Here is a 57,671-nt window from a genome sequence, read left to right as displayed (position 1 = left end):
AGCGGAACAGCAGCAAACGCTCCGACGATGATCAACGTGCGGAGATTATTGATCTTCTCCTGATTTCGCTGCAGAAACCAGGAGAAGAAAATGATCAGACCGATCTTAACAAATTCCGACGGCTGGAAACGTCCGATAACAGGAAGCGTGATCCAGCGTCTCGCACCGGTTCCGGCTCCTCCGAACTGTCCCGCAACGATGATCGCGAGAAGGATCACCACACATCCAAGGTAGATCACGCCGGTGCAGCGCATCAGTTTGTGGTAATCTGTCAGAGCCAGGAAGAGCATGATCACCAGTCCGCCGAAAAGGCCGATCAACTGGCGGTTGATATAGCTTCTGTCTCCGTTTACCGCGCTGTTGATCACGAGAAGCCCGATGGCGTTTAATGCCAGGGCATAGAACAGCAGGCGGAAATTGAAGTTTTTAAAATTGTATTCTGAAAACATGTATTAAAATGTCCCCTTAACTAGCAGTTCACGAACCGGGATGCTGGCGTACAGGACAGGGAGCTTCTCTCCCACCCTTTTGTGGTCCATATGGATCACCTTGACCTCCAGCTGCTCCGGATCGATCATCATATATCTTGATATGACTTTTATCATGTCGTTTTTTAACATCTCGAGGATCTCCGGCGTACATCCGGCCCGGTCTGCGATCAGCAGAAATTCAAGCCGTTTTTTTGCTATGTTTCCGGAATTTCTTCCTGTCAGGATATGGAATAGCCTCTTCTTCATTTATGCCCGTTTTAAGAGACCGCTAAACATATGGAAGAATCCTTTATTTTTCTCAAGCCCCATAAGCGGCACCTCCTGACCAAGTATCCGCTTACAGATATTAAGATAAGCCTGTCCGGCAAAGGAATTCATTCCCACCAGAGGTTCCCCCTGGTTCGTGGAGATCACGATCTCCTCATCGTCCGGGATCGCGCCGAGGATTGGGATTCCGAGAATATCCGTCACGTCCTCCATTGACATCATATCCCCGCGCCGGACCATATCCATCCGGATCCGGTTTACGATGAGATCCATCTTTGAGATCTCCTCTGCTTCCAGAAGACCGATGATCCGGTCAGCGTCACGAATTGCTGACACCTCGGGAGTCGTCACCACAAAGGCACGGTCCGCTCCGGCGATGGCATTCTTAAATCCCTGCTCGATTCCGGCAGGACAGTCTAACAGTACATAATCAAACTCTTCTCTCAGGTCATCCACCAGCTTTCGCATCTGGCCGGGAGTCACGGAAGACTTGTCCCTGGTCTGGGCGGACGGAAGTAAAAACAGGTTTGGATATCTTTTGTCTTTTATCAGTGCCTGCTTCAGACGGCAGTTTCCCTCCACGACGTCCACAAGGTTGTAGACGATGCGGTTCTCCAGTCCCATCACCACGTCGAGGTTTCTCAGACCGATATCTGTATCGATCAGAATTACTTTTTCCCCAAGCATGGCAAGTCCTGTACCGACATTCGCTGAGGTCGTCGTCTTGCCAACACCCCCTTTTCCGGATGTAACAACAATGACTTCACTCATAAGAATATCCTCCTGTATTCAGTTGTAATGTACCGCAGCGGTTCTATTATCTGAGAATGGCGCTGCCTGGACATAAATCCACAAAATATATTTTACATGAAAAAAGCAAAAAATTCCAGTAAAAAATAGAGTTTATAAAAAATTTACAGTTAAAGGTTGTCAAGCAACTAAACGGACTGCGTACCTGCACGCAAGGACGGTTAGGCATTTGGCTTAAATAAAATTCAGTGCGCTCAGAAAGCTCTTCTTGATCGGCTCCTCTACAACTTTCCCGTTTTCAGACAGGATCATCATCGGCCCCCGTCCCAGGTGACGTCCGTTCCCGGCTTTTTTCAGGGAAAGCCCGGCGATCCGCACAGACATCGGTGCCATCTCGAAGGCGACGATCACCGCGTCCTCATTCCCGCAGACACCTGCGTAAGCCGCTCCGCGGAGCGCCCCTAAGACGACGATATTTCCTTTCGCGCTGACCTTCGCTCCCTTTTCCACGTCACCGATCACGACGATACTGGCTTCCGATTCCAGTTCATCCCCGTCCCGGAGATTTCCCTTGTAAAACTGTCCCGTGAGGGACGACAGCTCCATCAACCTCTCGTTCAGCGCTTTCTCACACTTCTTTGTCCTGTTTCCGTCCGTGTCGAGAAGACACAGCACCTCGATATCAGAATTATCCGTGATAGTCTGAACGACGCGGTACTCCTCCTCCGGTGTCAGATCCCGTCCTTCCAGTGTCAGTGTCATCTGGGCAGCTCCCCAGAATTTCGCCGTCGCCTTGAATTTCTTTGCGATTGCCTGAAGAACCTCATCAAAATCCAGGTCTTTCTCCAGATAGACCGTCATTCCCGCTTTATTTCCCTTGATTACGACAGCATCTTTCATCTTGAAATCCCCCTTTATGTAACTTCGGCAGGTAAACCAGACCGCCGGTCCGTCAACGCCTTACAGCCCGGCAGATTCGCCGGGCTGCAGCTTTTTGTTTGTGCAGTGCGTGGATTAGTCTCCGATCTCTACGTTCGAAGAGTTCAACGCACTGTTATTCAGAATGTAATTCAGGTCTGTATATCCGTAGTAGAAACGATATATATTTTTCGCGGCCGTCGCCGCGTTGGATGACGAATACCCATAGGGAATATTTACCGTCACCGCGATTTCGGGATTCTGGTACGGTGCAAAGGAAACGAAGAACGCATGGTTGATGCGGTGTCCGTTTTTGATCTCCTCGGCGGTACCTGTCTTGCCGGCGATATCCACCTCAAGATCGCTGAAGATCTTTCTCGCGGAACCGTCGGAGATAACCCGGCGCATACCGGTGTGGACCGCGTTCCATGTGGAATCCTTCACATCGATGACAGAGCGGACCTCCGGAGTGAAATCTTCTAAGAGATTTCCCTGAGAATCTGTCATCTTATCGAGAAGACTCAGTTTGAAGACTGTTCCCTTGTTGGCCACAGCCGTGATATATCTGGAAAGCTGGACGTTAGAGTAAGAGTTCTTACCCTGTCCGATGGAGGACGCCTCCGGCTTCTCCGTTGTCATCTGCGGCTCTCTCTCAGCGATCTCGATTCCAGATGTCTCATCCAGACCGAACAGCGATGCGTATTTCCGGATCTTCTCGATACCGAGCTCCGGTGAATAGTTGCCGTTCTCGTCCATGGAGAGACGGTGTCCCATCTCGGAGAAGAACACGTTGCAGGAGTTCTGGATACCGTGGACCACATCGAGAGGTCCATGCTGTCCCGGATAGATCCAACATCTCAACGCCGGTGAGATCTCCTTATAGATGCCGGTACAGTTCACCGTGTCGTTTAATCCGATGACTCCCTCCTCCAAAGCCGCTACCGCGATGATCGGTTTGAAGGTGGAACCCGGCGCTTTCTGTGCCTGAGTGGCATTGTTGAAGAGTGGCAGGGACTGGTCATTATTTAACTTATTGTAATACTCCGCATCCACAGTTCCGGAGAACTTGTTATTGTCGTAGCTCGGGTATGTCACCAGCGCCCGCACCTCACCGGTGTGGACGTCCGTGATGACCGCGCTGGCAGAACACGGATCCAGAGCCAGCTGGGCCGGTGTGATCTCGATATCGGAGATCTTCTTTCTGATAAACTGGAACGCGTACTCGTCTCCTCCCGCCTCCAGCATCCGGACTTCATTCTCGTCGTATGCCAGGATATTCTGGTCATAGAGGGCGAGGCAGAGTTCCTTTCCGGATACGGTGCCGTTGTTTACGAGATACCGGAAGATCTTCTTTGTGAAGGCCGCATCGTTCTGCAGGTCATCCAGCACATAATCCACGATGGTCCGGTAAATGCTGTCCGCGTCGGAATATCTGGACTCGATCTTTAACTTTGTCGTGTCGATCCAGCTCTCAGCGATTCCATCGTACAGGTAATCCCTGAGGCTGATGGAATCGTCTTTCCATGCCTTGTAGGTGTCGGACTCCTGGTCGATCTTATCCGTCTTGATGATCTGACGTTCGGAAAGCAGCGTGTAGATATACTGCATATAGGCAAACATATCTTCCGGCAGGTCCACCATCTTTCTTGCGGATCCGTCCGTGAGCTCGCTCCTGATCTGAGCCAGGATCTGCTCTCTCGACTGACTGTATTTCGCGTAAATATTTTTCTCTGTCTGGGATGCCTCCGGCGCGGAGAACGCAGAAAGATCCAGAACATTGTTGTTGATCAGCTGATAGTAAACATCCTTCACCGGAATCGGGATATTCGCCGCTTTCTTGTAATCGTTGTCATCCAGGTCACGGTTTACAAGCTTGTCCGTGATGATACCGGCGAGCTGCTGTTCCAGAATATGGTACACACCGATCTGAAGATCACGGTCCAACGTCAGGTAGATGTCATGTCCGGCCTCCGGCTCCGTCCTCTTAACAACCTCCAGGATCCGTCCCATACTGTCCACATACATGGTCTGGGAACCTTTCTTGCCCTGAAGTTCCGTCTCCATGGACGCTTCAATTCCGGTCTTACCCACAAGGTCTGTCAGCTCGTAATCCGGGTTCGTCTCCCGCAGTTTTTCGAGCTCATCATCCCAGACTTTTCCGATATAGCCGATGATCGGCGCAAAATATACACTATCATTGTATACACGGATCGTGGATTCCTCGATTTCTGCACCCTTTAAGTTTCCGGAGTTTTCCAGGATATCCGTCATGGTCTCCTTGCTGACATCGGAGGCGATCGTCGTGGACTCATATTTCCGGTATGCAGTGAGTCCCATCGTGTAGCGGATGTTGATGATCCCGAGAGCTTCCTCGTCGGTGAACTCGATAGGAGCTCCGTTGTCATCCTTCAGCTGGTCAAGACCGTAGTACTCCACCCTGTCGTCAAAGACTTCCCTCGCCGTCACATCGGAAGGATATTTTCCTTCCGCGTCATCCAGCTCGTCCGTCTTTTTTAATCCGTAGTAATCGCTCAGGAAACGTCTTCTTGCCGTCTCACTGGTTGTCGTGAAGATCATCTCGCCGGAGGAATCATATCCAATGGAAAAATCACCTTCCACGCTCTCGCCATGGCGGTTCAAAATCCGGACAAGCTCTAAAAGCATCCGGTTTCTGTCATTGGATCTCTTGTAATCTCCGTTATCCTGAAGCGTCACATTGTACGACAGTTTATTATATGCAAGAACATTCCCGTTTCTGTCATAAATATTTCCACGGGTACCGGTAAGACTGATCTTTTTCTCCGTCTTTGCCATATAGTTTTCCTGGAACTGCTCTCCCTCAATGATCTGCAGCTTGAACAGGCGCATGCCCAGGATCGCATAAAGGCCCACAAATACCACCGACAGGATCACAAGTCTTGACGACAGCAGCTTTTTCAAAAACTCTTTCAGGATCTCAGAAAAATCGTTAAACAATCGTTGTGTCTCTCCTTTTTTCCATCTCTTCCAGTTTGCGGCTGATATACAGGAACAGCCGGTACAGGATCAGTGTTGTCACAACGGTGAAGATCGTCTCCGGCAGGATAATATTGATAAAATAATAACCGAAATGTAATCTTCCCCGCACCAGGAAGCCGAATACATAAAGATAGAAATTATAAAATACTTCGTTCAGCGCCGAAAGCACCAGCGGCAGCGTAATATAGTCCTCATAATAGTATTTTGTACAGATTCCGTTTACATAGCCCATCCAGATAAAGACAAGCGTATGGAACCCCAAAGGACCTCCGGATGACAGATCCATCAAAAGTCCTACGATCAGACCGTAGCCCATCCCCCATGCGCTTCCCCTGATAAATCCAAAGGAGAACACCAGGATCACCATGAGGTTTGGGTATACCGCCAGGAACGGCAGCAGCGGGAAAATACATGTCTGCACGATAAATGCCAGGATCACCAGCAGAAAACTCGCGATGATCCGCTTCATATTGCTATTCATTGATCTCCGGCCCCGCATCCTTTAAGTCTGTGATCACCAGGACCTCCTGAAGTCTGTCGAATCTCGCGGCAGGGATCAGGTATCCCGATTTCGTCAGGTTGTCGTTGTAATCCACCGTGATGTCCGTCGCATACCCCACGAGGATCCCCGGCAGGAACTTTCCGCTGATATTAGAGGTGACGATCATGTCGCCGTCCTTGATATCATCGTCCTTTTCCATGTAAGAAAGCTTTAAGCGGCCCTCTTTAAAGAGCTGCAGATCACCTGCCACGATGCAGGAGTCCCCGGACTGCTGTGCCATGGCACTCACACGGCTGGAATCATCAATGATGGAGCGGACCGTGGCGTAGTTCGCGCCCACGTCTGTGACGATGCCAACAAGACCGCCGCCTGCGATGACATTCATGTCCTCCTTGATTCCGTCATCAGACCCTTTGTCGATGCGAAATACGGAAAACCAGGAGCTGGAGTCCTTTGCGATGATCCGGGCACCGATCTTATGGTACTGCATGTACTCCTGATCCAGTTCGTAGAGGCTTCTTAAACGCTCTAACTCAAACTGTTCGGAGCGGAGTCTCGTGTTCTCCTCCGTCAGTTCATCCACTCTCGTCTTTAAGGTCTCATTCTCCGCCAGTGCCGTCTTAAGCTTTCCGACACTGCTCAGTTCATTGTAGAGGCCGCCGCCAACCCGGTTCACGCCGGACTGGATCGGCACCAGCACATAGCCCACCGCGGTTCTCAGCGGGTTTAAGATGCTTCCCTTGATGGTCGTGATTCCGATCATGCAGACGCAGAGAAGCGACAGTCCAAATAGAAAATATTTCGTATTGTTTTTCATGTTTCAAAAATTCCCCGTTCTCTAAGGCTCACATAGGAATTATCTCCGATAATGATATGGTCTAAAAGCGGGATTCCCATGAGTTTCCCTGCTTCCCGGACCCGTTCTGTGAAGAGGCAGTCTTCCCGGCTGGGTGCCGGGTCCCCGCTGGGATGGTTGTGGAGCAGGATGATCCCGCAGGCCCTGAAGCGCAGCGCCTCGATATAGATCTCCCGCGGTGTCGCGCAGGATGCGTTCACCGTTCCCCTGGAGACTGTAATGTCCCTCAACAGAATATTTTTCGTGTTCAGGAGCAGAAGCTTTAAGTTCTCCTGCTCTAAATGGCGCATTTCCTCCATATAAAAAGCCGCCACTTTCGACGGTGCGTCAAAGACGATGGTCTTCTCCGATGCCGCCGCCTTCCAGATTCTGGCGGAGAGTTCTCCGATACAGGCAAGCTGGATCGCCTTCACCTCACCGACACCGCGGATCTCCTTATAGTCTTCCACTGTTCCATGGAGAAGTCCTGCGAGTCCCGGCGGATTTCCGGCATTTAAGATTTCCTCCGCCATGTCCCGCACCGGGATATTTTTCGTCCCGGAGCGCAGGATCACGGAGAGAAGCTCCGCGTCCGAGAGGGATACCGGACCTTTCTCCAGCACCTTCTCATAGGGGCGTTCTGAGATCGGAAGCCCCTTCATTGTCTTTCCATTTTTCTTTTCCATACTGACATTCCGCCTTTCCTGTCTCTCCAAGTACACGATACGGCAGATGTCCCCTTTTCCTACAGAAAATGGTAAATTAAAATTGCAATGATCACGCCGATGATGCTCGCCATCGTGATCCGGATGCTGAGTCCGAACGTGATCACGAGGATCCCGAGGTTAAGGATCAGTGGATCGTTAAGACCAAAGGATTCTCCAAAATTCAACCAGGAAAGTCCCGGCACCTTCGCTGTCATCTCCCCGATAAAGCCTCCCAAAACGATTCCGGAAAGCAGAAGGAGAAGCAGCGCCCAGGAACTTTTACTCTTCATACTGTTTCATTCCTCTCGATCGCTGGAACTGCGCATGATCATCAGTCCCGGCGGCTGTTTGTTTCGCCTATGCAGGAAATTTTAGCATATTTCACGCCCAAAAACAATGAGTTAAGAAAAAGTTCACACTCTTACAGTGTCACGATCCCTGCATCCACTAACTTCTGAAGGGACATTAAGATACCGAGCTTCGCATGATACCATGTGAGTCCGCCCTGGAAGTATACCGCGTACGGCGGCTTGATCGGACCGTCTGCGGAAAGTTCGATTGAGGACCCCTGAACGAACGCTCCTGCTGCCATGATGACATCAGAATCGTATCCCGGCATCGCCCACGGCTCCGGAGTCACGAAGCTGTCCACCGGCGCTGCCGCCTGGATGCCCTCGCAGAACTTGATGACGCCTTCCGGTGTTCCGAAGGTGATGGCCTGGATGATATCGTGACGACTCTCAGTGCCGTTCGGAACGACGCCGAAGCCCAGCTTCTCGTACACGTTTGCTGCGAAAATCGCGCCCTTTAATGCACCCGCAACAACGGTCGGAGACAGGAAAAGTCCCTGGTAGAGAGACTGGCTGACACCGAGGCTGGCACCAACCTCTTTTCCGAGACCCGGAGCTGTCAGGCGGTATGCCGCCCGCTCCACGCAGTCCCTGCGTCCGACGATATAGCCGCCGATCGGGGCAAGTCCGCCGCCCGGGTTCTTAATTAAGGAACCGACGATCATGTCCGCTCCCACATCTGTCGGCTCCATCTCCTCCACGAACTCGCCGTAGCAGTTATCTACCATGCAGATCACATCCGGCTTGATAGACTTGATAAAGGAGATCAGCTCGCCGATACGCTTTACGGATAAGGTTGGTCTTGTGGCATATCCCTTGGAGCGCTGGATCTCGATGAGTTTTGTTCGCTCATTGATAGCTTTTTTGATGTTCTCAAAGTCGAAATCACCGTTCGGAAGAAGATCCACCTGGCTGTAGGTAATGCCGAACTCCTTTAAGGAACCGACAGAATCACGGATTCCGATGACTTCCTCTAAAGTATCGTACGGTTTTCCTACCGGGGAAAGGATCTCATCACCCGGGCGGAGATTTCCGGAAAGAGCAATGGTAAGCGCATGGGTTCCGGAGATCAGCTGTGGGCGGACAAGGGCGTCCTCGCCGTGGAATGCCTTCGCATAGACTTCCTCCAACGTGTCACGTCCAAGGTCATTGTAGCCGTATCCCGTAGTTCCGGCGAAATGGATATCGCTGACTCTCGCCTCCTGCATGGCTTTAATGACCTTTAACTGATTGTATTCTGCTGTCTTATCGATGGCCTCGAAACGGTCGTGCAGGCTTTTCTCGATCTCTCTTCCATAATTTAAAACCTTCTCAGAGATTCCAAGCTCTCCGTACATCTTTATAAGTTCCATGATTTCTCCTTTTTTCTAACTGCCATAATGTTTCTTTCGCGCAGATCCTCAAGCATCCACACGAGGATCTTTTCTCTATCAAAATCAAAGTTTCCCTGATCCACCCAGGTAACTTCTTTTTCTCTCTTAAACCAGGTGAGCTGGCGCTTCGCGAAGTGTCTGGTGTCGCGCTTAATGATGTAGACCGCCTCATCTAAGGAGATCGTTCCATCCAGGGCATCCAGGATCTCTTTGTATCCAAGCCCCTGCATGGACACCATATCTCTCGTGCAGCCCATCTCCTTCAACTTTTCCACTTCCGCTAACAGGCCGTTCTTCATCATGAGATCCACCCGCAGGTCGATCCTCTGATACAGGCGTTCGCGATCCATGTTCAGTACATAGTAAGCGAAGTTGTATGGCGATTCTTTCTGCCGCTCCGCCTCGTTATGTTCGGATATCTTTGTCCCGGTTTTCTTGTAAAACTCCAGGGCGCGGATTACACGCTTCACGTTGTTCTCGTGGATCGCCTCTGCGGACTCCGGGTCCACTTCCTTTAACATATCGTGAAGGCAGGACGCGCCTTTTTCTGCCGCCAGACACTCCAATTCTTCCCTGTATCCCGTATCACTGTCATTTTCCGTAAAATCGATATCGTTCACCAGTGCCTGGATATAAAAGCCGGTGCCTCCAGCGATGATCGGGATATGTCCGGCGGCGTAGATCTCCTCCATGGCCTGCTTTGCGAGTCTCTGGAAAACGACCACGTTAAATTCATCCCACGGATCCAGAACATCGATCAGGTGATGTCTGACACCGTCCATCTCCTCCTTCGTCACCTTTGCGGAACCGATATCCATGTGGCGGTACACCTGCATGGAATCGGCGCTGATGATCTCGCCGCCGACCTTTTTCGCGAGTTCCACCGACAGGGCGGTCTTTCCGGATGCCGTCGGCCCGGTGATTATGATCAAAGGCTTTTTCATTATATGATCCTCTTGAATTTCTTTTCCATCTCATATTTGCTGATCGCGACGATCGTCGGTCTTCCGTGCGGGCAGTTATATGGATTCTCCAGTTTTAACAGTTCATCGATGAGCTTATCCGCTTCGGCGAAGGACAGCTCGTTGTTTCCCTTTACCGCCGCCTTGCAGGACATGGTGGCGATCCGGTCGTAGATGGACTCCACATTCTTTCCCATACTCTCATCGGAGAGTCCGTCGATGAGTTCCATCAGAAGGTCCTTTTTCGCCAGGGAGAACAGATTGTCCGGCACCGCCCGCACCGCGTACTCGTTTCCGCCGAAAGGCTCGATCTCGAAGCCGATGTCCGTAAACACCTTCATGTGGCGTTTTAAGAGATCCGCCTCCTGTAAGGAAAGTGTCAGGATGATCGGCGGGCTCACGAGCTGGGAGGTGTATTCCCTCGTCTTTAGGGACGCGAAGTTCTTCTCGAAGAGGACCTTCTCGTGGGCGGCATGCTGGTCAATAATGTAGAGACTGCCGTCGTACTCCACAAGCCAGTAAGTTTCGAAGACCTGGCCGATCAGACGGTGGCGCTTTCTCGCGGTTTCCGAGAGAAGGCGGTTGTCGAACATTTCCATCTGCTTAGGAAGCGCTTCCTTCTCTGCCAGAGGTGCTTCTTTCTCAGCCGGGACCGCTTTCTTCGCAGCCAAAGCCGCACCTGTCGTCTCCGGAGCTTTCTCTTCCAAAGCCGCAGGCATCGCTGCCGCTCCTGTCTCGTTTGGCTGCTGTGCCTGTGCGCGTTCCGGCGGCAGTTCCCTTGTCAGCGGTTTCGGCGGCAGGATCCATTCGCTCTTCTGCTTCTTCTCCCCGTAGGCCGGTCGTTCCTCGCGGATGCCCATGGCTTCCATGCGCCGGTGCTCAAAAGGTTCCGGACCGCGGGCGTTCTTTACGGGCTCACTCATCCCGCTTCCCGGGATCGGATTTCCCGCCGCGGCAGTCTCTTTTTTCTCAAGCTCGCGCTCTTCCCGCTCCGACATGAGGCTCACGTTCGGAATCAATTCTTTCCCGGAAAGGGCGTCCACCACCGCCTGGCAGATCACCCGGTACATGTTCTCGCCGTCCTTGAAGCGAAGCTCCATCTTTGACGGATGTACGTTCACATCGATAAACTCCGGCTCCACGGTGAGGTGCAGCAGCGTGAAGGGATATTTGTGCTGCATCATATAGCTCTTGTACCCGTCCTCGATGGCCTTGGACACGAGTCCGCTCTTAATGTACCGCCCGTTGATGAAATAATTCTCAAAATTTCTGTTTCCCCGGGCGATCACCGGCTTTCCGATAAATCCGGAGATCTTCACGATTCCGTTTGACACCTCCACCGGGAGAAGGTTTGCCGCGATCTCCCGCCCGTAGACGGTGTAGATAATGTCTTTCAGGTTGTGATTCCCCGAGGTGTGGAGACGGCTCTGGTTATTCACGATAAGCCGGATGGAGATCTCTGGGTGGGACAGGGCGATCTTTTCCACGAGATCTGTCACGTGTGCCCCTTCCGTGGTCTCCGTCTTCAAAAATTTCCGTCTGGCAGGTGTGTTGAAAAAGAGGTTCCTGGAGATAAATGTGGTTCCGTCCGGCGCGCCGATCTCCTCAAGGCCTTTCTCCTCGCCGCCTTCGATCCTGTATCTGGATCCCGTGAGGCTGCCAGAGGTCTTTGTGATCAGTTCCACCTGAGAGACGGCCGCGATACTGGAAAGTGCCTCGCCGCGGAATCCAAGGGAAGAGACCGTGAGCAGATCTTCCGCTGTCCGGATCTTACTGGTGGAGTGGCGAAGAAACGCTAACGGAAGCTCTTCCTTTTTGATCCCGCATCCATTGTCCGTGATCCGGATAAACCCGATGCCGCCCTGACGGATCTCCACGGTGATCGCCGTGGAACCGGCATCAATGGCGTTTTCCATTAACTCTTTCACCACGGAAGCAGGCCGCTCCACAACCTCTCCCGCAGCGATCTGGTTGATCGTACTCTGATCCAGCACCTGAATCGGCATAGTCTCTCTCCCTCTCTTTCATATTTTACCCTCGCCGGTATTTGTCTTTCACGCCGTTTCATGCGAAAACCCGCACCCACAAGGTTTTTTCGTATCATTACTGCCAGCGGTTCTTAAGCTTCGTCTGCAGTCTGTACAGCGTATTCAACGCATCGATCGGGGTCATGCTGGAAAGCTCCAGATCCCCGAGTTCTTTTATGATATCGTCGTCCTTCACCGTGTCAAAGATGGACATCTGGTTGAGATCCACCTCGTCCGGCTTCGCCACCGCCTTGTGCTGCGGGGACGCACTCATCTGGGCGATCTCCTTTGCCTGGGCCGTGATGTCGGCGCTGGCAAGCTCCTCCACGAGTTCCTTCGCACGGGCGATGACCGGCTCCGGTACTCCCGCAAGCTTCGCTACCTGGATTCCGTAACTCTTGTCTGCTCCGCCCTTTACAATCTTTCTGAGGAACACGATATCGTCCCCCTGTTCCTTAACGGCGATACAGTAGTTGTTAACTCCGCTTATGGTTCCCTCAAGTTCCGTGAGCTCATGGTAATGAGTCGCAAACAATGTCTTCGCGCCGAGGATCTTCGGGTTGCTGATGTGCTCGATGACCGCCCAGGCAATGGACAGGCCATCGAAGGTACTCGTACCTCGGCCGATCTCATCGAGGACAAGAAGACTGTTCTTTGTGGCGTTTCTCAGGATATTCGCCACCTCTGTCATCTCAACCATAAACGTACTCTGGCCGGAAGCCAGGTCATCGGAGGCGCCGACTCTCGTAAAGATCCTGTCGCAGATTCCAATGTTAGCCTCGTCTGCCGGGACAAAGCTTCCGATCTGTGCCATGAGGACGATGAGGGCTGTCTGTCTCATATAGGTGGACTTACCGGCCATGTTCGGTCCCGTGATGACGGAGATCCTGTTCTTTCCATTGTCCAGATATGTATCATTTGCGACAAACAGACTGTCCTTGATCATCTTCTCAACCACCGGATGGCGTCCGTTCTTGATGTTGATAACGCCTTTTTCGTTGATCTTCGGCTTCACATAGTTATTTCTCATGGACACCGTGGACAGGGATGTGAACACGTCAATGCCCGCAATAGCCTTCGCGGTACTCTGGATCCGCAGGACTTCCGCCGCGATCTGATCACGCACGTCGCAGAACAGGTCATACTCTAAGGTGTAGAGGCGGTCCTCCGCGCCCATGATGATGTCTTCCAGCTCTTTCAGGCGGTCTGTGGTGTACCGCTCTGCGTTTGTCAGCGTCTGTTTACGGATAAAGTACTCCGGAACTAAGTCCTTGAAGGAGTTCGTCACCTCAAAATAGTAGCCGAACACCTTGTTGTACTTGATCTTCAGATTTTTAATCCCTGTCTTTTCCTTCTCCTCCGTCTCAAGATCCGCCAGCCATGCCTTCCCCTCAGTCTTCGCCTTCCGGTACTTGTCGGCTTCCTCGCTGTATCCGTCCTTGATGATGTTTCCCTCGCGGACCGTGATCGGCGGCTCGTCGACAATGGAGCGGTCGATCAGCTCATAGAGGTCCCGGAGCGGGTCCAGGTCCTCATTCATCTTTTTTAAGAGCTCGCAGGAGAATTCTCCGAGAATATCTTTGATATACGGCAGCATCTCCAGGGAATTCTTAAAGGAGAGAAGGTCTCTCGGGTTCGCTGTCTTGTAACTAATGCGGCCCATGAGGCGTTCCAGGTCGTAGACGGAATTTAAGTATTCCCGGATCTCCTCCCTGGAAATATAGTTCATGTTCAGTTCCTCGATGGCCTGCTGACGGCGCTCGATCTCCTCTTTATCGATCAGCGGCTGTTCAATAAAAGAACGGAGAAGTCTCGCTCCCATGGCCGTCTTTGTCTTATCGAGAACCCAGAGCAGGGATCCGCGCTTCTGTTTTTCCCTTAAGGTATCAACTAACTCCAGATTTCGTCTCGTGGAGGTGTCGATCATCATGAACTGACCTGTCGTATACGGTGTGATCTTCGTCAGATGGGACAGGTCATTCTTCTGCGTCTCATAGAGGTACTGAAGAACAGCACCGGAGGCGATCATTCCGTTCTCGTAGTCGCCCAGGCCCAGTCCTTCCAGACTCATCACATGGAAGTGCTCTTTTAAGATCTTTCTGCAGTCATCGTCCGAGAAAAACCTGTTTTCCAGGGCGGTCACGGCAAAATGATACCGTTCTTTTAACTCATCCATGTCCAGCCCGGACATAAAGAGTGCCTCGTTGCACACGAGCTCCGACGGTGTGAACTTATTGATCTCATCAAGCAGTGCCCGCTCGCTCGTCACTTCTGTAACAAAAAAATCGCCGGTCGTAATGTCGACCGTCGCAATTCCGTAATTGTTTCCAGTATACACAACCGCCATCAGGTAGTTGTTCTTTGTCTCATCCAGGGCCTGGGAGCTCGTGATGGTTCCCGGTGTCACAACGCGGATGACTTCGCGCTTTACGAGGCCCTTTGCGAGCTTCGGGTCCTCCATCTGCTCCGCGATAGCGACCTTATAGCCTTTCTGGACAAGTCTCGTGAGATAACCTTCCACCGCGTGGAATGGCACACCGCACATCGGTGCCCGCTCTTCCAGGCCGCAGTCCTTTCCCGTCAGTGTCAGTTCCAGTTCTCTTGAAACCGTCTTGGCATCCTCAAAAAACATCTCGTAGAAATCACCCAACCGGTAAAAAAGGATACAGTCCGGATACTGTTTTTTTGTTTCGAGATAATGTGTCATCATTGGTGAAATCTGTCCCACGTCTTTTCTCCTATTCCTTAACATGCCCACAGCGCCCGAAGCACTCGGCTCCGGGCGTCACATGTGTTTCATCTTATTTTACAAGAGATCCCATATAGTAGAATCCCTTTGTCTCGTCCAAGGAGACATTAACGATCTTTCCGATCAGAGATGCGTCTCCAGCGAAATGTACGACTGTGTTGTTGGAAAGTCTTCCTGTCACAAAGCCTGCCTCGTGAGTATCGATCTCCTCCACAAGGACTTTTTGTACTGTTCCCTCGTGGCGCTTTACGACCTCAGCCGCGATGTCCTGGACCTCCTTAAGCAGGCGGTCGAAACGGTTCTTTACCACGTCCTCCGGAACCTGGTTTGGCATAGTAGCCGCCGGTGTTCCGGTACGTTTGGAGTAGATGAAGGTGAAAGCACTGTCGTAACGCACTTTTCTCACCACATCCATGGTCTCCTCGAAGTCCTCCTCTGTCTCTCCCGGGAATCCCACGATGATATCGGTGGTCAGGGAAATATCCGGCATCGCCGCACGGAGCTTCTCCACCAGGGCGAGGTACTGTTCCTTCGAGTATTTGCGGTTCATTCTCTTCAAGATCTCGCTGCTGCCGGACTGAAGCGGCAGATGTAAATGGCTGCAGATCTTTTTGGAGTTCTTCATGGTCCCGATGAGCTCATCGGAGAGATCCTTCGGGTGGGAGGTCATGAAACGGATCCGCTCAAGACCTTCGATCTTTTCCACTCTTCTCAGGAGTTCCGCAAATGTGATCGGATTTTCCAGATTCTTTCCGTAGGAGTTGACGTTCTGTCCCAGAAGCATGACTTCCACGACACCGTCAGCCACCAGTCCCTCGATCTCCTTAATAATATCTTCCGGCTCCCTGCTTCTCTCGCGTCCGCGCACATACGGCACGATGCAGTAGCTGCAGAAGTTATTGCAGCCGAACATGATGTTGACACCGGATTTGAACGGATACTTTCTCTCGATCGGGAGTTCCTCCACGATCTCGTTTGTTCCTTCCCATACATCGACCACCATCTTCTTCTCCATGAAGCGCTCGTAGAGCAGCTCCGCAAGCTTGAAGATATTGTGGGTTCCGAAGATCAGGTCCACATGGCGGTAGCTCTTCTTGATCTTTGCGACTACCTCCGGCTCCTGCATCATGCAGCCGCAGAGGGCGATCATCATATCCGGGTTCTTTCTCTTTACACCGCTTAAATATCCAAGGCGGCCATAAACCTTTAAGTTCGCGTTCTCACGAACGGTGCATGTATTGTAGAGGACGAAATCTGAATTCTCATCGGTTCCCTCCTCATAACCGGCTTCCTTTAAGATTCCAAGGAGTTTTTCGGAGTCTCTGGCATTCATCTGGCACCCGAAGGTGTTGATAAAACAGGTGAGCGGACGGCCTTTTTTCGCGCTCTCCGCCTCCACGAGCTTCTTCACCTGTTCCATAAAGTACTGCTGTCTCGCAGGTTCCTCTGTCGGGGCACCTGCGATAATATTTTTATCTGTCATTCTGATATTTCTCCAACTATTTTTATAAACCTTTATGTTCAGCCGTTCTCTTTTTGGCATAAACGTCCCTGGCTGAACTGTCCCGAATGATTATACCCAAGATTCCCCGAAAATGCAACCTTGTTGTTTTGTAGCTATTCAGTACCTTCATAGTTACGTGCAAAAATCCATTCCAGATCAGCTTCGCTGATGGGATTTTTGCCTTCCAGCCTATGTTTTCTTACGGTCAGCGCAGCAAGTGCGCAGACCTACTGAACAGTTACGTTGTTTTTTACTTCTCCGCCCATGACCAACGTCAGCGGAAATCCGCCGGAATGCTTTACAGCCTGTATTTCTATTTGCGGATCTGTCCATCCCCGTAAATAATATACTTCGTGGATGTCAGCGCCAGAAGTCCCATCGGTCCTCTCGCATGGAGCTTCTGGGTGCTGATACCGATCTCAGCGCCGAAGCCGAACTCAAATCCGTCAGTAAATCTCGTGGAGGCATTGACATAAACTGCCGCCGCATCCACCTCATTTAAGAATTTCTGGGCGTTCTCGTAGTCCTTTGTCACGATGGCCTCGGAATGTCCCGTATTGTACCGGTTGATATGGGCGATAGCCTCATCCACGGAGTCCACGATCTTGCAGGAAAGAATATAATCCAGGTACTCTTTTCCCCAGTCTTCCTCTGTGGCCGCCGTAAATTCCGGCACGATGGAGCGGGCACCCTCGTCAGCGCGTATCTCCACGTTTTTCTCATCGAGACGCTTTTTCATCAGCGGCAGGAATTCCTTTGCGATCTTTCTATGTACCAAGGTGGATTCGCAGGCGTTGCAGACACCGATCCTCTGGGTCTTCGCATTAAAGATGATATCTAACGCCATATCGAAATCTGCGCTCTCGTCCACATAGATATGACAGTTTCCGGTACCCGTCTCGATCACCGGAACCGTGCTGTTCTCCACAACGGTACGGATCAGACCTGCCCCGCCTCTCGGGATCAGGACGTCGAGATATCCGTTCATCCGCATGAACTCTCTCGCGGTCTCATGGCTTGTGTCCTCAATCAGGGAGATGGCATCCTCCGGGATTCCTTCCTTCTTTAAACCATTCCTGATCGCTGTGACGATGGCTTTGTTGGATTCCAACGCGTCGCTGCCGCCGCGAAGGATCACAGCATTTCCCGTCTTAAAGCAGAGCGCAAAAGCATCTGCCGTAACGTTCGGTCTCGCCTCGTAGATGATTCCGATAACACCGAAGGGCACCCGTTTCTGGCCGATCAAGAGTCCGTTCGGGCGCCTCTTCATGGAGATCACCTCTCCCACCGGATCCTCGAGACCTACGACCTGGCGCATGCCCTCCACGATTCCCTCGATCCGCTTGTGGTTCAGCTCCAGGCGGTCCACAAGTCCCGGAGCCATTCCTCTTTCTTTCGCTTTTGCGACATCCGCCGCGTTGGCTTTTAAGATCTCATCCTCTTCATCCAAGATCTCCTGGGCCGCAGCCAGAAGTCCCGCGTTCTTTAAGTCTGTCCCCATTTTTCCGAGGATATAGGAAGTTTCTTTTGCTTTCTGTCCGATTTCTATTAACATGACTGTTTCCTCCCTGATTTATGAGCCTGATCATGCAATGTATCATACGGTATTTTCGGTCCAAAAAATATCAGTCTGTATGTTGTTACTTAATGCTGCACCGGATCACCCGTTTTTCTGTCACGATCATATCCACGCTCTTGTCATACGGCTCCGCCGGGAGCTCATGAAGGATCTGGAACTCGTATGCCAGGGCAATGGTCTTATGACCGGGATGCGTCTCCAGATACCGGTCATAATATCCGCCGCCTTTTCCAAGGCGGACGCCGTTTTCCGTAAATCCCATGCCCGGCACCAGGATCGGTGCTGTCGGAAAAATATACCTGGATTTCTGATGAAATTCCTGGTCCATCTTTTCCGAAGCTATTTCCGAATGGTACTCCTCTGCGCTCCGGCATCCGTTCTTAGGCTCCATAATGTGAAACGCGCCCTCAGTGAGATCATCCTCTGAGTCAGTCACGAAAAACTCCATTGTCTCACCCATGACTCTTGGAAGGCAGACAATGCATTTTTTCTTCCAAAGCTCTTTTAAGATCTCCGCAGTCCCAGTCTCCCAGTTTAAAGACGCATATCCGTAAACTGCCCCGGCATCAGTGACCGCGGGAAGAGTCAGGACCCGCTCCGCGATCTGGCAATCCAGAATCTCTTTTTCTTCCTCCGGCAGTAACCTTAACTGGCCTCGTATTTCTTTTCTAAGATCAGCTTTCTGTTTTTCCAACATTTCCGTATTTCTTTCCAAGATCTGTCACGGAGCCATCCTTCTCAACGATGGAGATATTGTTTAAATGGCCTCTGAGGCTCGCCTTGATATCGGCAACATACTGTTTTCTCAAAGCTGCCTGTTCCTCTTTTTCCGCGTCCGTAAGTCCTACGGCCTGGGATTTATGGTAAAGCTCATTGATTCTGTCGATCTGTTCCTGTTTCATATTTGTTTCTCTTGTCCTCTCAGTTTCTTTTCAGAGCCCATATTACGCGTGAATGCTCTGGATATAATCCAACAGCGCAAATTCACTGCTCTTATTCGCTTTAAAGAGCGTTCCGATCTCCTCGCCCTTTAAGATCCGCCACATAACTTCCAGATCGTCCGCGTTGGCGATCACCATGTCGGCTCCGCTCTCCGTCGCGATCTTTGCCGCATGGAGCTTCGTCGCCATTCCACCGGTTCCCACGTCACTTCCTGTGGTTCCCTTACCCATAGCCATAAATTCATCGGTAAGATCATCCACCTGGCTGATGAACTTCGCGTCCGGGTTTTTCTTCGGATCGTCGGTGTAGAGGCCGTCGATATCGGAGAGAAGGAATAGCAGGTCGCCTTCCACGAGGGCTGCAACGATGGCAGACAGTCTGTCGTTATCACCGAATTTAATTTCATATGTAGATACGGTATCGTTCTCATTTACGATCGGCACCGTTCCGAGCTTTAAAAGTTCATTGAACGTGTTCTTCGCGTTCGTGCGGGAGGTATCATCCAGGATCGTCGCCTTTGTGATCAGGATCTGTGCCGCAGTCTGGTTGTACTCGGAGAAAAGCTTCTGGTACACCATCATGAGACGTGCCTGGCCCACAGCTGCGTATGCCTGTTTCTCGGCAACCGTCTCCGGTTTCTTTCCGCCGAGAGTCTGGCGTCCTGTGGCGATGGCACCGGAGGAAACAAGGATCACTTCTTTTCCCATGCCTCTCATGTCACTGATGATGCGGACAAGCTTCTCGATCTTTGCAAGATTCAGATCGCCTGTCTCCGCGTGTGTCAGTGAAGAAGATCCGATCTTGATCACGATTCTCTTTTTATCTTTTAATAATTCTCTCTCTGTCATATGAAAAGTCTCCTTTCAGCGGAATCCTCAGTGCTATTTAACGCACTGCTGACTGTTTACGTTTGACTACCTGACCGCCGCATATCGCTTTATGATCTCTTCCGCAACCTTCAGGCCGTCCATGGCCGCCGATGTGATCCCCCCGGCGTACCCGGCTCCCTCGCCGCATGGATAAAGCCCTTTCAAACTGCTCTGAAGGCTCTCATCGCGGCAGATCCTGAGCGGTGATGACGTACGGCTCTCGATTCCCGCAAGGACAGCATCGGCACGGTCAAACCCTTTGATCCGTCTTCCGAACTGTTCCATTCCTTCCAGAAACGCTCCGTTTAAGGCCTCTGGCATCAGCTCCCGCAAGTTCGCGAAGGAGAAACCTCCGCAAAACACAGGATTTACGTCTCCCAGGGCCACCGTCGGTCGGTTCGCGGCGAAATCGCCGTAGAGCTGGATCGGGATCTTTCCTCCGCCGAGGGCGAACGCACGCTCTTCCAGGCTTCTCTGGAACGCGATGCCGCCCAAAGGTCCTGCTTCCGGGAAATCCGCCGGGGTGATGGCCACAATCAGGGCACTGTTCGCGATACCGCTGTCTCTCTTAAAATTGCTCATTCCATTGACAGCGAGATGTCCCTTTTCTGAGGACGCGTTCACCACCATTCCGCCCGGGCACATGCAGAATGAATACACACCGCGGCCACTGGTGGTCTTTGCCGTCACTTTATAGGGCGCCGCTCCGAGCTTTCCGGCGTCCTCCATTCCATACTGGTTCTTATTGATCTGCGCCTGGGGGTGCTGGATCCGGAGTCCCACCGCGAACGGCTTCGGTTCCATAAAGACCTTCATCCGATCAAGCTCCGCGAACAGGTCTCTCGCACTGTGTCCTACGGACAGGATCACATGATCTGTCTCAATCACAGCGCCATCTGCAGTCATCACGCCGGTGACTCTTCCATTCTCTTCCAGAATTTTCGTGACTTCCGTCCGGAAATGCACCTCTCCGCCGCCGGCGATGATCCGGTTTCTTATATTTTTAACCACACCCCGCAGCACATCTGTTCCGATATGTGGGGCATGGTCGTAAAGGATCGAAGGATCGGCTCCCATCTCCACAAACGTGGAGAGAACTTTCCCGTTTCTTCCCGAGGTATCCTTTACCAGTGTATTTAACTTTCCGTCGGAGAATGTTCCGGCTCCGCCCTCTCCGAACTGGACGTTGGATCGGATATCCAGGGCCTCATCCCCGTTCTTCCAGAAATCTTCTACTCTTTTCGTCCTCTCCTCCACGGCATCTCCCTGCTCCAAAAGGATCGGAGCGCAGCCGTTCTCGGAGAGTGCCAGGGCCGCGAACATTCCGGCAGGACCGGCGCCGATGATCACCGGGCGCTTTTTCATTTCCGCAGTTCCGTGCTCCGGGTACGCATATGGACGGAAGCCTTCGGCCCGGATGTTCTTGTTCGCCGCCTTTTTGATGACAGTACCTTCTCTTTTACTGTTCGCGAGCATCACATCTACAATATAGCTGAATAACAGCTGCGGCTTCTTTCTCGCGTCGATGGATCTATGGACGATCCTGATCTCCCCGATCGCCGATTCATCGACTTTTAGAAGCTTTGCCGCCTTTTTCTTTATGGCCTCTTCCCCGTGGTCCACGGGAAGTGTGAGCTGATTGATCCGGATCATATGTATGTTTTTTCCTTTCCTGTTTTCCCTGGGTCCTGTTTCCCTCCGCACCGGAAAACGTCATCGTTTTTCCTGCTGCACGGCTGTTTTTTAAATACCCGGGAACGATTCCTGCTGCCACATGGCATCCGGCTGCGTACCCGGAGGACCATGCCCACTGTAAATTATATCCGCCGCAGATTCCATCTACATCCAGGAGCTCCCCGACTATATAAAGGCCGGGAACACGTTTCGACTGCATGGTCTCCGCTTCTATCTCTGCCGTGTCGACACCACCGGTACAGATCTGGGCCTGTTCAAAGGAATTTGTCTCCTTCACCGGGATCTTAAATTCCCGGATCGTGGCACCCAGACGTTCCAGCTCCTCCGATGTCAGAAGACCCGCTTTTTTGTCCGTCTGGATCTTCGCCGCCTTCAAAAGCACCGACGCTAATTTCTTATTAAAAATACCGCTTAAAAAGTCCTCCGCCGTTTCCCCGGAAAGGACTTCCCGCTGTTCTCTCAAGAGATACCGGACCTTCGTCTCATCAAGATCCGGCAGAAAATTTAAAGATGCCAGAACTTTCTTTTTCTGGTCCAGCAGTTTTGCGGCGTACCGGCTCACCTGAAATACCGGAATGCCGGAGATTCCGTAGTCTGTAATCTGCAGTTCCCCGCGGTCCTTTGCTGCCGTCTTTCCATCCGCCGTCTGGATGCTCACAAGGGCATCCACCCGGACACCGGACGCTTTTGGGAGAAGATCTCCCTCACAGCGGAGCTGTACGAGCGCCGGGAGAGGCTTTATGATCCGGTGTCCGAACTGCTTCGCCAGCTCATAGCCGCTGCCGTCGGATCCGGTAGCCTTTGCTGCCTTCGATCCACAGGCGAGGATCAGGAAATCCCCTGTGAAGGTTCCCAGATTCGTTGTGACCTCAAAGTGTTCTTTTTTTCTTCCCGCCTTTTCCACTTCGCACCCGGTGACGATCTTAACGCCGGCTCTTTTCGCACCCCTTAAAAGTGCATCCAGAACCGTCTGCGCCTGACCGGACATAGGGTAGACATATCCGCCGCGGTCCATGGTCAGGACTCCGAGATTCCGAAAGAACGCGACTGCTGCCTTCGGCGGGAAATTTCGGATCGCAGTCCCCCAAAAGCCCTTTTCATCGCTCCGGTAGAAGGACGGATCCATATAGAGGTTCGTCAGATTGCATTTTCCGTTTCCTGTGGACAGGATCTTCTTTCCCGGACGGGCCGTGTGCTCGATTACTGTAACAGCCGCGCCCTGCTCTGCCGCCGTGATCGCAGCCATAAGTCCCGATGCGCCGCCGCCGATAATGATTCCTTTCCGTCCTCTAAAGTTCTCCGCCATTCTTTTTCTCCCTGTCTCCGGTTTTTCCTGTGATCTGAGACCGATTTCCAGACTTTAAGACTACTGCCCCAGTATCAAACAATTTCGCCAAGTTTTCTCACAGTCAGCGCAGCAAATGCGCAGACCTGCCAGGCAATTACACAATTTTTATACTAGTATATCGACCTGACGCAAAAATTTCAAGTAGTAACTGTTCCGCATCTTACCCATTTCAGGCAAAAAGTACCTCAAATTGACTTTCCGGGCGAAATTTTAACTGCTGTAAGACTCCAGATAACTGAAAATTTCAGCCATTGTCGGAAACCAGATCCCCGTCATCAGCCGCTCCTGCTCCTCCGCCGGGAATTCCGCCAGGGGCATATGGGTGAAGAGGTCTGTGGTCTCCTGTCCTTTATCATAAACGATGAGATAACCTTCCTCCGCCACAAGGAAATACCGTTCCTCATCCTCCGCCACGGTCTGATTTTCAACCTGCTCCATATTCAAGACCACATGGATCTCCTCTTTTGTCTCCTTCGCAAATACCGGTTCCTCCACAGATTCCTGCATCTGTACCTCTTCCGCCCTCTGGGCTTCCTCCCCGACCGTCATGAGAAACAATGTGATCAAGCTCGCGGATGTCAGTAAGAAAAAGAAAAGAAAGCAGGATACATACTTTTTCATAGGAATATTCCTCCTTTGAAAGTATTATCTGCTTTCTTTTCTATTTTTAAACACATAAAAACCAAATTTTTGTCCATGCACTGACAGTCAGCTGTCCCGGTTTATTTCTGTACTTTCCGCCTCTACATCAGATGCAGTTTTCTGAACACTCTCAGGAGCTTCGTTCCGCCCGGCATCGTCTTTAACTCTGCCGCGGACAATGCCCCAAGCTTAATAAGCAGCACGCCATAAACAACTACTGCGATCATCATCGCAAACAACGTAGAAATCGCGTTGCTCTTCACCGCGAGATGCGCGAGCTGGTAGGAACCGAAGGTGAAGATTCCCATCACCGCGGAGGCGATCACCGGAATGATCACCGTTTTCTTCATCTCCTGCCGGTAGCCGAGAAGCTTCCGGATTGATCTCGCGTTCATCAAGACCATGAAGAGCGCGAACAGGATATTCGAGAATACCATGCTGTAGATTCCCATGTGGAATCCGAGAGCCATGATCTCCAGGGCGATCAGGTGAAGCACCAGGGAGATCACCGCGTGGAAGATCGGAAGGCGCATTTTATCGATGCCCTGAAGGATCGCGTTTGTGACCGTGGACACGGAGTAGAATACCACCGCAAGGGAACCGTAAATCGTCATCCGGATCGCCAGGGAATTATCCCCGGAGAACAAAAGGTTGTTTACCGGTCCCGCAAGCACCGTGAGTCCCACCGTAGACGGGATCGCAACGATACAGGAGAACCGGATCGCGGATGCCACGCGCCCTCTCACAAGTTTCTTATCTCCCATAGCCACCGCCCTTGATACGGACGGGATCAGAGAGGAAGAAAGGGCATTTGAGATCGCCATCGGCACGTTGATCAGCAGATGGTATTTTCCTGTATACACACCCCAAATGGAGGCAAACTCATCCCCCTGTCCGAGAGTCTTAAAATTGTACGCAAGGATTCCGTTGTCCAGCACGCTGTTTAAGTTGTAGATCGCGGAGCTCAAGATGACCGGAACTACCGTGAAGAACAGGATTCTTGTGATGTCCCTGTAGCTCTCCAGGATCTCCGTCTGGTCTCTCCTGATCTGGCGCTTTCTCATCTTTGCGCAGGCTGCAAATAAAAACAGCAGGAAGATCAATGCGGTAAACGCGCCCGCACCTGTACCGATGGTGCCGCCGGCAGCGCCCCAGGCGTTGGAATATCCGTCTCCCGTCTGATTCTTTAACACTTCTGTCTTTAACGCCTCGTTAAAGAGGAAGCTTCCCGCCGCAACGCTGACGATGGCGTTTACGATCTGCTCAAAGACCTGGGAAAAGGCGGTGGGCACCATGGTGCCCTGTCCCTGGAAATATCCGCGGAACACGCCGAGATAGGCCATGATCCATACCGTCGGGGCTAATGTCCTTAGCGCGAATGCCGCATAGGGCATAAAAAATACGTCTTTCGCGAAGAAATCAGCACCGAACCAGATCACCGCAGCCGCAAAGGCACCCACGATGGTGGCATAACAGAGCGCCGCGCGTAAGATTCTCGCTGCGTTCCGGTACTGCTTTCCCGCAAGTCTCGCGGAAACCATTTTCGACACAGCGAGGGGCAGGCTGTAGGATGAGAGAAGCAGTGCAATATTGTATACATTAAATGCTGTTCCGTAATATCCCATTCCTTCATCGCCGATGATGTTGATCATCGGAATACGGTAAGCGATTCCGATGATCCTCACGACGATAGATGCCACTGCCAGGATACTTCCCTGGACAACGAAATTGGATTCCTTTTTCTTTTTCTGTCTGTTACTTTCCATAAATCTCAGCTTTACTGTACCTGTCTGCGCCTACAATGCAGATCCAGGTCTTTCCTTTGTTAAGCATGACTTCCTTTCCTTCAGAGTCATAGTAGCGGGTCGGTCCGAAGTCCCCGTCCTTCTTCCAGGACACAGGAACGCACTTTCCGCCTGTAAATACATAACCCGCTCCACCCTTGTGAACGTTGATATTGAGATAATCGGTGCTGGCGTAATGTCCCCACTCCACATACTGGAAAATGACATTATTGACCGCAATCTGCCCGCCGTCGCCGTTGTGCTTTCCGCCGTACTGGAAACGGTGATACTTTCCGTCACTCTCATTGTACTCGAACCACGGATTATTCATCGTGTAGGACGGGTAGAACTTGTACGCGTCCTTCGCGTCGGATTCCGCTGGGACATAAGCATTCTTTGAGAACTGGAAATGTCCCGTGTAGGTATTGCTGTAGGAAGTGCGGTAGCCCAGCTGGCCGATGGTCTTATTTAATTTCGCGCCACTTGTATAGGCGTTATGCGGTGCCTTCTTGTCCTTTGTGCGGTAGAACGCATTTCCGCCTGTGCCATCGACACCGTTGATGTTGTCCACACTTTTCAGATACGGAACTGCGAAGGTGCTCTGTCCGTAATGGGCATAGATCGCATCGTACTCTCTTGCGAAATATGTATAATAGGTACGGCAGCTTCTGACGGAACCGATCCGCTCGATATCATCATAGTCCTCGAAGATCGCCATGTAGCGGTTCATATCGCCCTCCACCGGCGCCTCGTAGACCACATCTGCCCGGTTGATGCCGTACTGAGGCAGGGATGCCTTATCATTGCTCATCATGACCGCGACAGGCCGTCTGTTGGCCTTCGCCACGTCCACCATCTCACCGGTCAGGTAACTCTGGATCTTTCCGTCGACCTCTTTGCGCTCCTCCGGGCCTTCCGGCTCCGTCTCCGCCTCCGTCGTCGGTTCTGTCTCAAGAACGATGGTCTTCGTCTCTTCCGGCGTCTCTGTGGGCGCCTCCGTTGTCACAGCTGCTTCCTCAGCCTTCTTTCCGCACCCGGAAAGAGCTGCCGCTGCCATCATGATTCCAATACCAATAATAAATGCTCTGCCCCGTTTTCTCATCTCCTGTAACCCCTCCGTTCCAGAATTTCTCTCTGCATGTCCTCCATCTGGATCCGCTCCTCATCCTCCATATGGTCGTAGCCGGATAAATGAAGCATGCTGTGCGCTACTAAGAATGCCAGCTCTCTCGTCTGAGAGTGGCCATACTTCTCAGCCTGCTCTTTCACCTTATCCACGGAAATTACGATATCCCCCATAAGTAATTCCCCTGTATCCGGGTCGAAGTATTCCTCCGGCGTCTCTTCCAGATGGGAAAAGTCGCCCGGTGTCTCAAAATCACACATCGGGAACGACAAAACGTCTGTCGGGTTGTCAATCCCGCGCATATCAAGGTTGATCTGGTGGATCCCGGCATTATCCGTAAGGAGGACATTCACCTCCGCGTCATACGGGCATTCTACATAATCCAGGGATTCCTCGATCACGTTTTTAATGATCTCTTCGTACGGAAGATCCAGTTTTTCCTCCGCTTCGTACTCCACTGTCACTGTCATCTCTGTTCCCGTCCTTCCCGGCCGCTTTTTCCATGTTCCGTGCGAGGTCTTCTCTCCGGTTTCTCACGGCCTTCATATTCATCATATGCCTTTACGATCTTCTGGACAAGCGGATGTCTTACCACGTCCTCGTTGGAGAACCGGCAGATTCCGATATCGTTGATATTCTTCAGTACCTTAAGCGCCACGTCGAGGCCGGATACCTGGCCTGCAGGCAGATCCTTCTGGGACTGGTCGCCGGTGATGATGACCTTGGAACCGAAACCGATCCTTGTAAGGAACATTTTCATCTGTGCCTGGGTCGTATTCTGGGCCTCATCCAGGATAATAAAGGCGTTATCTAAGGTACGTCCGCGCATGTAGGCGAGAGGCGCCACCTCGATCAGGCCTTTCTCTGAATTGTGAAGATAGCTGTCCGCGCCCATGATCTGGTAGAGGGCGTCGTAAAGTGGGCGCAGGTACGGATCGATCTTGCTCTGAAGGTCGCCCGGAAGGAAGCCTAATTTCTCTCCCGCCTCGATGGCCGGACGTGTCAGGATGATCCTGCCCACCTCTCCATTCTTAAAGGCCTGGATTGCCATGGACATGCCAAGATACGTTTTTCCGGTTCCCGCAGGTCCCACGCCGAACACGATCATCTTTTTCCGGATCAGATCGATATACTGCTTCTGTCCAAGAGTCTTCGGTTTTACCGGTTTTCCATTTATGGTGTGACAGATGATATCGCGGTCCAGGGAAAGCATTTCCGTGTCCTTATCCTCAAAGGAAAGAGCCAGGGCGTAATCCACATTCTGCTCCCCGATCTCTTCGCCCCGCTTCGAGAGTTCCAGAAGCGTTGAAAATACGCTCTTCGCGCGTTTTACCGCATGATCTGGTCCGATGACCTTGATCTCCCCGTCCCGCGCCACCATGGATACGTGAAGCGTCCGCTCGATTTTTTTCAGATAACTGTCAAACTGTCCGCAGACCTTCCTCTCATGTTCTGCCGGAATGTCTATGATTGTCTCAATGATGCTCATCTACTGTCTGAATCTCCTCCTGATCTTCCGGCATGGGGGATTCTTTCGCGATGTCCTCCACCACCGTCAGTGTTCCATGAATCTTCCAGTGTGATTCACTTCTCTCTATTTTAACATCACTACCAAGGATTTGTATACCTTTTTCGGTGAGATTTTGCATATATTCGTTCAAATACCGGTCAGCAGAATCCGAAACTTCTGATTTTGTGAGTACTTTTTCGTAGGGAATATATTCCCTGGCAGCGAGGATCCCGCCGTAGACCGGAAGGTAAAAATTTTTCGAAAATCTGAGCTGGGATTCTTCCATGAAAAGTTCCCAGCTGCTTTCTTTTTTTAGGTCCGGCATCAGGAAACAGAATTCCGTATCCAGAAATTTAAAGAACACGCCCATGCGTTTCTTTCCTGTTCCCGCACGGATCTCCTCCACAACCGGGATCTTCCATGTAACCGTTCTCGTTGTTTCTGCGTAGACTTCCGCATCCGCATGGACTAAGTTTGTCTTCACAAGTGTCTCGGAATCATCGTAGATCGGAAGCTTCCCCGAGACCAGGATATCCCCGGTTTTCACCTCGTCCCCGGCTTTCACCCTGACAATCCCGTTCCGGACGATGATCTTTGTCACGGTGCCATCTGATCCTGCTGTGAGCTCACAGGGCGCATCTGATCCGGTCTCCGCCTTCAGGATCCCGTCATTTTCCCGCACATGGACTGTAAGCCTTGTGCCGGTCAGTTCTGCGGATACCCAGCCGATCTCCGGGAACGCGTTCCGGATCTGTTTTTCCAGATCCCCACAGGAAATCTCTTTTTTTCTCATCCCACACTGCACCGGAATCGTGTCCATGAAATGCAGCAGCATCTCATCCGTAAAACGATGATTTCCATCAAAGGAAATGTCCCACACATAAAAAGATGAAAGATAGATCAGCAGAAAAAAGGCTGCCAGACCTCCGGCCCAGAGACTTCTGCGGCGGCCCAGGATCAGCCAGAATGGAAAACCGTGCTTTTCCGTGATCCGCAGACGGACATCTGTTTTCCGGGCGATCGGCTTCAGACGTTTAAAGTTTCTCGGTGATATCTCGAAGCAGACAGTTTTCCCCTGTTTCTTGTCCTCTTTTTCCAATTCTTTCTTTTCAACATGGTTATCATATCGATCATGCCGATTGCCGTCATATTCCGCAGCAGGGATCTCTTTTGTCTCGATTTTTTCGATCACGATCCCTCTCTGCGCCGCGATATTAAAAAAGCGCTCCATCCCTCTCCCATCGATCCGGACTTTCACGCTTCCCTCCCACAATTTTTCAAATCTATTCAAACCGGATCACCTCCAGGCGGCCGGATATTTTCATCTCATCTTTATCGTAATAGCAGATCTTTAACTTTTTCCCGGAGACAGAAAGAATATAGTGCCTGCATTGGATTCTGATCTCCGTATCCGTGTATACAAGAATGCTCCTGTAATTTTCAATATGTACCGCCCGTGTCCCGATGAGCGTCAAAAGCGTCTCCCCGCCCAATGCGTCCGCAAACACCCCGGCGGAGTCCGTCCGGGTAACATCATCGTTTTTCTGCCCTCTCATGTCTTACTCCGCCGAATTATGCCTTGCAAAATCTTATGCGCCATGTCTTTCCATTATTCTTTCCTGCCTTCTGTCAACCGGCATCCTTTCGCCATATACAGGAAATTCCTCAAAATTTTCTATTACAAAAGCCGCCCCTCTCCCCGGCACAAAACCGGAGAGCAGACGCGGCTTAAAAATTCACAATTTTTAATTTGTTTTCTTCTTTAACTGTCCGCGGATCGCACCAAACAGTGTGAACGCGATCAGGGCAAGAAAGAACCAGCAGATCGGGGTGTTGAAGAATACGACCGGGTTACCACTGGACTTTAACAGTGCGGTACGGAAATTCTTCTCAGCCATCGGCCCTAAGATCAGGCCGAGGATCGCCGGGCTTGTCGGGATCTTTACTTTACCCATGAGCCAGCCGATCACGCCTGCAATCAACATCGTTCCCACATCGTAGAAGTTACTTCTCATCGCGTAGCTTCCTACGACGCAGAGGATGAAAATGACCGGTGTAAGGATCGTCTTCGGAACGCTCAATACCTTTGTGAAAAGGCGGATGCAGGAGAATCCGAGGAGTACCATGATGGTGTTTGCCACAAACATTCCAAGGAAGATCGTATAAACGAGGACCTTGTTTGTCTTAAAGAGCATCGGTCCCGGGGTAAGACCCTGGATCGTCAACGCACCGATCATGATAGCTGCTACGGCATCACCCGGAACACCGAGTGTCAGCATCGGGATCATGGCACCACCGGTTACACCGTTGTTACCACCCTCAGAAGCAGCTACTGCCTCCGGGCTTCCTTTACCGAACTGTTCCGGATGTTTGGACATGCCGCGGGCAGTGTTGTATCCAACGAAGGATCCGATATCGGCACCGGCACCAGGGATGATACCGATCATGGTTCCGATGAGGCCCGTAACCGGAGCAACACGAAGGATCGTCTTCACATCCTCCTTTGTCGGAAGAAGTCTTGTTACGCTCGCATCGATCTCATCCGTGCTGTAGATATCCTCAATGGTCTCGAAAGCCTGGCTCATCGCGAAGAGGCCGATCATGACCGGAATGTACTGGATACCGGAGAGAAGGTTTGCGTTGTCTGTGAAACGGATGTAGCTTGTTACGCTGTCGATACCGACAGTAGCTGTTAAGATTCCTAAGAATCCGCAGATCAAGCCCTTTGCCATATTCTCGCCGGAGATGTTGGCAATGATACAGAGTCCGAATACCGCGAGTAAGAAGAACTCAGCAGAGCTGAACTTTAATGCAAGCTTCGCAAGCTGCGGGCTGATGAGCCATAAGCAGAGAACGCTGACAACACCGCCCACATAACTGGAAAGTGTTGCGATACCGAGTGCACGTCCTGCCTCACCGCGCTTGGAGAACTGATATCCATCAATAGCGGTTGCAGCAGAGGCCGGTGTACCCGGTGTATGTAAAAGGATCGCGGAAATAGATCCGCCATAGATTGCTCCCACGTAAATTCCAAGTAACATGAGGATACCTGCTGTGGCATCCATACCGAATGTAAGCGGCAGAAGAAGGGCTACACCCATAGTTGCGGTAAGTCCCGGCAGTGCTCCGATACAGATTCCGGCTGCTACGCCTGCGATCATGTAGAACAGTACCATGGGGCTGAACGCGCTCTGAAATACTTCTAAAAAGAAACTCATTCTGCTACCCCTTTCTTTAAATGCTGAACATACCGAAGTCGATCGGCACATTCAGGAAGTTCTTGAAAACAAAGTAAATTGCCAGGACTACGATCACGGAGATCAGTGCGTTTTTCCAGAAAGCGCCTTTATGGAACCACTGGCAGAACGCGAACAGCATGATCACTGACGGGATGATAAATCCAAGTGTAGATAATACCAGCATGTATACAAGCAGGATCGCCATGGAAATGTATACACGTTTTGTACCCGGTGTCCACATCGGAAGCTCCGGGAACTGGTCTTTTTTCATCATCAGGGTAACGACGATAAGGCCTACGGAACAGATCAGAAGAAGTGCTGCGATGATGCCCGGCCAGAGTCCCGGACCCGGAACGCCTGTACCGTAAGCTTCTGCTCTCGGATAGCCAAGACAGGTAACGATCACATAAACAGCTAAAGCTGCGCAGATCAGACCTGCGATAATATTTCCTTTTCTCATATTGAAACTCCATTCTAAAACAACTGTCTCACAGAGGTCTCCCTGGGGAAAGCCCTCGCAGACAAAACCGGGGTGTGGGTTTCCCACTCCCCGTTAAGTCAGTTTACATTACTGTACTTTCAGACCAAGATCTGTAACCAGAGCTGTGTATGTCTCAAGGTCAGATTTGATACGCTCCTCAAATGTAGCGCCGTCAAGAACGTCGATCACGTTGTTGGACTTGTTCATGAAGTCAACGAATGCGTCAGACTGTGCTGCCTGAGAGAAGATCTCATAGAGCTGGTCAACAACCTCGTCCGGAGTATCCTTCGGAACACCAAGACCTCTCCATGTACCAAGAACTACATCGTAACCAGCTTCCTGGCATGTCGGAACGTCCGGAATGGAATCAAGACGTTTGTCGTTCATAACTGCAAGAACCTTTAAATCGCCGGACTCAACGTAGTTAGCAACCTCAGCGTAGGAAACTGCTACTGCGTCAATATGCTCACCAAGAAGGTCTGTGATCGCACCTGCTGCTCCATCGTAAGCAACGTGTTTGAACTGAGCGCCTGTCTCTTTTGCAAGACCTGCTGCTGCAAGGTGCCAGATCGCGCCGTTACCGGAGTTACCCATGGAAACCTCGTTCTCTTTTGCGTAGTTGATGAAGTCTTCGATCGTGTTGAAACGGTCATCTTTTGCGTTTACTGTGATCGCTGCACATGCGCTGTTTACCATCATGATCGGTTTGAACATGGAATATGTAAGACCAGCGTTTGTTCCCATAGCCTCAAGAGTTGCAAGCTCTACTGTGATCATGGTAACGGTTGTGCCATCAGCCTTAGCGTTTGCGCCAGCGAGCATACCGGTTGCTCCGCCGCCGCCGGAACGGTTCTCTACGGAGATGTTTTTGAAGGAACCCTTCGCTGCGTCTGCTAAAGCACGCATAACTGTATCGGTACCGCCGCCTGCATCGTAAGGAACGATACATGTAACTGTTTTATCCTTCCATGCGGATGTGTCAACGCCAGAAGCTGCTGCCTCTGTTGCTGCCCCCTCAGCTGCTGCAGTTGTCTCTGTTTTTGCTGCCTCTGTCGCTGCTGCAGTTGTCTCTGTTTTGCTGGAGCTGCTTCCGCAAGCTGTCAGGGAGAGAGCCATAGCTGCTGCCATTGCGAGCGATACTACTCTTTTTCTCATAAAACTACTCCTTTTCTCTTTCCTAATACTTTCTTAACGATTTTTTAGGTTTCTTTATGAAATTTTTACACGACATATTGTAGACGTTTGTGAACAACTTGTCAATGGTTTTATGGAAAGTCTTCACAAAAGATACTTTCAATTCCATACGGTTTTTCATGATTTTTGTAGCTTTTTACCAAAAAAGGCGCCCTGACCGTTGGACATTAATTTCAAACCCGGTCAGGGTGCCCTGAATTTTTATACATTTTTTCTTAACGGTTATTCCGCTTTTTTCTTTATTTGTCCGCGGACCGCGCCAAACAGGGTGACCGCGATCAGGGCCAGGAAGAACCAGCAGATCGGAGTATTAAAGAATACACCCACATTCCCGCTGGACTTTAAGAGCGCGGTGCGGAAGTTCTTCTCAGCCATCGGGCCTAAGATCAGGCCGAGAATCGCCGGGCTTGTCGGGATCTTTACTTTACCCATGAGCCAGCCGATCACGCCTGCAATCAACATCGTTCCCACATCGTAGAAGTTGCTCCTCATCGCATAGCTTCCCACTACGCAGAGGATGAAGATGACCGGTGTGAGGAGCGTCTTCGGAACGCTGAGTACCTTTGTGAAAAGGCGGATACAGGAGAATCCGAGGAGCACCATGATGGTGTTTGCCACGAACATTCCAAGGAAGATCGTGTAAACGAGAACCTTGTTGGTCTTAAAGAGCATCGGTCCCGGGGTAAGACCCTGGATCGTTAACGCGCCGATCATGATAGCTGCTACAGCATCACCCGGAACACCGAGTGTCAGCATCGGGATCATGGCACCACCGGTTACACCGTTGTTGCCGCCCTCAGAAGCAGCTACGGCCTCCGGGCTTCCTTTTCCGAACAGTTCCGGATGTTTGGACATGCCGCGGGCGGTGTTGTATCCAACGAAGGATCCGATATCGGCACCTGCACCGGGGATGATACCGATGATGGTTCCGATGAGACCGGTAACCGGAGCGACCCGGAACATGGTCTTCATATCTTCTTTTGTCGGGAGAAGTCTTGTCACCGTCGCATCGATCTCGTCGGTGCTGTAGATATCCTCGATGGTCTCGAAGGCCTGGCTCATCGCGAAGAGACCGATCATGACCGGAATGTACTGGATACCGGAGAGAAGGTTCGCATTGTCTGTGAAACGGATATAGCTTGTTACGCTATCGATACCGACGGTAGCTGTTAAGATTCCTAAGAACCCGCAGATCAGGCCCTTTGCCATGTTCTCGCCGGAGATATTCGCGATGATACAAAGGCCGAATACCGCAAGTAAGAAGAACTCAGCCGAGCTGAACTTTAACGCAAGCTTTGCGAGCTGCGGGCTGATGAGCCATAAGCAGAGACAGCTCACAACACCGCCGATATAGCTGGAAAGTGTCGCAATACCGAGGGCGCGTCCCGCCTCACCGCGCTTGGAGAACTGGTATCCGTCAATGGCTGTGGCCGCGGATGCCGGTGTACCAGGCGTATGAAGGAGGATCGCAGAGATAGATCCACCGTAGATCGCGCCGACATAAATCCCAAGCAACATTAAGATACCGGATGTAGCATCCATACCGAAGGTAAGCGGAAGAAGAAGTGCTACACCCATTGTTGCGGTCAGTCCCGGAAGTGCTCCGATGCAGATACCCGCCGCAACGCCCGCGAACATGTAGAATAAGACCATCGGGCTGAACGCTGACTGTACAACTTCAAGAAAGAAACTCATATCTCAGCCCTCCTATATGCTGAACATACCGAAATCGATCGGCACGTTCAGGAAATTTTTGAATACATAGTAGATCACAAGGATCACCGCGATGGAGATCACCGCATTTTTCCAGACGGCCCCTCTGTGGAACCACTGGCAGAACGCAAACAGCATGATCACAGACGGGATGATGAATCCAACCGTGGACAACACCAACATGTAAACCAGCAGGATCGCCATGGAAATGTACACACGCTTTGTTCCCGGTGTCCACATCGGAAGCTCCGGGAGATCTTCTTTTTTCATCATCAGGGTTGCGGCGATCAGACCGACCGAGCAGATGAGGAGAAGCGCCGCGATGATGCCCGGCCAGAGTCCCGGACCCGGAACACCTGTACCGTAAGCTTCCGCCCTCGGATAACCGAGACATGTCACGATGACATAGAGGGCAACTGCCGCGCAGACAATGCCCGCAATAATATTTCCTTTTCTCATAGCTGAGACCTCGATTCTTCATAATATCGTTTTCTGCCGTACCCGGAAATTGTTTCCTCCGGCAGAGCCTCCAGATGGGAACCACGGCTGATACCGCGGCTCCCTTTTGATATTTACTGAATCTTTAATCCGAGATCGGTTACAAGAGCCTTGTAAGTGTCAAGGTCAGCAATGATCCTGTCCTCGAAGCTCGGTCCATCCATGATATCGATCACATTGTTAGACTTGTTCATGAAATCAACGAACGCGTCGGACTGTGCCGCGTCAGAGAAGATTTGGTAAAGCTGCTCTACGACGTAATCCGGTGTGCTTGCAGGAACGCCGAGGCCTCTCCATGTACCGAGAACTACATTGTAACCGGCTTCTTTACATGTCGGAACATCCGGGATCGCGTCGAGACGCTTATCATTCATAACTGCAAGGACCTTTAAATCTCCGGATTCAACATAGTTTGCAACCTCTGCGTAGGAAACCGCTACCGCATCGATATGCTCACCGAGAAGGTCTGTGATCGCACCTGCTGCTCCGTCGTAAGCGACATGCTTGAACTTCGCCCCTGTCTCCTTTGCAAGCCCTGCCGCAGCAAGATGCCAGATCGCGCCGTTACCGGAATTGCCCATGGAGACCTCGTTCTCCTTCGCGTAGTTGATGAAATCCTCGATGGTGTTGAAACGGTCGTCCTTCGCGTTTACCGTGATGGCAGAGCATGCGCTGTTTACCATCATGATCGGCTTGAACATGGAATATGTAAGTCCTGCGTTTGTCCCCATAGCCTCAAGTGTCGCGAGCTCTACCGTGATCATGGTAACGGTAGTTCCGTCTGCCGTGGCATTGGCACCCGCGAGCATGCCTGTCGCTCCGCCGCCGCCGGAACGGTTTTCAACGGAAATATTCTTGAAGGAGCCCTTCGCTGCGTCTGCTAAGGCACGCATAACTGTATCGGTACCGCCACCTGCATCGTAAGGAACGATACATGTAACCGTCTTATTCTTCCAGTCGGATACATCCACGCCGGAACCGTCAGCCTCTTTGCTCTCTGTATTTGCATTTTCAGCAGCTTTCGTCTCCTCGGCAGCTGCCGTTGTCTCTGTTGTGGTGGAATTACCGCTGCATGCGGTGAGGGATGCCGCCATTACTGCGGCGAGGGCCAGGCTTAATACTCGTTTTTTCATAACAAGTCTCTCCTTTTTAGATATTTTCTTCTGAATCTCTTCCCATTTTTTTCAGAAAGTTTAGAGATTCTTTATACATATCTATTTTAGGAAAACCAGCCCTTGCCGTCAAGCTGTCAGGCGCTTAGAACGTGTTAAGTTATGTGATAGATCAATAAAATTGATGTGAATTCTGTCTGAATTTTCGTAATTTTACTTATTTTTTTCTGTCAGAGATACAATATGCAGGGCTCCTTTGGCAGATGTAGGAACGGAGTCCTTCGGGATGAATTCCGTCACATGCCTAAAGAAATTCTCCTTAGCGAAGAGGTCCATGAGAGCTTCTCTCAGAGGATTCTTCCCGTAGATCACAACCGTTGTATCAGCATCGCATTTTAACGCGCTGCTGTTCTTTACGGCCTCCATATCGTTCTGTAAGACAGCGCCGAGAACATAGCTTGCGATCTTCGTCTTATCCGGCTCCGCGAAGGTATTTAAGATCCTTGCAGAGAAACATGCGCGGCCGATTCCCGTCTTCCTGGCAGTCTCGTATCCCGCGAGAACATACTCTTTCGCATAAGTCTCCTCAGAAGCGAAGGAATGTCCAACCGCATCCGCGATCAGGGTATCGTTTGTGATAACGGAGAGGAGCTCTCCCGTGATCGTTGTGAGGCAGCCAGTGATCTTTCCGTCGCGGTCCACGGAGACAAACTTCGTGTGGGAACCAGGAAGAACGAGAAGATACGGTTGTCCCTTTGGAAGGCTCTCGATCACAGCAACGGTCTCAACCTCCTCGCCGCGCATCATATCCATCGACTCGAAGGTCGTAAGATCCAGCTTTCCGTCGCGGTTTTTCACTCCCGGGATAAAGAGGATCGGGAGCGGGCATACATCCTCGATAAGAACACTCTTTGCCGCCTTCGCAAGGTCCTCTGCAGATGCCGGGGCAACCACGTGAGGGATCTCTGTGAGTCCCACGTTGGAGGTGATCATTCCGGACGCAGCGACCTGCTTTACATCGTCATATGTAATATCAGCCTGCTTTAAGACATCCTCAAGACAGCCCTTGATTGCTGCCTTTAAGCGGTTATTATTACCGTCGATAGCGGTGATGCGGACACCGATCTCGGATTTTGCGGATGCCACTGCCTCATATTTCTCATTAAACAGGTACACACGGGTATTCGTTGTTCCTGTGTCGATCGTGATCGTATAGTTTTTCATTTTATGACTGCTCTCCTGTTGTTTTAGTTCTCTGCTGCTTTTACATAAACCTCAGCCAAGGCCTTCAACTCATCGTATCTGCCCTCTTCGATCATCTTCTTGTTTGTAAGACTGGAACCGATTCCAAGACCGATAAAGCCAGCTTTTAAGAAGTCTGGAAGGTTCTTGTCATCCACACCGCCAACTGCGATCATCGGAACGTTGTTGATTGGTGCCATGACAGCCTTACAGTAAGAAAGACCAAGGTTTCCTGCCGGGAAAAGTTTTACAACAGATGCGCCGTAACGGTAAGCGTCAGCGATTTCAGACGGAGTCATAGCGCCCGGAATTGACTCAAGACCGCATGCTACAGTCTCTTTAATTACAGTCTCGTCCACATTCGGAGCAAGTGCGAAGGATGCGCCTGCCTCTTTCGCCGCACGAACTTCCTCCACAGACATCACGGTTCCGGCTCCGATCACCATCTTGTCCCCCAGCGCCTCGCGGACTGCGCGGATAGCGTTCGGTGTATCAATGAGCTTTGTCTCGGATTTCTGGTTAAAAGTGATCTCTAAAAGGCGGATTCCGCCATCATATAATGCCTTTGCAACATCAACGATCTTCTCGGACGGCACACCTCTTAAAATTGCGATGATCTTGTGTTCTTTGATCAGACTTTCAATTTTCTTCTCCATGATTTTTCTTCCTCCGAATTGTATAGTTTTCTTGCGGTCAGCGCAGCAGGTCTGCACGCCTGCTGCGCTGACCGCAAGAAAACAATCATTATATTTTATATTTATTTTCTAATAGTATAATACTCATACCTGCATCCGGCAACTGAATTTTTATCCACTGCGAGTATCCATATCAGGCAAAAGAAAAAGGAGCCATCCCTAAAGGAACAGCCCCTGTACGCTTATTAGTTGTACTTGCGCTTTCTTGCCGCTTCAGACTTCTTTTTACGTCTTACGCTCGGCTTTTCATAATGCTCTCTTTTACGAATCTCCTGCTGAATACCTGCCTTTGCGCAGTTTCTTTTGAATCTGCGTAAAGCGCTGTCCAGGCTTTCGTTATCTTTAACGATTACGTTTGACATAGCTCACACCTAACCTCCCTCCAGTTGTGTAATTGTGCATAATACAACTGTTTGGGTATTTTTTAGCACTGGTATGATTATATCATAAATTACACATTCGTCAACCCGTTTTTACCGGAAAAATACATTTTTTTAAATTTTTTTGATTATATTACGATTTTAACTATTTTACCTGCTCAGAAACGACTTCCGCAACCTTTATGAGTGCGTCCGCAACGCCTTCCGGATTCTTACCGCCGGCCTGCGCCATGTTCGGACGTCCGCCGCCGCCGCCACCTACAAGACCTGCGATGGCCTTGATGAGGTTACCTGCGTGAGCGCCCTTCTTCTGGGCTTCGTCTGTCACAGCAGCCATAAGATTTACCTTGCCGTCAAGAACGGATGCGATCACAACAACGCCTTCTCCGATCTTCTCCTTTAACTGGTCGCCTAAGTTTCTTAAGCCGTTCATGTCAACGCCGTCTGCGCGGACTGCAAGGACTTTCACGCCCTTCACTTCCTGAACCTGATCCATTACATCGCCCATTGCCTCTTTGGCAAGCTTGCTCTTTAACTTCTCGTTCTCGGAGTGGAGTGTCTTGATCTCCTCCATCATGGACTCGATCTTTGTCTTTAAATCAGCCGGAGTGGACTTCGCTGCAGCTGCTGCCGCGTGAAGCTCCTGCTCTACATTCTCATAGTGATGGATCAGGCCATCGGAGGTGAGTGCCTCGATACGTCTTACACCTGCTGCTACACCAGCCTCGGAAAGGATCTTGAAGCAGCTGATCTCTGAGGTATTCTTAACGTGGGTACCGCCGCAGAGCTCTGTGGAGAAGTCTCCCATTCTTACGACACGGACCTTATCGCCGTATTTCTCTCCGAAGAGCGCCATCGCGCCTGTCTTCTTTGCGTCCTCCAGACTCATAACATCTGTAACGACCGGAAGTGCCGCGCGGATCTCTTTATTTACAATAGCCTCAACTTCCTTGATCTCATCCTGGCTCATTGCAGAGAAGTGAGTGAAGTCGAAACGAAGTCTGTCTCTTGTTACAAGGGAACCAGCCTGCTCAACGTGTGTGCCGAGTACGGTTCTTAATGCCTTGTGGAGAAGGTGGGTCGCACTGTGGTTTCTTCCGATCAGGGAACGGTTCTCCTCATTTACCTTAAGAGTTACTGTCTCACCTGTCTGGAACATACCGCTTACCATATGTCCGATATGACCGATCTTTCCGCCCTGAAGGTGGATCGTATCTTCTACCTCGAACTTGCCGTTCGCACTCTCGATCACGCCGCGGTCACCGACCTGACCGCCCATGGTTCCGTAGAATGGAGTCTCAGAGGTGATAACGCATGCTTTCTCACCGTCTGTCACCGCGTCTGCGATCTCATCCTCGCCTTCTTCATCAGCGGCAAGTCTTACGAGGGCTGTCACCTTGGACTCATCCTCAAGCTTGTCATATCCTGTGAAAGCGGATGTTAAGGATGCGTCGAGTTTCTGGTAGATATCGTCGCGTCCCATGTAGTTTGTGGTCTTTCTGGCACTTCTTGCAGTCTCTCTCTGAACCTGCATTGCCTTGTGGAAACCTTCTTCATCGACAGGGAGTCCCTTATCGTCGAGGATCTCCTTTGTTAAGTCGATCGGGAATCCGTAAGTATCGTAGAGCTTGAACGCATCCTCACCGGCAAGGACCTTTGTTCCCTTTGCTTCCATATCTTTTTCAAGATCAGCAAGGATCTCAAGACCTTTGTCGATGGTGTTGGCAAAACGCTCTTCCTCCTGGTCGATCACGCGGAGGATCATATCTTTCTTCTCCTCTAACTCCGGATAACCGCCCTTGGAGAGATCAATAACGACCTGTGCAAGCTTTGTCATGAAGTTTCCCTCGATGCCGAGGATACGTCCGTGACGTGCTGCTCTTCTTAAAAGTCTGCGGAATACATAACCTCTGCCCTCGTTGGACGGCATGATTCCGTCAGATGCCATAAATGTGCAGCTCTTTACGTGGTCAGCGATAATACGGAGAGAAACGTCCTTCTTGTCGTCCTCCTCGTATCTGCAGTGTGCAAGAGCGCCTACCTCGTCCATCAGGGCACGGTTTGTATCTACATCGAAAAGGGATGCCACATCCTGGCAGACAACAGCCAGTCTCTCGAGTCCCATACCTGTATCGATGTTCTTCTGGATCAGATCAGTGTAATTTCCGTGTCCGTCATTGTTGAACTGGGAGAATACAACATTCCATACTTCCATGAAACGGTCTCCCTCGCCGCCCATAACGTCCTCCGGGCCTGTACCATACTTCTCTCCGCGGTCATAGTAAATCTCAGAGCACGGGCCGCACGGACCTGCGCCATGCTCCCAGAAGTTGTCTTCTTTGCCAAAACGGTAGATTCTCTCTTTCGGGATTCCGATCTCCTCGTTCCAGATGCGGAAAGCCTCATCATCGTCAAGGTAAACGGACGGATAGAGACGGTCTGCCGGGATTCCTACGCATTCAGTCAGGAACTCCCATGCCCAGTGGATCGCTTCTGTCTTGAAGTAATCGCCGAAGGAGAAGTTTCCCAACATTTCGAAGAATGTGCCGTGGCGGGCTGTCTTACCGATATTTTCGATATCGCCGGTACGGATACATTTCTGGCATGTGGTGACTCTGCGTCTCGGCGGGATCTCCTGGCCTGTGAAGTACGGCTTTAACGGTGCCATACCGGAGTTGATCAAAAGTAAGCTGTTATCGTTGTGCGGAACGAGGGAGAAACTCTTCATCGCAAGATGTTCCTTGCTCTCGAAGAATTCAAGGAACATTCTCCTCAGTTCGTTTACACCATATTTCTGCATGGTACTGCCTCCTGGTTACTGTTGTGTACTTTTTTTATCTCTGAATTTCTTACCCAGAACGATACCCGCCAGGGCAACTGCGGCCAGAATCACAGCCTCTAAAGCTGTTGAAATAAATGATGCGAAAAATGCGGACATAAAAACGCCTCCTTCTCCGGCTGTCTAAAATTCAGACGCCTGTGTTTAAAATGACACATTTGTACAGTTTCTATTATATTATTTTTTCGGGATCTGCCCATAAAGCCGGTGCGCCGATCTTCTGCGCAGATTCTCATAACTTATACTATAATCGTTTCTCGTTCTGTTGGCAAGATGTTTTTTCTGTTCCGTGGCATTCTGGTGGACCTTTTCTGCCGTCAAACGGCTTTTCTGTCACTTCTTCATAAGTGAAACCGGCGCATCTGAATTTTTTAGTGATTCAAATGCGCCGATGTGTCGTCTTTTATTTTTTCTCAGGCTCCAGGTAATCCCCATAATTTTCCAGCAGTTCATAGCATCGGTCCATCGTCACGCTCGCTGATGTGCGGACATACTCGATGCTCTGGGATGGTGTGCTGTTTGACTTCGCACTGGCTTTATCCGCCGCCAGGTCGCGCTTTCGAATCCACTCCACTTCTTCCCGGCGGAGCGCTTCCGCTGCACTCTCGTCCATCTCTTTATGGATGCTTGAATAGATCAGGTTCAGCTCGCGGTCCCAGAGATTTCTCACATATTCCGCCGTCGCATACCGGGAGGTCTGACTCATCGTCTGGTCATCCTGGTACTTTTCCGCCTCAATTCTAACCGCCTCAAGGCGCTCCTCCAGATCAGAACGTGTGTATTCGATCACAAGTTTTGCTTCCCCTGCATTTTCCGATGCTGTGCTGTCCGGTTCCAGCGGGGACTTGACCGTCTCTTCCACCGGTATCCCTGCCGCCTCGCCTGTGCCTCCGCTCACCGCCAGCTGATCATTATCCGCCAGCGACAGGTCGCTGACCTCCGCATCGGGAGCTTCTGCCGCTGCGTTTTCTTTCGTCGCAGATTCTTTCATCCTTGTTTCAGTATCAGAAGCTTCTCCCCCATCTTCCGGTCCCCGGCTGGCTTTTGCATCCGCGTGGTACAGGGCGATCCCGTTATCGGCAGGGCCGCACGCCGGAGCTGGCGCATTCTGGGCTGCCGGGGTATTTTCTGCCACCTTCATCCGATTCTCTGTCATATAGGGATTCCCGGAATTTCCCGCATCCGGCTGCATGGCATCCGCCTCGAAACCGACGACAGCCGCGGTATTCACCCCATGGGAAGAAACAAATTTTTCCATTTCCCATGTGGCGGATACCCCGGCCATCAGGATTCCAATAATTATCAACCATATTCTGCGTCTGCTCATATGTGCCCTCTCGATTTTTCAGGTAACTTTTGTTCTACTAAAAAGATACCATATCGTGAGATCTTTGTGAACAAAAAACGCAAATTAGTAATACATTGTAAGACTTTTGTAAAAAACAGCGTAGCTGCCTTTTTAGTTACTAAGCCCCGTATCCACCAACAGATCCCCACCATCCGCAGCGCTGGTGGCCAGGCGGTCACAGCGCTCGTTTCCGGGATGACCGTCATGGCCCTTGACCCAGTGGAACGTCACTTTATGCGGGTTCATCGCGACGAGCAGCCGTTTCCAGAGGTCCGAATTTTTTACCGGTCCCGTCTTAGGGCGGACCCAGTTATGCTTAACCCAGCCGTCGATCCATTTCTGGTTGAAAGCGTCCACGAGATATTTCGAATCGGAATAAAGGTCTACCTCACAGGACCGGTTTAACGCTTCAAGTCCCACGATCGCTGCCATAAGTTCCATCCGGTTATTGGTTGTCCGCACATATCCCGCGGACAATTCCTTTTCGTGGAGAGTCCCATTTTTATCAATAAACTGGAGCACCGCTCCGTATCCGCCCGGCCCGTCTGGATTTCCGCGGGCCGCTCCGTCCGTATAAAGTGTTACTTTCATGTCTATTTTGTAATTCCTCTCAGATGTCTTATTTTATATGATTCCGGAATTCAGACGGCTCAAGCCGCAGTTACAGATCCCACTTCTCGCAGAGCGCGTTGACCTCTGCCGTAAATTTCTTGATATCCTTGTTCGCGCAGTCGCGGTTCTTCTGGATGATCCGCATCAGGCGCTCGCCTGCAGCCACAAGAAGAGCAAAGATGGACCTATTCTCCTTCTGTCTCGCTGTCTCCTTCTGGATTGGAATACCGACGGTCTGTTTGAGCCACGCACCCGCGGCAAGGTCAAACTCTGATCCCGAGAACGGTGCGTCCGCCACAAGATCGTAGTCCGAGCGCAGGAGGTTCGCGAACTTCGTGCATACGAGATCGTCTCCGTGTACCATAAACACACGGTCCGGTTTCTTCTTAAAGGCGTTGATCCAGGTGAGAAGTCCTTCCCTGTCCGCATGACCAGAAAGTCCGTCCAGGCACACGATCTCCGCTTCTACATCGATGGTCTCACCGAATAGTTTTACGACTTCCGCCCCCTCAATGAGGCTCCTTCCCAGAGTTCCGACAGCCTGGTATCCGGCGAACACGATCGTACACTCCTGTCTCCAGAGATTATGTTTTAAGTGGTGGCGGATTCGTCCGGCATCACACATACCCGCCGCGGAGATAATGACCTTCGGCTCGGAGTCGAAGTTGATCGCCTTGGAATCGTCGCTGCTGACGGAAAGATTTAATCCCGGGAATGCGATCGGGTTGATTCCCCTGTTCACAAGATCCATCGCCTCCTCGTCAAAGCACTCGGAAATGTTCTTATTGAACACATGGGTCGCCTCGACGGCCAACGGGCTGTCCACATAAACCGGGAATCCGTCATGTCCGGTGACAAGGCCCTCTTCCTTGATCTTACGGATAAAGTAGAGGATCTCCTGGGTCCTGCCCACTGCAAAGGCCGGGATCACAACGTTTCCGTGACGGTCCAGGGTTCTCTGGATGATCTTCGCGAACTCCTCGATATGCTCGTGGGTCCGGTCGTGGGAACGGTCACCGTAGGTACACTCCATTACCACATAGTCGGCCTCATCCGTGTACTGCGGATCCTTGATCAGAGGTTTGTTCTTGTTCCCGATATCACCAGAGAAAACAATCTTCTTCTGTACGCCGTCCTCATCGATCCAGACTTCAATGGACGCGGATCCAAGCAGGTGACCCACATCCGTAAACCGTACTTTCAATCCATCGCAGATCGTCAGGATATCACCATAATGGCATGGCACGAAATGCTTTAAAACGCCTTCCGCGTCGTTTACCGTGTAGAGCGCCTGGACCTCCGGGTTTCCGGCACGTCTTGCCTTTCTGTTCTTCCACTCAGCCTCCATTTCCTGAATGTGGGCACTGTCTTTCAACATAATGTTACAGAGATCGCAGGTGGCCTGTGTGGCGAATATCTGCCCCTTAAAGCCCTTCGCATAGATCAGTGGAAGCAGGCCTGTGTGATCGATGTGGGCGTGGGTGATAAAGATGTAGTCCACATCGGAGAACGGGATCGGAAGCTCCGCGTTCTCATAGACGTTTCCGCCCTGTTCCATACCGTAATCAACAAGAATGTTCTTTCCCGCCGCATTCAGATAATGACAGCTTCCAGTCACTTCATGATCTGCACCGATAAATGTCAGTTTCATGGAACTCCTCCTTTCGCGGCGAAATCTGGAAACTCATGCAAACATCCTATTCCTGTGGTCGATATACAGAAATATCCATTTTTCCCAACCGGGCAGTGTCCGCAACCCTTTTCACGTTCACCGCGGATTTTATCCTTCAGGTTTCTGCCGCAAATACTGTAATTTCAGCATCGTTTTGCAAAATTCGATGAAAATCTTCGTTTTTGCAAATCAGCTGTATTATTTGCATCTATTATAGCAAATTTCAGATAATTATGCAAATCATTCCGCCATTACTGTCATTAATAATTTTCTGCAGCGTATCCTGAAGTTTCATCTGACAGTCCTCCGTCATCTGGGCGATCTTCGCCTGCATGCCGTCCTCAACAATCTGTTCCACGGACTTTCCGAAGATATTCGTATCCCAGACACCTTCCTCCGTCGCTTCCCCGTCCTTTATGTACGCGATCAAGTCCTTCGCCTGCTGCTCGTTCCCAACGATCGGCGCGATCTCCGTCTCGATCCTGGCCTTTATGAGATTGATGGAGGGTGCCTGAGCATGGATCTTCACACCGTACTTGCTGCCATGACGGATCAGCTCCGGCTCATCTAAGGAGATCTCCGTCTTATCCGGCAGGACGATTCCGTAGCCCTTCTGGCGCACCTCCACCAGGGCGTTTCTCACCTTCTCATACTCTTCCTTCATCCCGGCAGATTCCTTTAAGATTTTAAACAGGCTGTACTCATCCCGCACCGGCAGGCCGGAAATATCGCTTAAGACCTCAAAGTATGCCGCCTCATCCATCAAGACCCGGATTGTCACCCGGCCGCTCGCAAGATCCAGCTCATCCGCGATCAGTTTTTTCACTGCCTGATCTGTTTCCGGCACAGCCTCCTTCGGCACGTCCTTCATCTGGACGGATGTCTTCAGGAGTTTTCCCGCCTCCATGATCAAACCTGCCTTTAACGCATGATCATCCGGCAGGATCTCCACCCATTTCGGGATCTCAAAGTCGAGCTCTGTCACCGGGAACTCCAGGAGCACGGTGCCCAATATCTCCTCGATGTCTTCTCGCTTTAGCTGTTCACAGTTTGCCGCCCGCACCGGGACCCCGTACTGGTTTTCCATCTTTAACGCCAGGGCTTTCGTCTCCGCCGCATAGGGTCTTATAGAGTTTAACAGGATCAGGAACGGTTTTCCGATCTCCTTCAACTCCGAGATCGTCTGCTCCTCCGCCTCCTTAAAATCATCCCTGGAGAGTTCCCCGAAGCTGCCATCGCAGGCCACAACGATCCCGATGGTGGAATGGTCCCGGATCACCTTTCTCGTACCAATTTCCGCCGCCTGGGTGAACGGGATCTCATAATCGTACCAGGGCGTCTTCACGAGACGTTCCTCCCCGTTTTCCGTATGTCCCGCAGCACCTTCCACCATAAAACCCACACAGTCGATGAGCCGCACCTTCGCCCGGATCCCCTCCGCAAGCTCCAGCTCCGCCGCCTCCTTCGGGATAAACTTCGGCTCCGTGGTCATGATCGTCTTCCCCGCAGCACTCTGGGGAAGCTCATCCCTGGTCTGGGCCTTTTTCTGTCCGTCCGGGAGGTTCGGAAGCACAAGAAGCTCCATAAACCGCTTGATAAATGTGGATTTTCCAGTGCGCACAGGTCCCACAACACCCACATAGATCTCTCCGCCCGTCCTCGCCTCGATATCCTTGTATACATGGAAATGATCCATAAAAATACCCCCTCGCATATACTGTTGCAGTGTATGCGCGAGGGGGACATTTTATACCGGCAGAGCCTTTTCTTACGCCGCAGTACGGAAAAATACAGGCTGCTGCAAGGCTTGTTCTGACTTCTATTCCCACGGAAGATCGCTGTGCTCGATGCGCTTATCGCGGAGCATCAGGTCAGCCACCGCCTCTTTTGCAGGTTTTCCTTCAAACAGGACCTGGTTTACCTCCTCAACGATCGGCATGGAAACATTGTATTTCTTTGCGAGGGATCTCGCAGCCTTCGCTGAGTAAACGCCTTCTACCACCATCTGGACTTCCTTCATTGCTTCTTCCATCGTGTATCCTTTTCCGATGAGGATACCAGCGCGGCGGTTTCTACTGTGCATGCTGGCGCATGTCACGATCAGATCGCCGATTCCGGAAAGTCCAGTATAGGTCTGGTATTTTCCGCCCATGGCGATGCCAAGTCTCGCGATCTCCGCCATACCGCGGGTGATGAGGGCTGCTTTCGCATTGTCCCCGTAACCCAGGCCATCAGCGATTCCCGCTGCCAGGGCAACAACGTTCTTTAACGCGGCGCCTGTCTCGATCCCCAGGACATCCGGGCTCGTGTATACGCGGAACACCGGGCTGATAAATGTGGACTGGACGTACTCTGCAACGTTCTTCTTGCGGGATCCCGCAACGCAGAGCGTCGGAAGTCCGCGGCTTACCTCCTCCGCGTGGCTCGGTCCGGAAAGAACAGCTGTCTCCGCCATCGGAAGTTCTTCCTTTATGATCTGGGTCATTGTATCGAGAGTATTCTCCTCGATTCCCTTTGCCACATCCACAATGAGCTGTCCCTCTTTACAGAACGGCTTCATCTTCTGCGCCGTGCTGCGGACAAATACGGACGGAACCGCCATCACGAGAAGGTTCTTATCCTTCATCGCTTCCTCAAGGTCAGCGGTATAGATGATTCCCTCCGGCAACGTCACTCCCGGAAGATTCTTGTGAGTCCTGGTCTTTGCCATCTCCTCGATCTCCGCCGGGATCGCGGACCACAGTGTGACCTCATGTCCATTGTTTCTTAACAGCACCGCAATCGCGGTTCCCCATGTACCGGAACCGATAATACCAATTTTTTCCATGTTCAGGAACTCCTTTTCTCTTTAATCTCACTGCCCTGTACCGACTGATATTTTCGTGCTTAAGCGCTTATTCAGTTTTTCTTTCCACCCCAGAGCTTGTTCTCTGTGCCGGATAAAAGTCTTTTTATGTTCGTCTTGTGTCTCCAGATCGCCATCGCCATCAGGACGAAGGCAACGACATAAAACTCCATGAGATGATCTGCAGAGACGGTAAATGTTCCATGCGCCCCGTAGACCAGTATCTGGATAAAGAATGAGATCACCACCAGAATAGAACCAAGGGAGACATATCTTGTAATGATGACAGCTCCAAGGAACAGTGCTGCACAGACAAGCGTCACGCGCCAGTCCATGGACACGAGGATACCCGCCATGGAGGCAATTCCCTTTCCTCCCTTGAAGTTTAAATAACACGGGAAATTATGACCGAGGACAACGCCGAGACCTGCGTAGAGCACATAGAGGTCTGTGTCCGGGCTTCCCTTAAAGATGATCCGCGCCGCAAGACAGGCGAACACCGTCTTTAAAAAATCTCCCGCGAACACGATGAGCCCCGCTTTTTTTCCCATGACCCGGAGCGCATTTGTCGTTCCGGAGTTTCCGCTTCCGTAGTTTCTGATATCGATATGGTTCATCTTACCGTAAAGATATCCTGTCTGGAATAATCCAAACACATAACCCATAACAAGACAAATCACTCTGCCCATTGCTTAATCCTTCTCCTTCCTCTCGCGGATGATGAATTTTAAGGATGTTCCGCGGAAGCCGAAGGCCTCACGGATCTTGTTCTCTAAGTATCTCGTGTAGGAGAAATGCATTAACTCCTTATCGTTTACGAAGATAACAAAGGTCGGCGGTTTTACCGCAACCTGGGTCACATAGTAGATCTTTAAGCGTTTGCCCTTGTCGGACGGCGGCTGCTGCATAGCGACAGCTTCTGTCACGATCTCGTTCAATACACCGGTAGCCACGCGGAGCGTCTGGTTCTCGCGGACCATATCGATGAGCTCGAAGAGCTTTTCCATTCTCTGTCCGGTCAGGGCGGACACGAAGATATACTCCGCATACGGCATGTAGGACAGGGTCTCTTTTAATTTTCTTGTGTACTCATAGATCGTCTTGTCGTTCTTCTCGATGGCATCCCACTTGTTGACAACGACGATCACGCCTTTTCCGCGGTCATGGGCGATACCGGCGATCTTTGCGTCCTGCTCAGTGATTCCCTCAACGGCATCGATGACCATGAGGACCACATCAGCGCGCTCCACCGCTGTCACAGTACGGATAATACTGTAGCGCTCGATATCCTCTTTGATCTTGCTCTTTCTTCTTAAGCCCGCAGTATCGATAAAGATATATTCAGTGCCGTTTCGCACGATCTCTGTATCGACAGCGTCTCTTGTGGTTCCGGCGATGTTGGATACGATCACACGGTTTTCACCGAGAAGCTTATTGATAATAGAGGATTTTCCGACGTTCGGTTTTCCCACGATGGCGATTCTCGGACGGTCATCCTCGCTGTCGTCATACTGGTCCTCACGGAAATACTTGACTACCTCATCGAGAAGCTCGCCAAGGCCAAGTCTTGAAGCCGCGGATACCGGGACCGGGTCTCCGATTCCCAGGTTATAGAATTCGTATACATCGTTTCCGAACTTCGCCATGCTGTCCACCTTATTGACCGCAAGAACGACCGGTTTCTTGGACTTTCTTAACATGTCCGCAACCTTGGAGTCCGCGTCGACGAGACCCTGGCGCACATCCACGATAAAAATTATAACGTCCGCGGTATCGATGGCGATCTGCGCCTGCTCACGCATCTGCGCAAGGATGATATCCTTGGAATCCGGCTCGATTCCGCCTGTATCAATTAAGGTAAAATTGTTGTTTAACCAGGTGCAGTCCGCATAGATACGGTCTCTTGTCACACCCGGAGTGTCTTTTACGATCGAGATCGTGCTGCCGGCAAGGACGTTGAAGAGTGTGGATTTTCCCACATTCGGTCTGCCGACGATCGCCACTACTGGTTTACTCATATATTTTCCTCATTTCTATACTTCGCCGTCCCAATCAGGGATAACTTCCCCGTCCTCTGTGAGACCGGCATCTTTCATTGTAAGCTCATATGCCCCGTGTTCCGCAGTCTGTTCTCTCGCCGCCTCCGGGTCAAGGATCGCGTCCACAAGGTCATATCCGCTTGATTTTACTATATTTATCGGAATCTGTAAAGCATCTTCCGCCTGGGTCTTTGTGATATCATCCAGGAAAATCTCCTCGCCGCTCTTAAACATAACGGCCGGAAGGATCAGCCTGTCGCCTAAAGGCTTATCCTTTAACTGGGCGATCAGATCCTGTCCTGTGATCAGTCCCGCCACCGTGATCTTTTCGCCGAAGAAATCATTCCGGATCGGGTAGATATGGACCTTTCGTCCCGGATAGACTTTCATGATCTCCTTTACAAGCGTGTCCAGATACGGATACGGCAGACGTCCTGTGGCGATTGAGAGTTCTTCCTCTTTTCCATCGTCCGTCTTCTCATCCAGGGCATCCATGACTTCCTCATGCAGCAGCCGCAGCATACCGACGCCGTTCTCCAGCTGGATATATCCGTCGTATCTTCCTTCCTCCGGCATCTCGCGCTCCGCCAGGATATACCACTCATCACTTGCATGGATAAAGTGGATCCCGTGGCGCTCGTAGTTGATCTTCTGCCATTTTTCGATGAGATCGATCACCTCGCAGGCATCTTCCTTTGTAAACGGTTCCAGCGGGTAAAGACCCTCACGATACTTCGAGAGACCGACCGGAACCACCGACACGCTCTGCATCACCGGCGCGTACTTTGAGAGCTGTTCGATGGTGTACGCCAGCTCATTTCCGTCATTGACGCCCCGGCATAGAACGATCTGTCCGTTCATCTCCGTTCCCGCCTCGTAAAGACGGTCGATCTTCTTTAACGCCTCCCCCGCAAACCGGTTGTGGAGCATCTTACAGCGTAGCTCCGGGTTCATAGTCTGCACGGAGATATTAATCGGGGCCAGGTGGAAGCGGATGATCCGCTCGATATCTTTATCCTTCATATTTGTCAGGGTGATGTAGTTTCCTTGAAGGAACGAAAGTCTGGAGTCGTCGTCCTTAAAGTAGAGCGTCTCACGCATTCCCGGCGGCATCTGGTCGATAAAGCAGAAGATGCACTTATTAGAGCAGGACTTATAGTCACTCATAAGTCCGTTTTCAAAGGTAAGTCCCAGGTCCTCACCGCCGCTCTCGATCTCAAGTTCCCACTCTTCTCCGTTTGCCTTCCGCACGACCATCACGAAGCTCTCGGCATCCGTCATATAGTCGTAGTCAAAGATATCTTCCAGCTCTTCCCCGTCTATGGTAAGCAGCACATCTCCCGGTTCCAGTTCCAGCTCTTCCGCGATGGATCCGGGGGTAACTGCCATAATTTTATGTCCCTGATATTTCACTTCTTTTATCCTTCCTGCATGGTTCTAAACTTAATCATACCAATCTTCCTCCGATTTGTAAAGGAACGATATTCTTTTTTCCTTCGAATTTTCATGGGAAACTATTGACGAAAAATGTCTGAAAATGGTATACTCGGCGTGGATGCCTGCAGGTTCCCGTATAAATAAGGAGATCCAGGCAAAAATATGATCTGACAGTCCGACCGCAGAGGCCGGACCGCAACACAAAAAATCGGAGGATTATCTGACATGTCTAATCAGTACGTTTTCAACGACCGTCTGCCGCTTGCACCGCTTAAGATCGCTGCTCTTGAGAGCTGCCGTGATCTTGCGCAGAAAGTCAATGACCACATCGTAAACTTCCGCCGCAACGATGCGGAAGAATTACTTCGCCGCCAGGGAAATTTACAGTACCGTGGCTACGATGTTGACTCCTATCTTCTCGACTGCGCCTGCCCGCGTTTCGGAAGTGGTGAAGCAAAGGGGATCGTAAACGAATCTGTCCGCGGAACCGATATTTTCTGCATGGTCGATGTAACAAACCATTCTCTTACCTACAAGATGTCCGGATATGTAAACCACATGTCCCCGGATGACCACTATCAGGATCTCAAGAGAATCATCGGCGCTACGGCATCCACCGCACACCGTATCAACGTTATCATGCCGTTCCTTTACGAGAGCCGTCAGCACAAGCGTACTCACAGAGAGTCTTTAGACTGTGCAATGGCACTTGAAGAGTTAGTAAGCATGGGCGTATCCAACATCATCACATTTGATGCACATGACCCGCGCGTACAGAACGCGATCCCGTTATCCGGCCTCGACAACTTTATGCCGACCTACCAGTTCGTAAAAGCACTGTTTAAACATGACAATACCTTAAAGATCGATAAAGACCACTTAATGGTCATCAGCCCGGACGAAGGTGCAATGAGCCGTGCCGTATATCTCGCCAACAACCTCGGCGTTGATATGGGTATGTTCTACAAGAGAAGAGATTACTCCAAGGTCATCAACGGAAGAAACCCGATCGTTGCCCACGAGTTCCTCGGAAGCTCCGTTGAAGGAAAGACTGTGATCGTCGTTGACGATATGATCGCCTCCGGCGAGAGCATGCTTGATACTGCAAAAGAGTTAAAGGAGCGCAAGGCCGAGAAGGTCGTTGTATGCTGCACCTTCGGTCTCTTCACCGCAGGCTTCGAGAAATTCGATGAGTTCTACCAGAAGGGCTACATCGACAGCGTTGTCACAACAAACTTAAACTACCGTTCCCCGGAACTCTTTACAAAGGAATGGTATGTGGAAGCTGATATGAGCAAGTACATTGCTGCCATCATCAACTCCTTAAACCACGACGTTTCCATCGGAAACTCCCTGTCCCCGACAGACAAGATCCAGAAACTTATCAGAAAGTACAACGAGGGTCTTCTTTAATTTTAAATCTCAGAGAATATTTACGCCGCCCGGCTTTCCATTATGGATTCCAGGCGGCGTTTTTTCAGATTCTACACATTTCAGGTGCAGAATCCCATTAAAAAAAACGGAAATTCCAACATTTCTGCAGGAATTCCCGTTTTTATTTCTTACAGCATCTTAGTTTCCGTTCACACGTCTCACTTTATTGATGTCAAGCTTATCTGTCGCGGTGAAATCGAATTCGATCGCAAACTGTACATTATCCGGAAGCGCCTTCTTCTTTAATACCTCAAAATACTGGGACGCGTCTTTAATGACGAGTCCTGTTGTATTCCAGTTATCGCCAGGCAGGATCCATACCTTTAAGTTTCCGACCTTCAGCTCATACGGAAGTTTCTGGGATACCCACTCGGTCTTTCCGTACTTGGCAAGGCAGTTATAGACATCTCCCATGGTCAGCTTTCCTGTGGATCCGTCGAAGAGATCTGTCTTCTCGTAGGTTGTTGTTCCGCCATTGTCATGAGCTTCCTGAAGAGTGTCCGCATTCAGTTTCAGGTTTCCTGAATTCACGGCTGCTGCCTGCGTCGGCTGCGGATTTGCCTTTGTGGTCTCCACCGTTTCCTTAACTGCTGCTGTTGTCTCTTTCACAGAAGCCGCCGTAGATTCCTTCTCAGAGCTTCCTGTCGTCTTCTCTTCTGTATCTGCCTCAGTCTCATCCTCGGCAGCATCCGTCTCATCCTCTTCAGCGGTCTCATCCTCATATGGATTGTGGTCTAAAAGTTTTCCATCCACATCCGCATAACGGCCATCTGGAGTCGTATCATCCACCAGCATTCTGCCGTCATCCTCAAAATAGTATACCGCACCGTCAAGCTGCTGGTATCCCGTCACCGCACTGGCGTAGAGACGTCCCGCTGCCGGATTGAAGTAGTAGGAGCCGCCAGTCTCATCTGTATACCAGCCAAGTCTCCAGGAACCATCTTTGTTCAGGCAGTATGTATAGTCGCCTCCGCTGATCACTCCCGCGTCATAGTTTGACGGAGCCAGCGCAAAGGCACGCTTATAATACTTGGAAGCGCCTTCCACGTCCCCTGCTTCCAGAAGTTCATCTGCCTTCGCGTAGGACTCGTCTGCAGCGGAGGAACGGTAGCTGTCCAGTTCTTCTTTATAACTTTTATTTCCAGGTCTCATGGAAACTGCCTTCTCCCAGAATCTCAGGCAGGCATCCACATCCTCGAGTTCCAGATAATAGGAAGATGCGGAATTTAAAAATTCATCAAGCTGGTCATCTGTCACCGTAGAATTCTGGTTTACGAACCGCTCAAGACCACTCTGGACGATACTCTCCGCCTCTTTTACTTTTCCTGCATCTACATATACACCGATCAGCATAGAGTATGCATCGATCCGGTCTGGCGCCTCATCGATCACAGCCTTTAAAGTCTCGATCGCCTGATCGTTCTTTCCTTCATCGTAGCAGTACTGTCCGTAGGCAACTCTTGCCTCCAGCAGGGCATTTTTAATACTTGCATCATTCTGATCTGCTTTCTGAAGAACTGACACTGCATTTTCATAATCATCCATCATGGAATATGCTTCCGCAAGCTGCAGGGAATTCTCCACGGTGACACCATCGAGTTCCTGAAGTTTTAAAAGCCACGGGATCGCTGTCTCGTAATCCTCGTTGTCTGTCAGGACCTGGCAGATCGTGCGGACACAGTTATCCTGTTCTTTTTCCAGGGACGTATCCTTTGTCTTCTCATATCCCTGCTGCAGGATCGCCATAGCTTCATCGTACTCTTCATTTCCAATATAGGCTTTGGAAAGCTGGATATAGGCTTTGCTGTAATCCGGATCCAGTTCAATACATTTTAAAAGGGATTCGATGGCACTCTCGTAGTCCTCTTCCCCGACGTACTGGGATCCCTCCTTATAGAGATTCTCCGCTTCCGTCGAACTTGCCTGTGCCGCCTGAGTCACATCGTTCACTGAAGCGTCTTTCTTGCCGCAGGCGGAACAAAGTACCACCGCTGTGGCCATAATCAAAAACCATTTTCTCATTCTAATTCCTCATTTTTTGCCGGAGTATTTTGTCATAGAGCAAAATTTTATCCGATTTGCAGTTTGTTTTTTATCCGGCTGATTTAAAGCTTACCAGTTTATAACTATACCATTTTTCTCTCTTTCTGTCCAGATGGAAGTCAGAGGAAAACTATGGCAGAATTTCGGCAAAAACAGGGACCAGCCATACAGCTGATCCCTGCAGTCATCTTTTATTCAGTTTTCACGAGGATCTTCAAAGCTTACGCCTCTACTTCTCCGCCTGCCGTTCTCGCTTCCACTTCCTTCTTCTGAACATCGCCAGGAGCCTGCTCATAGCGGCTGAATTCGTAGGAGAATACGCCGATACCGCCGGTCATGGAGCGGAGGTCTGTGTTGTAGCCGAACATCTCGGACATCGGAACATCAGCAACGATCTCCTGCTTTCCACCATGGAGAGAATTCATTCCGAGAACACGTCCTCTTCTTCTGTTTAAGTCACCCATAACGTCTCCGGTAAACTTATCCGGAACAACGACTTTTACGGAAGCGATCGGCTCTAAGAGAACCGGGTTGGCATCCATAAAGCCCTTCTTGAAGGCCAGGGTTGCAGCCATCTTGAATGCCATCTCGGAGGAGTCAACCGGATGGTAGGAGCCATCGAGGAGCGTTGCCTTGATGCCGACTACCGGATAACCGGCTAACGGACCCTTTGTACAGCATTCCTGTACGCCCTTTTCAACTGCCGGGAAGTAGTTCTTCGGAACTGCGCCGCCGAATACTTTTTCTTCAAAGATATAAGGTGTCTCGAGATCGCCGGACGGCTCGAAGGACATCTTAACGTCACCAAACTGTCCATGTCCACCGGACTGTTTCTTATAACGGCCAGGAGCCTCCACTTTCTTGCGGATCGTCTCGCGGAACGCGAATTTCGGTTTGGAGAGTTCCACATCGACTTTATAACGGCCGAGAAGCTTGCTGACGGTAACTTCAAGCTGCTGATCGCCGATTCCGTAGAGTAAGCTCTGGCGGTTCTCGGTATCGTTCACAACGCGGAGTGTCAGGTCCTCTTCCATCATTCTTGCGAGTGCGCTGGAGATCTTGTCCTCGTCGCCCTTTGTCTTTGCGGCAAAGCGCATATATGTATACGGGGTGGAGATCTTCGGTTTGTGGTATACGATCGGAGCAGATCTTAAAGCGATCGTATCGCCTGTCTGTGTCACGGAGAGCTTCGCGACGGCACCGATATCGCCGGCCTTCAGCTCCGGAACCTCGATCACGTCCTTACCTCTTAATACATAGACTTTCGCGATCTTCTCTTCTGCGTCCTTATTTACATTGTAGAGAGTGCTGTCCGGTTTTAATGTGCCGGTGCAGACCTTCATCAAGGAATATTTTCCGATAAACGGGTCAACGATGGTCTTGAATACTCTTGCGGAGAGGGAAACCTCATCGTTGTATTTTGCGGTAAAGTGCTCGCCGTTTGATACGTCAACGCCGACACACTCGCCCTTATCCGGTGACGGGAAGTAGCGGTCGATAGCATTTAATAATGCGTTGAAGCCCTGGCAATTGATGCCGGAACCCATCATGACCGGAACAATAGAACCGTCGCATACGTGGGTCTGTACTGCGGTGTAAATCTCATCCTGTGTAAACTCTTCGCCGGAGAAGTAACGCTCCATGTACTCTTCGCTTGTCTCAGCAACAGCTTCGATCAGGGCGTCGCGGATAATTCCAAGGTTCTTCTTTGTGTACTCCGGGATCTCGCAGTCCTCATAGTCGGACAGGTTTGTGAAGCGGCGGCCCTGCATCTTAACTGCGTTTACGAAGCCGACGAACTTCTCGTTCTCACGGATCGGTACCTGGAACGGAGCAATCTTTCTTCCGAACTTCTTCTCAAGTTTTAAGATCAGTTCACGGAAGGACGCGTGGTCATCATCCATGTTTGTTACAAATATGATTCTCGGGAGTTTATATTCTTCACACAGATCCCATGCTTTTTCTGTACCAACTTCAATTCCTGCCTTACAGTTTACGACGATGATCGCTGCGTCAGCGGCGCTGACTGCCTCTTCCACCTCGCCTACGAAGTCGAAATAACCCGGAGTGTCAAGAAGGTTGATCTTGATCTTTCCCTCGGCACCTTCGTACTCGATCGGAACCATCGTAGTGGAGATCGAGAACTGTCTCTTAATCTCTTCTTTGTCGTAGTCACTGATCGTATTGCCGTCAGCAACTTTGCCCATTCTCTTTGTAACGCCGGTCAGATAAGCCAGTGCCTCGGCTACCGTCGTCTTACCGGCGCCGCCGTGGCCTAAAAGTACAACATTTCGGATCTGTTTTGTTCCATAAATATCCATATGAATCCCTCCCGTATATGTTTTTTTGCCATTTTTCAAAAGACTTCCGCAAATTACGGAGTTCAGATGTTTTGGCTATACTGCTTATTGCCTATGGTCATATTTTACCAAAACTTTTCGAATTTTTCAAGCTAAATATCGAAATTGCACAAAATATTTTCTGTCATTTTTCGATTGTGGTGGAAAATATGGGTGTTTCAAACGAAAATCTATTAAAAATTGACATCCGCATTCTATTTTTATAAATTTTTCTGGCAGACACAGATCTTTCTTCTTCTCTTTTCTCTGTTTTGTAGGCAGACATGCGACGCACACCCACAGATATGCAGATCCTGGCAATGTTTGATTTATCACTTTAAAGTATTGATTTTTCTTGTTGACATTCATATCCCTGTGTTATAAAATCGAAGGGACAAAGGAGGAGCTGTACAATGTCTGATTCTACATTTGGTTTTATCGGCCTTGGCCTGATCGGCGGATCCATCGCCAGAGGCCTTCGCCGTGCGAATAAAGATATTACAATCATGGCGTACATGCGGACCCGCTCAAAGCTTGAGCAGGCAAAAGCGGACGGGACCA

General features: G+C 50.8%; 50 protein-coding genes (2 of these 50 only partly in view). 2 read left to right on the top strand and 48 right to left on the bottom strand.

The annotated features are described in order from the left end of the window. The 46 genes from DWY93_RS03230 to DWY93_RS03010 form a co-directional block, all read right to left on the bottom strand. Positions 1-449: the 5' end (the start) of an FtsW/RodA/SpoVE family cell cycle protein gene (locus DWY93_RS03230; RefSeq protein WP_015554330.1), read on the bottom strand. It extends 682 nt beyond the left edge of the window; only the first 449 of its 1,131 coding nucleotides appear in the window; the start codon lies at positions 447-449; its stop codon lies off the left edge, out of view. Positions 450-452: 3 nt separating this feature from the next. Further along, positions 453-737 carry a cell division topological specificity factor MinE gene (gene minE / locus DWY93_RS03225; protein WP_015554329.1) on the bottom strand — a complete coding sequence of 95 codons (285 nt, stop codon included), beginning with the start codon at positions 735-737 and terminating at the stop codon, positions 453-455. Continuing rightward, a complete protein-coding gene (gene minD, locus DWY93_RS03220) occupies positions 738-1,529 on the bottom strand; it encodes a septum site-determining protein MinD (RefSeq protein WP_015554328.1) in 792 nt (263 codons plus the stop codon). 213 nt (positions 1,530-1,742) lie between these two features. Further along, positions 1,743-2,408 (bottom strand): septum site-determining protein MinC, encoded by a 666-nt coding sequence (locus tag DWY93_RS03215; RefSeq protein ID WP_117469548.1) that lies wholly within the window; start codon positions 2,406-2,408, stop codon positions 1,743-1,745. Positions 2,409-2,522: 114 nt separating this feature from the next. Continuing rightward, on the bottom strand, positions 2,523-5,402 hold the full coding sequence (locus DWY93_RS03210) for a penicillin-binding transpeptidase domain-containing protein (protein ID WP_117471776.1): 2,880 nt from the start codon (positions 5,400-5,402) through the stop codon (positions 2,523-2,525). After that, positions 5,395-5,925: a rod shape-determining protein MreD gene (gene mreD, locus DWY93_RS03205; RefSeq protein WP_347465623.1), complete on the bottom strand. Its 531-nt coding sequence runs from the start codon at positions 5,923-5,925 to the stop codon at positions 5,395-5,397. Before mreD ends, DWY93_RS03210 begins: the two co-directional genes overlap by 8 nt. Next, entirely contained in the window at positions 5,918-6,763 is an 846-nt protein-coding gene (mreC, locus tag DWY93_RS03200) for a rod shape-determining protein MreC (RefSeq protein ID WP_021904362.1), read from the bottom strand. The genes mreD and mreC overlap by 8 nt, the downstream gene beginning before the upstream one ends. Continuing rightward, positions 6,760-7,467 (bottom strand): DNA repair protein RadC, encoded by a 708-nt coding sequence (gene radC / locus DWY93_RS03195; RefSeq protein ID WP_117471775.1) that lies wholly within the window; start codon positions 7,465-7,467, stop codon positions 6,760-6,762. The genes mreC and radC overlap by 4 nt, the downstream gene beginning before the upstream one ends. 59 nt (positions 7,468-7,526) lie before the next feature. Beyond that, positions 7,527-7,778: a DUF4321 domain-containing protein gene (locus DWY93_RS03190; protein ID WP_015554323.1), complete on the bottom strand. Its 252-nt coding sequence runs from the start codon at positions 7,776-7,778 to the stop codon at positions 7,527-7,529. A gap of 131 nt (positions 7,779-7,909) precedes the next feature. Next, a complete protein-coding gene (locus tag DWY93_RS03185; RefSeq protein ID WP_015554322.1) occupies positions 7,910-9,190 on the bottom strand; it encodes a methionine gamma-lyase family protein in 1,281 nt (426 codons plus the stop codon). Then, positions 9,178-10,155, bottom strand: a complete 978-nt coding sequence (gene miaA / locus DWY93_RS03180; protein WP_117471774.1) for a tRNA (adenosine(37)-N6)-dimethylallyltransferase MiaA — start codon at positions 10,153-10,155, stop codon at positions 9,178-9,180. The genes DWY93_RS03185 and miaA overlap by 13 nt, the downstream gene beginning before the upstream one ends. Continuing rightward, positions 10,155-12,179, bottom strand: a complete 2,025-nt coding sequence (gene mutL / locus DWY93_RS03175) for a DNA mismatch repair endonuclease MutL (protein WP_117471773.1) — start codon at positions 12,177-12,179, stop codon at positions 10,155-10,157. The genes miaA and mutL overlap by 1 nt, the downstream gene beginning before the upstream one ends. Before the next feature lie 97 nt (positions 12,180-12,276). Next, positions 12,277-14,910 carry a DNA mismatch repair protein MutS gene (gene mutS, locus DWY93_RS03170; protein ID WP_181968338.1) on the bottom strand — a complete coding sequence of 878 codons (2,634 nt, stop codon included), beginning with the start codon at positions 14,908-14,910 and terminating at the stop codon, positions 12,277-12,279. Positions 14,911-15,001: 91 nt separating this feature from the next. Further along, entirely contained in the window at positions 15,002-16,432 is a 1,431-nt protein-coding gene (gene miaB, locus DWY93_RS03165) for a tRNA (N6-isopentenyl adenosine(37)-C2)-methylthiotransferase MiaB (protein WP_117471771.1), read from the bottom strand. Between the two features lie 334 nt (positions 16,433-16,766). Next, positions 16,767-18,008: a glutamate-5-semialdehyde dehydrogenase gene (locus DWY93_RS03160; RefSeq protein ID WP_021904356.1), complete on the bottom strand. Its 1,242-nt coding sequence runs from the start codon at positions 18,006-18,008 to the stop codon at positions 16,767-16,769. 85 nt (positions 18,009-18,093) lie between these two features. Continuing rightward, complete coding sequence (locus DWY93_RS03155) at positions 18,094-18,729, bottom strand: 5-formyltetrahydrofolate cyclo-ligase (protein WP_117471770.1); 636 nt, start codon at positions 18,727-18,729, stop codon at positions 18,094-18,096. Next, positions 18,707-18,934 (bottom strand): DUF896 domain-containing protein, encoded by a 228-nt coding sequence (locus tag DWY93_RS03150; protein ID WP_015554317.1) that lies wholly within the window; start codon positions 18,932-18,934, stop codon positions 18,707-18,709. The genes DWY93_RS03155 and DWY93_RS03150 overlap by 23 nt, the downstream gene beginning before the upstream one ends. 42 nt (positions 18,935-18,976) lie before the next feature. Further along, complete coding sequence (gene proB / locus DWY93_RS03145) at positions 18,977-19,822, bottom strand: glutamate 5-kinase (protein ID WP_015554316.1); 846 nt, start codon at positions 19,820-19,822, stop codon at positions 18,977-18,979. 66 nt (positions 19,823-19,888) lie between these two features. After that, complete coding sequence (locus tag DWY93_RS03140) at positions 19,889-21,496, bottom strand: FAD-dependent oxidoreductase (RefSeq protein ID WP_117471769.1); 1,608 nt, start codon at positions 21,494-21,496, stop codon at positions 19,889-19,891. Next, positions 21,408-22,844, bottom strand: coding sequence for an NAD(P)/FAD-dependent oxidoreductase (locus tag DWY93_RS03135; protein ID WP_117471768.1), 1,437 nt, complete (start codon positions 22,842-22,844; stop codon positions 21,408-21,410). Before DWY93_RS03135 ends, DWY93_RS03140 begins: the two co-directional genes overlap by 89 nt. A gap of 252 nt (positions 22,845-23,096) precedes the next feature. Continuing rightward, positions 23,097-23,507 carry a hypothetical protein gene (locus tag DWY93_RS03130; protein ID WP_015554313.1) on the bottom strand — a complete coding sequence of 137 codons (411 nt, stop codon included), beginning with the start codon at positions 23,505-23,507 and terminating at the stop codon, positions 23,097-23,099. A gap of 122 nt (positions 23,508-23,629) precedes the next feature. Beyond that, the gene (locus DWY93_RS03125; RefSeq protein WP_117471767.1) at positions 23,630-25,294 is read right to left on the bottom strand and encodes a polysaccharide biosynthesis protein; all 1,665 of its coding nucleotides are present in this window, start codon (positions 25,292-25,294) and stop codon (positions 23,630-23,632) included. Next, positions 25,284-26,414 (bottom strand): DUF3048 domain-containing protein, encoded by a 1,131-nt coding sequence (locus tag DWY93_RS03120; protein WP_117471766.1) that lies wholly within the window; start codon positions 26,412-26,414, stop codon positions 25,284-25,286. The genes DWY93_RS03125 and DWY93_RS03120 overlap by 11 nt, the downstream gene beginning before the upstream one ends. Then, positions 26,411-26,908, bottom strand: a complete 498-nt coding sequence (gene ybeY, locus DWY93_RS03115; protein WP_021904350.1) for an rRNA maturation RNase YbeY — start codon at positions 26,906-26,908, stop codon at positions 26,411-26,413. The genes DWY93_RS03120 and ybeY overlap by 4 nt, the downstream gene beginning before the upstream one ends. After that, entirely contained in the window at positions 26,905-27,927 is a 1,023-nt protein-coding gene (locus tag DWY93_RS03110; protein WP_117471765.1) for a PhoH family protein, read from the bottom strand. The genes ybeY and DWY93_RS03110 overlap by 4 nt, the downstream gene beginning before the upstream one ends. Beyond that, a complete protein-coding gene (locus tag DWY93_RS03105; protein ID WP_117469483.1) occupies positions 27,914-29,239 on the bottom strand; it encodes a sporulation protein YqfD in 1,326 nt (441 codons plus the stop codon). Before DWY93_RS03105 ends, DWY93_RS03110 begins: the two co-directional genes overlap by 14 nt. Then, the gene (locus DWY93_RS03100; RefSeq protein WP_015554308.1) at positions 29,232-29,504 is read right to left on the bottom strand and encodes a YabP/YqfC family sporulation protein; all 273 of its coding nucleotides are present in this window, start codon (positions 29,502-29,504) and stop codon (positions 29,232-29,234) included. The genes DWY93_RS03105 and DWY93_RS03100 overlap by 8 nt, the downstream gene beginning before the upstream one ends. Positions 29,505-29,693: 189 nt before the next feature. Continuing rightward, the gene (locus DWY93_RS03095) at positions 29,694-31,166 is read right to left on the bottom strand and encodes a tripartite tricarboxylate transporter permease (protein WP_015554307.1); all 1,473 of its coding nucleotides are present in this window, start codon (positions 31,164-31,166) and stop codon (positions 29,694-29,696) included. Between the two features lie 16 nt (positions 31,167-31,182). After that, the gene (locus DWY93_RS03090) at positions 31,183-31,647 is read right to left on the bottom strand and encodes a tripartite tricarboxylate transporter TctB family protein (protein ID WP_021904345.1); all 465 of its coding nucleotides are present in this window, start codon (positions 31,645-31,647) and stop codon (positions 31,183-31,185) included. Between the two features lie 108 nt (positions 31,648-31,755). Next, positions 31,756-32,823, bottom strand: a complete 1,068-nt coding sequence (locus DWY93_RS03085) for a tripartite tricarboxylate transporter substrate binding protein (protein ID WP_117469482.1) — start codon at positions 32,821-32,823, stop codon at positions 31,756-31,758. Between the two features lie 261 nt (positions 32,824-33,084). Continuing rightward, positions 33,085-34,557, bottom strand: coding sequence for a tripartite tricarboxylate transporter permease (locus DWY93_RS03080; protein ID WP_117471764.1), 1,473 nt, complete (start codon positions 34,555-34,557; stop codon positions 33,085-33,087). Positions 34,558-34,569: 12 nt separating this feature from the next. Next, positions 34,570-35,034: a tripartite tricarboxylate transporter TctB family protein gene (locus DWY93_RS03075; protein ID WP_117471763.1), complete on the bottom strand. Its 465-nt coding sequence runs from the start codon at positions 35,032-35,034 to the stop codon at positions 34,570-34,572. A gap of 113 nt (positions 35,035-35,147) precedes the next feature. Beyond that, the gene (locus tag DWY93_RS03070; protein WP_117471762.1) at positions 35,148-36,206 is read right to left on the bottom strand and encodes a tripartite tricarboxylate transporter substrate binding protein; all 1,059 of its coding nucleotides are present in this window, start codon (positions 36,204-36,206) and stop codon (positions 35,148-35,150) included. 192 nt (positions 36,207-36,398) lie between these two features. Beyond that, the gene (locus DWY93_RS03065; protein ID WP_117471761.1) at positions 36,399-37,409 is read right to left on the bottom strand and encodes a 2-dehydro-3-deoxygalactonokinase; all 1,011 of its coding nucleotides are present in this window, start codon (positions 37,407-37,409) and stop codon (positions 36,399-36,401) included. A 23-nt stretch (positions 37,410-37,432) separates the two neighbouring features. Beyond that, positions 37,433-38,083 (bottom strand): bifunctional 4-hydroxy-2-oxoglutarate aldolase/2-dehydro-3-deoxy-phosphogluconate aldolase, encoded by a 651-nt coding sequence (locus DWY93_RS03060; protein ID WP_117471760.1) that lies wholly within the window; start codon positions 38,081-38,083, stop codon positions 37,433-37,435. A gap of 224 nt (positions 38,084-38,307) precedes the next feature. Continuing rightward, positions 38,308-38,484: a 30S ribosomal protein S21 gene (gene rpsU / locus DWY93_RS03055; protein ID WP_003504099.1), complete on the bottom strand. Its 177-nt coding sequence runs from the start codon at positions 38,482-38,484 to the stop codon at positions 38,308-38,310. 163 nt (positions 38,485-38,647) lie between these two features. Then, entirely contained in the window at positions 38,648-41,302 is a 2,655-nt protein-coding gene (gene alaS / locus DWY93_RS03050) for an alanine--tRNA ligase (protein ID WP_117471759.1), read from the bottom strand. A 15-nt stretch (positions 41,303-41,317) separates the two neighbouring features. Next, the gene (locus DWY93_RS17770; protein WP_021904334.1) at positions 41,318-41,440 is read right to left on the bottom strand and encodes a hypothetical protein; all 123 of its coding nucleotides are present in this window, start codon (positions 41,438-41,440) and stop codon (positions 41,318-41,320) included. A 304-nt stretch (positions 41,441-41,744) separates the two neighbouring features. Next, positions 41,745-42,668, bottom strand: coding sequence for a lysozyme inhibitor LprI family protein (locus tag DWY93_RS03045; RefSeq protein ID WP_117471758.1), 924 nt, complete (start codon positions 42,666-42,668; stop codon positions 41,745-41,747). 132 nt (positions 42,669-42,800) lie between these two features. Then, complete coding sequence (gene rnhA / locus DWY93_RS03040; protein ID WP_015554296.1) at positions 42,801-43,280, bottom strand: ribonuclease HI; 480 nt, start codon at positions 43,278-43,280, stop codon at positions 42,801-42,803. A gap of 70 nt (positions 43,281-43,350) precedes the next feature. After that, entirely contained in the window at positions 43,351-44,952 is a 1,602-nt protein-coding gene (locus DWY93_RS03035) for an MBL fold metallo-hydrolase (protein ID WP_117471757.1), read from the bottom strand. A 244-nt stretch (positions 44,953-45,196) separates the two neighbouring features. Beyond that, the gene (gene spoIVA / locus DWY93_RS03030) at positions 45,197-46,669 is read right to left on the bottom strand and encodes a stage IV sporulation protein A (RefSeq protein ID WP_117471756.1); all 1,473 of its coding nucleotides are present in this window, start codon (positions 46,667-46,669) and stop codon (positions 45,197-45,199) included. Positions 46,670-46,792: 123 nt separating this feature from the next. Continuing rightward, positions 46,793-47,800 (bottom strand): NAD(P)H-dependent glycerol-3-phosphate dehydrogenase, encoded by a 1,008-nt coding sequence (locus DWY93_RS03025; RefSeq protein ID WP_117471755.1) that lies wholly within the window; start codon positions 47,798-47,800, stop codon positions 46,793-46,795. 71 nt (positions 47,801-47,871) lie between these two features. After that, on the bottom strand, positions 47,872-48,507 hold the full coding sequence (plsY, locus tag DWY93_RS03020) for a glycerol-3-phosphate 1-O-acyltransferase PlsY (protein WP_015554292.1): 636 nt from the start codon (positions 48,505-48,507) through the stop codon (positions 47,872-47,874). A 3-nt stretch (positions 48,508-48,510) separates the two neighbouring features. Then, complete coding sequence (gene der, locus DWY93_RS03015; RefSeq protein ID WP_015554291.1) at positions 48,511-49,836, bottom strand: ribosome biogenesis GTPase Der; 1,326 nt, start codon at positions 49,834-49,836, stop codon at positions 48,511-48,513. Between the two features lie 15 nt (positions 49,837-49,851). Next, the gene (locus DWY93_RS03010; protein WP_117471754.1) at positions 49,852-51,246 is read right to left on the bottom strand and encodes a DUF512 domain-containing protein; all 1,395 of its coding nucleotides are present in this window, start codon (positions 51,244-51,246) and stop codon (positions 49,852-49,854) included. Positions 51,247-51,519: 273 nt separating this feature from the next. On the opposite strand from DWY93_RS03010, the gene DWY93_RS03005 reads away from it, so the two are divergent. Beyond that, entirely contained in the window at positions 51,520-52,707 is a 1,188-nt protein-coding gene (locus tag DWY93_RS03005; RefSeq protein WP_015554290.1) for a ribose-phosphate pyrophosphokinase, read from the top strand. Positions 52,708-52,866: 159 nt separating this feature from the next. On the opposite strand, the gene DWY93_RS03000 is transcribed toward DWY93_RS03005, so the two are convergent. Together DWY93_RS03000 and DWY93_RS02995 are read right to left on the bottom strand one after the other, a co-directional pair. Next, positions 52,867-54,750 carry a tetratricopeptide repeat protein gene (locus DWY93_RS03000; RefSeq protein ID WP_117471753.1) on the bottom strand — a complete coding sequence of 628 codons (1,884 nt, stop codon included), beginning with the start codon at positions 54,748-54,750 and terminating at the stop codon, positions 52,867-52,869. A gap of 242 nt (positions 54,751-54,992) precedes the next feature. Continuing rightward, on the bottom strand, positions 54,993-57,092 hold the full coding sequence (locus DWY93_RS02995) for an elongation factor G (RefSeq protein ID WP_117469472.1): 2,100 nt from the start codon (positions 57,090-57,092) through the stop codon (positions 54,993-54,995). A 398-nt stretch (positions 57,093-57,490) separates the two neighbouring features. Between DWY93_RS02995 and DWY93_RS02990 the strand changes: the two genes are divergently transcribed. Then, on the top strand, positions 57,491-57,671 hold the start of the coding sequence (locus tag DWY93_RS02990) for a prephenate dehydrogenase (RefSeq protein WP_278286466.1). Its footprint extends 947 nt past the window's final position; 181 of the gene's 1,128 nt are visible here — the first part of the coding sequence; its start codon is at positions 57,491-57,493; the stop codon falls past the right edge of the window.

Source organism: Clostridium sp. AF28-12, from assembly GCF_003435225.1.
GTDB classification, from domain to species: Bacteria; Bacillota; Clostridia; order Lachnospirales; family Lachnospiraceae; genus Pilosibacter; species Pilosibacter fragilis.
This window is presented reverse-complemented; position numbering and strand designations above follow the sequence as displayed.

Excerpts from the sequence above, each read along its gene's own strand:
- DWY93_RS03090 (WP_021904345.1), bottom strand. The coding sequence starts at position 31,647 with ATGAGAAAAGGAAATATTATCGCAGGTCTGATCTGCGCAGCTTTAGCT.
- plsY (WP_015554292.1), bottom strand. The coding sequence starts at position 48,507 with ATGGGCAGAGTGATTTGTCTTGTTATGGGTTATGTGTTTGGATTATTC.
- minD (WP_015554328.1), bottom strand. The coding sequence starts at position 1,529 with ATGAGTGAAGTCATTGTTGTTACATCCGGAAAAGGGGGTGTTGGCAAG.
- DWY93_RS03075 (WP_117471763.1), bottom strand. The coding sequence starts at position 35,034 with ATGAGAAAAGGAAATATTATTGCGGGCATTGTCTGCGCGGCAGTTGCC.
- DWY93_RS03000 (WP_117471753.1), bottom strand. The coding sequence starts at position 54,750 with ATGAGAAAATGGTTTTTGATTATGGCCACAGCGGTGGTACTTTGTTCC.
- miaA (WP_117471774.1), bottom strand. The coding sequence starts at position 10,155 with ATGAAAAAGCCTTTGATCATAATCACCGGGCCGACGGCATCCGGAAAG.
- DWY93_RS03025 (WP_117471755.1), bottom strand. The coding sequence starts at position 47,800 with ATGGAAAAAATTGGTATTATCGGTTCCGGTACATGGGGAACCGCGATT.
- der (WP_015554291.1), bottom strand. The coding sequence starts at position 49,836 with ATGAGTAAACCAGTAGTGGCGATCGTCGGCAGACCGAATGTGGGAAAA.
- DWY93_RS03035 (WP_117471757.1), bottom strand. The coding sequence starts at position 44,952 with ATGAAACTGACATTTATCGGTGCAGATCATGAAGTGACTGGAAGCTGT.
- mutS (WP_181968338.1), bottom strand. The coding sequence starts at position 14,910 with ATGATGACACATTATCTCGAAACAAAAAAACAGTATCCGGACTGTATC.
- mreC (WP_021904362.1), bottom strand. The coding sequence starts at position 6,763 with ATGAAAAACAATACGAAATATTTTCTATTTGGACTGTCGCTTCTCTGC.
- DWY93_RS03095 (WP_015554307.1), bottom strand. The coding sequence starts at position 31,166 with ATGAGTTTCTTTTTAGAAGTATTTCAGAGCGCGTTCAGCCCCATGGTA.
- DWY93_RS03130 (WP_015554313.1), bottom strand. The coding sequence starts at position 23,507 with ATGAAAAAGTATGTATCCTGCTTTCTTTTCTTTTTCTTACTGACATCC.
- DWY93_RS03010 (WP_117471754.1), bottom strand. The coding sequence starts at position 51,246 with ATGGCAGTTACCCCCGGATCCATCGCGGAAGAGCTGGAACTGGAACCG.
- DWY93_RS03190 (WP_015554323.1), bottom strand. The coding sequence starts at position 7,778 with ATGAAGAGTAAAAGTTCCTGGGCGCTGCTTCTCCTTCTGCTTTCCGGA.
- DWY93_RS03100 (WP_015554308.1), bottom strand. The coding sequence starts at position 29,504 with ATGAGAGGGCAGAAAAACGATGATGTTACCCGGACGGACTCCGCCGGG.
- DWY93_RS03215 (WP_117469548.1), bottom strand. The coding sequence starts at position 2,408 with ATGAAAGATGCTGTCGTAATCAAGGGAAATAAAGCGGGAATGACGGTC.
- DWY93_RS03160 (WP_021904356.1), bottom strand. The coding sequence starts at position 18,008 with ATGTTAATAGAAATCGGACAGAAAGCAAAAGAAACTTCCTATATCCTC.
- mreD (WP_347465623.1), bottom strand. The coding sequence starts at position 5,925 with ATGAATAGCAATATGAAGCGGATCATCGCGAGTTTTCTGCTGGTGATC.
- DWY93_RS17770 (WP_021904334.1), bottom strand. The coding sequence starts at position 41,440 with ATGTCCGCATTTTTCGCATCATTTATTTCAACAGCTTTAGAGGCTGTG.
- DWY93_RS03150 (WP_015554317.1), bottom strand. The coding sequence starts at position 18,934 with ATGAAACAGGAACAGATCGACAGAATCAATGAGCTTTACCATAAATCC.
- DWY93_RS03080 (WP_117471764.1), bottom strand. The coding sequence starts at position 34,557 with ATGAGTTTCTTTCTTGAAGTTGTACAGTCAGCGTTCAGCCCGATGGTC.
- DWY93_RS03085 (WP_117469482.1), bottom strand. The coding sequence starts at position 32,823 with ATGAGAAAAAGAGTAGTATCGCTCGCAATGGCAGCAGCTATGGCTCTC.
- DWY93_RS03120 (WP_117471766.1), bottom strand. The coding sequence starts at position 26,414 with ATGAGAAAACGGGGCAGAGCATTTATTATTGGTATTGGAATCATGATG.
- DWY93_RS03140 (WP_117471769.1), bottom strand. The coding sequence starts at position 21,496 with ATGATCCGGATCAATCAGCTCACACTTCCCGTGGACCACGGGGAAGAG.
- DWY93_RS02995 (WP_117469472.1), bottom strand. The coding sequence starts at position 57,092 with ATGGATATTTATGGAACAAAACAGATCCGAAATGTTGTACTTTTAGGC.
- ybeY (WP_021904350.1), bottom strand. The coding sequence starts at position 26,908 with ATGACAGTGACAGTGGAGTACGAAGCGGAGGAAAAACTGGATCTTCCG.
- DWY93_RS03070 (WP_117471762.1), bottom strand. The coding sequence starts at position 36,206 with ATGAAAAAACGAGTATTAAGCCTGGCCCTCGCCGCAGTAATGGCGGCA.
- DWY93_RS03125 (WP_117471767.1), bottom strand. The coding sequence starts at position 25,294 with ATGGAAAGTAACAGACAGAAAAAGAAAAAGGAATCCAATTTCGTTGTC.
- rpsU (WP_003504099.1), bottom strand. The coding sequence starts at position 38,484 with ATGTCAAACGTAATCGTTAAAGATAACGAAAGCCTGGACAGCGCTTTA.
- alaS (WP_117471759.1), bottom strand. The coding sequence starts at position 41,302 with ATGCAGAAATATGGTGTAAACGAACTGAGGAGAATGTTCCTTGAATTC.
- spoIVA (WP_117471756.1), bottom strand. The coding sequence starts at position 46,669 with ATGGATCATTTCCATGTATACAAGGATATCGAGGCGAGGACGGGCGGA.
- miaB (WP_117471771.1), bottom strand. The coding sequence starts at position 16,432 with ATGACAGATAAAAATATTATCGCAGGTGCCCCGACAGAGGAACCTGCG.
- DWY93_RS03185 (WP_015554322.1), bottom strand. The coding sequence starts at position 9,190 with ATGGAACTTATAAAGATGTACGGAGAGCTTGGAATCTCTGAGAAGGTT.
- DWY93_RS03110 (WP_117471765.1), bottom strand. The coding sequence starts at position 27,927 with ATGAGCATCATTGAGACAATCATAGACATTCCGGCAGAACATGAGAGG.
- DWY93_RS03005 (WP_015554290.1), top strand. The coding sequence starts at position 51,520 with ATGTCTAATCAGTACGTTTTCAACGACCGTCTGCCGCTTGCACCGCTT.
- DWY93_RS03045 (WP_117471758.1), bottom strand. The coding sequence starts at position 42,668 with ATGAGCAGACGCAGAATATGGTTGATAATTATTGGAATCCTGATGGCC.
- proB (WP_015554316.1), bottom strand. The coding sequence starts at position 19,822 with ATGACAGAGAGAGAATTATTAAAAGATAAAAAGAGAATCGTGATCAAG.
- DWY93_RS03060 (WP_117471760.1), bottom strand. The coding sequence starts at position 38,083 with ATGGAGAAGAAAATTGAAAGTCTGATCAAAGAACACAAGATCATCGCA.
- radC (WP_117471775.1), bottom strand. The coding sequence starts at position 7,467 with ATGGAAAAGAAAAATGGAAAGACAATGAAGGGGCTTCCGATCTCAGAA.
- DWY93_RS03065 (WP_117471761.1), bottom strand. The coding sequence starts at position 37,409 with ATGAAAAACTATACGATCACGATCGACACAGGAACAACGAATACCCGT.
- mutL (WP_117471773.1), bottom strand. The coding sequence starts at position 12,179 with ATGCCGATTCAGGTGCTGGATCAGAGTACGATCAACCAGATCGCTGCG.
- DWY93_RS03155 (WP_117471770.1), bottom strand. The coding sequence starts at position 18,729 with ATGTTGGAAAAACAGAAAGCTGATCTTAGAAAAGAAATACGAGGCCAG.
- minE (WP_015554329.1), bottom strand. The coding sequence starts at position 737 with ATGAAGAAGAGGCTATTCCATATCCTGACAGGAAGAAATTCCGGAAAC.
- DWY93_RS03135 (WP_117471768.1), bottom strand. The coding sequence starts at position 22,844 with ATGGCGGAGAACTTTAGAGGACGGAAAGGAATCATTATCGGCGGCGGC.
- rnhA (WP_015554296.1), bottom strand. The coding sequence starts at position 43,280 with ATGAAAGTAACACTTTATACGGACGGAGCGGCCCGCGGAAATCCAGAC.